The sequence below is a fragment of the Flavobacterium album genome (assembly GCF_003096035.1).
In the GTDB taxonomy this organism is placed as follows: Bacteria; Bacteroidota; Bacteroidia; order Flavobacteriales; family Flavobacteriaceae; genus Flavobacterium; species Flavobacterium album.
The window spans coordinates 1,594,897-1,651,809 of record NZ_CP029186.1; the positions used below are offsets into that span (position 1 = coordinate 1,594,897).

Annotated in this window: 59 protein-coding genes and 1 tRNA gene (2 of these 60 cut by a window edge); 45 read left to right on the forward strand and 15 right to left on the reverse strand. The window is 44.5% G+C overall.

Features of this window, described 5'->3' with window-relative positions; translation table 11 throughout:
• A protein-coding gene (gene pruA / locus HYN59_RS06950; RefSeq protein WP_108777583.1) for an L-glutamate gamma-semialdehyde dehydrogenase crosses the window boundary here: on the reverse strand, positions 1-1,472 show its 5' portion. 154 nt of this gene lie to the left of the window's left edge; only the first 1,472 of its 1,626 coding nucleotides appear in the window; its start codon is at positions 1,470-1,472; its stop codon lies beyond the left edge, outside the window.
• Between the two features lie 292 nt (positions 1,473-1,764).
• Here pruA and HYN59_RS06955 point away from each other — a divergent pair, with 292 nt between their 5' ends.
• A complete protein-coding gene (locus tag HYN59_RS06955; protein WP_108777584.1) occupies positions 1,765-2,283 on the forward strand; it encodes a hypothetical protein in 519 nt (172 codons plus the stop codon).
• Between the two features lie 29 nt (positions 2,284-2,312).
• Here the strand turns inward: HYN59_RS06955 and apaG are convergent, their stop codons facing one another.
• Together apaG and HYN59_RS06965 are read right to left on the reverse strand one after the other, a co-directional pair.
• The gene (gene apaG / locus HYN59_RS06960; RefSeq protein WP_108777585.1) at positions 2,313-2,699 is read right to left on the reverse strand and encodes a Co2+/Mg2+ efflux protein ApaG; all 387 of its coding nucleotides are present in this window, start codon (positions 2,697-2,699) and stop codon (positions 2,313-2,315) included.
• Between the two features lie 106 nt (positions 2,700-2,805).
• Positions 2,806-4,071 carry a type IX secretion system plug protein gene (locus tag HYN59_RS06965; protein ID WP_108777586.1) on the reverse strand — a complete coding sequence of 422 codons (1,266 nt, stop codon included), beginning with the start codon at positions 4,069-4,071 and terminating at the stop codon, positions 2,806-2,808.
• Between the two features lie 173 nt (positions 4,072-4,244).
• Here HYN59_RS06965 and HYN59_RS06970 point away from each other — a divergent pair, with 173 nt between their 5' ends.
• Together HYN59_RS06970 and HYN59_RS18030 are read left to right on the forward strand one after the other, a co-directional pair.
• On the forward strand, positions 4,245-4,517 hold the full coding sequence (locus HYN59_RS06970; protein ID WP_108777587.1) for a hypothetical protein: 273 nt from the start codon (positions 4,245-4,247) through the stop codon (positions 4,515-4,517).
• On the forward strand, positions 4,508-4,675 hold the full coding sequence (locus HYN59_RS18030) for a hypothetical protein (protein ID WP_181369526.1): 168 nt from the start codon (positions 4,508-4,510) through the stop codon (positions 4,673-4,675). The genes HYN59_RS06970 and HYN59_RS18030 overlap by 10 nt, the downstream gene beginning before the upstream one ends.
• Before the next feature lie 74 nt (positions 4,676-4,749).
• On the opposite strand, the gene HYN59_RS06975 is transcribed toward HYN59_RS18030, so the two are convergent.
• From HYN59_RS06975 to gpmI, 3 genes are all read right to left on the reverse strand, one after another.
• Complete coding sequence (locus HYN59_RS06975) at positions 4,750-5,517, reverse strand: class I SAM-dependent methyltransferase (RefSeq protein ID WP_108777588.1); 768 nt, start codon at positions 5,515-5,517, stop codon at positions 4,750-4,752.
• The gene (gene map, locus HYN59_RS06980; protein ID WP_108777589.1) at positions 5,517-6,338 is read right to left on the reverse strand and encodes a type I methionyl aminopeptidase; all 822 of its coding nucleotides are present in this window, start codon (positions 6,336-6,338) and stop codon (positions 5,517-5,519) included. The genes HYN59_RS06975 and map overlap by 1 nt, the downstream gene beginning before the upstream one ends.
• Before the next feature lie 156 nt (positions 6,339-6,494).
• The gene (gene gpmI, locus HYN59_RS06985; RefSeq protein ID WP_108779663.1) at positions 6,495-8,015 is read right to left on the reverse strand and encodes a 2,3-bisphosphoglycerate-independent phosphoglycerate mutase; all 1,521 of its coding nucleotides are present in this window, start codon (positions 8,013-8,015) and stop codon (positions 6,495-6,497) included.
• A 335-nt stretch (positions 8,016-8,350) separates the two neighbouring features.
• Between gpmI and HYN59_RS06990 the strand changes: the two genes are divergently transcribed.
• The gene (locus HYN59_RS06990; protein ID WP_108777590.1) at positions 8,351-9,058 is read left to right on the forward strand and encodes a murein L,D-transpeptidase catalytic domain family protein; all 708 of its coding nucleotides are present in this window, start codon (positions 8,351-8,353) and stop codon (positions 9,056-9,058) included.
• Here the strand turns inward: HYN59_RS06990 and HYN59_RS06995 are convergent.
• The gene (locus tag HYN59_RS06995; protein WP_108777591.1) at positions 9,047-10,618 is read right to left on the reverse strand and encodes a L,D-transpeptidase family protein; all 1,572 of its coding nucleotides are present in this window, start codon (positions 10,616-10,618) and stop codon (positions 9,047-9,049) included. The genes HYN59_RS06990 and HYN59_RS06995 overlap by 12 nt on opposite strands.
• 344 nt (positions 10,619-10,962) lie before the next feature.
• Between HYN59_RS06995 and HYN59_RS07000 the strand changes: the two genes are divergently transcribed.
• Positions 10,963-11,035, forward strand: a tRNA-Gly gene (locus HYN59_RS07000).
• A 148-nt stretch (positions 11,036-11,183) separates the two neighbouring features.
• Here HYN59_RS07000 and HYN59_RS07005 read toward each other — a convergent pair.
• Both HYN59_RS07005 and pepE read right to left on the reverse strand, forming a co-directional pair.
• Positions 11,184-11,729 carry a 3'-5' exonuclease gene (locus tag HYN59_RS07005; RefSeq protein WP_108777592.1) on the reverse strand — a complete coding sequence of 182 codons (546 nt, stop codon included), beginning with the start codon at positions 11,727-11,729 and terminating at the stop codon, positions 11,184-11,186.
• A gap of 55 nt (positions 11,730-11,784) precedes the next feature.
• On the reverse strand, positions 11,785-12,492 hold the full coding sequence (gene pepE / locus HYN59_RS07010; RefSeq protein ID WP_108777593.1) for a dipeptidase PepE: 708 nt from the start codon (positions 12,490-12,492) through the stop codon (positions 11,785-11,787).
• Positions 12,493-12,611: 119 nt separating this feature from the next.
• Between pepE and HYN59_RS07015 the strand changes: the two genes are divergently transcribed.
• From HYN59_RS07015 to HYN59_RS07060, 10 genes are all read left to right on the forward strand, one after another.
• Positions 12,612-13,340, forward strand: coding sequence for a hypothetical protein (locus HYN59_RS07015; protein ID WP_108777594.1), 729 nt, complete (start codon positions 12,612-12,614; stop codon positions 13,338-13,340).
• Positions 13,330-14,040, forward strand: a complete 711-nt coding sequence (locus HYN59_RS07020) for a hypothetical protein (RefSeq protein WP_245895679.1) — start codon at positions 13,330-13,332, stop codon at positions 14,038-14,040. The genes HYN59_RS07015 and HYN59_RS07020 overlap by 11 nt, the downstream gene beginning before the upstream one ends.
• The gene (locus HYN59_RS07025) at positions 14,030-14,782 is read left to right on the forward strand and encodes a hypothetical protein (RefSeq protein WP_108777596.1); all 753 of its coding nucleotides are present in this window, start codon (positions 14,030-14,032) and stop codon (positions 14,780-14,782) included. The genes HYN59_RS07020 and HYN59_RS07025 overlap by 11 nt, the downstream gene beginning before the upstream one ends.
• Positions 14,772-15,521: a hypothetical protein gene (locus HYN59_RS07030; RefSeq protein WP_108777597.1), complete on the forward strand. Its 750-nt coding sequence runs from the start codon at positions 14,772-14,774 to the stop codon at positions 15,519-15,521. Before HYN59_RS07025 ends, HYN59_RS07030 begins: the two co-directional genes overlap by 11 nt.
• Positions 15,511-16,260, forward strand: a complete 750-nt coding sequence (locus HYN59_RS07035) for a peptidase associated/transthyretin-like domain-containing protein (protein WP_108777598.1) — start codon at positions 15,511-15,513, stop codon at positions 16,258-16,260. Before HYN59_RS07030 ends, HYN59_RS07035 begins: the two co-directional genes overlap by 11 nt.
• Before the next feature lie 203 nt (positions 16,261-16,463).
• Positions 16,464-16,967, forward strand: coding sequence for a DUF6702 family protein (locus HYN59_RS07040; protein WP_108777599.1), 504 nt, complete (start codon positions 16,464-16,466; stop codon positions 16,965-16,967).
• A 10-nt stretch (positions 16,968-16,977) separates the two neighbouring features.
• On the forward strand, positions 16,978-19,233 hold the full coding sequence (locus tag HYN59_RS07045) for a M1 family metallopeptidase (protein WP_108777600.1): 2,256 nt from the start codon (positions 16,978-16,980) through the stop codon (positions 19,231-19,233).
• Positions 19,234-19,274: 41 nt separating this feature from the next.
• On the forward strand, positions 19,275-20,282 hold the full coding sequence (locus HYN59_RS07050; protein ID WP_108777601.1) for a T9SS type A sorting domain-containing protein: 1,008 nt from the start codon (positions 19,275-19,277) through the stop codon (positions 20,280-20,282).
• 80 nt (positions 20,283-20,362) lie between these two features.
• Complete coding sequence (locus HYN59_RS07055) at positions 20,363-20,656, forward strand: Sec-independent protein translocase subunit TatA/TatB (protein ID WP_108777602.1); 294 nt, start codon at positions 20,363-20,365, stop codon at positions 20,654-20,656.
• Between the two features lies 1 nt (position 20,657).
• On the forward strand, positions 20,658-21,269 hold the full coding sequence (locus tag HYN59_RS07060; RefSeq protein WP_108777603.1) for a phosphatase PAP2 family protein: 612 nt from the start codon (positions 20,658-20,660) through the stop codon (positions 21,267-21,269).
• Here HYN59_RS07060 and HYN59_RS07065 read toward each other — a convergent pair.
• Positions 21,228-21,869 (reverse strand): O-methyltransferase, encoded by a 642-nt coding sequence (locus HYN59_RS07065; RefSeq protein WP_108777604.1) that lies wholly within the window; start codon positions 21,867-21,869, stop codon positions 21,228-21,230. The genes HYN59_RS07060 and HYN59_RS07065 overlap by 42 nt on opposite strands.
• Positions 21,870-21,952: 83 nt before the next feature.
• On the opposite strand from HYN59_RS07065, the gene HYN59_RS07070 reads away from it, so the two are divergent.
• The 8 genes from HYN59_RS07070 (at position 21,953) to HYN59_RS07105 (ending at position 33,125) form a co-directional block, all read left to right on the forward strand.
• Complete coding sequence (locus HYN59_RS07070; protein ID WP_181369527.1) at positions 21,953-24,202, forward strand: T9SS type A sorting domain-containing protein; 2,250 nt, start codon at positions 21,953-21,955, stop codon at positions 24,200-24,202.
• Positions 24,203-24,295: 93 nt separating this feature from the next.
• Positions 24,296-26,563, forward strand: coding sequence for a T9SS type A sorting domain-containing protein (locus tag HYN59_RS07075; RefSeq protein WP_108777606.1), 2,268 nt, complete (start codon positions 24,296-24,298; stop codon positions 26,561-26,563).
• A gap of 246 nt (positions 26,564-26,809) precedes the next feature.
• Positions 26,810-27,868, forward strand: a complete 1,059-nt coding sequence (gene rlmN, locus HYN59_RS07080; protein WP_108777607.1) for a dual-specificity RNA methyltransferase RlmN — start codon at positions 26,810-26,812, stop codon at positions 27,866-27,868.
• Positions 27,869-27,920: 52 nt separating this feature from the next.
• Positions 27,921-28,898, forward strand: a complete 978-nt coding sequence (locus HYN59_RS07085; protein WP_108777608.1) for a polyprenyl synthetase family protein — start codon at positions 27,921-27,923, stop codon at positions 28,896-28,898.
• Positions 28,899-29,416: 518 nt separating this feature from the next.
• Complete coding sequence (locus HYN59_RS07090; protein WP_108777609.1) at positions 29,417-30,616, forward strand: aspartyl protease family protein; 1,200 nt, start codon at positions 29,417-29,419, stop codon at positions 30,614-30,616.
• A 172-nt stretch (positions 30,617-30,788) separates the two neighbouring features.
• Positions 30,789-31,349 (forward strand): RNA polymerase sigma factor, encoded by a 561-nt coding sequence (locus HYN59_RS07095; RefSeq protein ID WP_108777610.1) that lies wholly within the window; start codon positions 30,789-30,791, stop codon positions 31,347-31,349.
• Positions 31,336-32,076 carry a hypothetical protein gene (locus HYN59_RS07100; protein WP_108777611.1) on the forward strand — a complete coding sequence of 247 codons (741 nt, stop codon included), beginning with the start codon at positions 31,336-31,338 and terminating at the stop codon, positions 32,074-32,076. Before HYN59_RS07095 ends, HYN59_RS07100 begins: the two co-directional genes overlap by 14 nt.
• Positions 32,077-32,108: 32 nt before the next feature.
• Entirely contained in the window at positions 32,109-33,125 is a 1,017-nt protein-coding gene (locus tag HYN59_RS07105; RefSeq protein WP_108777612.1) for a coiled-coil domain-containing protein, read from the forward strand.
• A 339-nt stretch (positions 33,126-33,464) separates the two neighbouring features.
• Here HYN59_RS07105 and HYN59_RS07110 read toward each other — a convergent pair whose 3' ends face one another.
• From HYN59_RS07110 to HYN59_RS07130, 5 genes are all read right to left on the reverse strand, one after another.
• The gene (locus tag HYN59_RS07110) at positions 33,465-34,151 is read right to left on the reverse strand and encodes a hypothetical protein (protein WP_146185882.1); all 687 of its coding nucleotides are present in this window, start codon (positions 34,149-34,151) and stop codon (positions 33,465-33,467) included.
• Positions 34,152-34,284: 133 nt separating this feature from the next.
• Positions 34,285-35,127 carry a mechanosensitive ion channel family protein gene (locus HYN59_RS07115; protein ID WP_108777614.1) on the reverse strand — a complete coding sequence of 281 codons (843 nt, stop codon included), beginning with the start codon at positions 35,125-35,127 and terminating at the stop codon, positions 34,285-34,287.
• The gene (locus tag HYN59_RS07120; RefSeq protein ID WP_108777615.1) at positions 35,124-37,145 is read right to left on the reverse strand and encodes a thioredoxin domain-containing protein; all 2,022 of its coding nucleotides are present in this window, start codon (positions 37,143-37,145) and stop codon (positions 35,124-35,126) included. The genes HYN59_RS07115 and HYN59_RS07120 overlap by 4 nt, the downstream gene beginning before the upstream one ends.
• Before the next feature lie 217 nt (positions 37,146-37,362).
• On the reverse strand, positions 37,363-37,773 hold the full coding sequence (locus HYN59_RS07125; RefSeq protein ID WP_146185883.1) for a hypothetical protein: 411 nt from the start codon (positions 37,771-37,773) through the stop codon (positions 37,363-37,365).
• Between the two features lie 153 nt (positions 37,774-37,926).
• Positions 37,927-38,670 (reverse strand): helix-turn-helix domain-containing protein, encoded by a 744-nt coding sequence (locus tag HYN59_RS07130; protein WP_108777617.1) that lies wholly within the window; start codon positions 38,668-38,670, stop codon positions 37,927-37,929.
• A gap of 137 nt (positions 38,671-38,807) precedes the next feature.
• Here HYN59_RS07130 and HYN59_RS07135 point away from each other — a divergent pair, with 137 nt between their 5' ends.
• The 22 genes from HYN59_RS07135 to HYN59_RS07235 all read left to right on the forward strand — a co-directional run.
• A complete protein-coding gene (locus tag HYN59_RS07135) occupies positions 38,808-39,065 on the forward strand; it encodes a hypothetical protein (RefSeq protein WP_108777618.1) in 258 nt (85 codons plus the stop codon).
• A 2-nt stretch (positions 39,066-39,067) separates the two neighbouring features.
• Positions 39,068-39,256, forward strand: a complete 189-nt coding sequence (locus HYN59_RS07140; RefSeq protein ID WP_108777619.1) for a hypothetical protein — start codon at positions 39,068-39,070, stop codon at positions 39,254-39,256.
• The gene (locus tag HYN59_RS18335) at positions 39,240-39,368 is read left to right on the forward strand and encodes a hypothetical protein (RefSeq protein ID WP_281261176.1); all 129 of its coding nucleotides are present in this window, start codon (positions 39,240-39,242) and stop codon (positions 39,366-39,368) included. Before HYN59_RS07140 ends, HYN59_RS18335 begins: the two co-directional genes overlap by 17 nt.
• Position 39,369: 1 nt before the next feature.
• A complete protein-coding gene (locus tag HYN59_RS17950) occupies positions 39,370-39,582 on the forward strand; it encodes a hypothetical protein (protein WP_146185884.1) in 213 nt (70 codons plus the stop codon).
• A gap of 207 nt (positions 39,583-39,789) precedes the next feature.
• Positions 39,790-40,017, forward strand: a complete 228-nt coding sequence (locus tag HYN59_RS07145) for a hypothetical protein (RefSeq protein ID WP_108777620.1) — start codon at positions 39,790-39,792, stop codon at positions 40,015-40,017.
• Positions 40,017-40,268, forward strand: a complete 252-nt coding sequence (locus HYN59_RS07150; protein ID WP_108777621.1) for a hypothetical protein — start codon at positions 40,017-40,019, stop codon at positions 40,266-40,268. Before HYN59_RS07145 ends, HYN59_RS07150 begins: the two co-directional genes overlap by 1 nt.
• A gap of 242 nt (positions 40,269-40,510) precedes the next feature.
• Positions 40,511-42,199 carry a glycosyl hydrolase family 28-related protein gene (locus tag HYN59_RS07155; RefSeq protein ID WP_108777622.1) on the forward strand — a complete coding sequence of 563 codons (1,689 nt, stop codon included), beginning with the start codon at positions 40,511-40,513 and terminating at the stop codon, positions 42,197-42,199.
• 375 nt (positions 42,200-42,574) lie between these two features.
• On the forward strand, positions 42,575-42,751 hold the full coding sequence (locus tag HYN59_RS18035; protein WP_181369528.1) for a hypothetical protein: 177 nt from the start codon (positions 42,575-42,577) through the stop codon (positions 42,749-42,751).
• Positions 42,748-43,218, forward strand: coding sequence for a sigma-70 RNA polymerase sigma factor region 4 domain-containing protein (locus HYN59_RS07160; protein ID WP_146185885.1), 471 nt, complete (start codon positions 42,748-42,750; stop codon positions 43,216-43,218). Before HYN59_RS18035 ends, HYN59_RS07160 begins: the two co-directional genes overlap by 4 nt.
• Positions 43,219-43,439: 221 nt before the next feature.
• Positions 43,440-43,793: a hypothetical protein gene (locus tag HYN59_RS07170; protein ID WP_146185886.1), complete on the forward strand. Its 354-nt coding sequence runs from the start codon at positions 43,440-43,442 to the stop codon at positions 43,791-43,793.
• Between the two features lie 251 nt (positions 43,794-44,044).
• On the forward strand, positions 44,045-44,587 hold the full coding sequence (locus HYN59_RS07175; RefSeq protein ID WP_108777626.1) for a terminase small subunit: 543 nt from the start codon (positions 44,045-44,047) through the stop codon (positions 44,585-44,587).
• Positions 44,588-44,934: 347 nt separating this feature from the next.
• The gene (locus HYN59_RS07180) at positions 44,935-46,266 is read left to right on the forward strand and encodes a phage terminase large subunit (protein ID WP_108777627.1); all 1,332 of its coding nucleotides are present in this window, start codon (positions 44,935-44,937) and stop codon (positions 46,264-46,266) included.
• A gap of 628 nt (positions 46,267-46,894) precedes the next feature.
• On the forward strand, positions 46,895-47,542 hold the full coding sequence (locus HYN59_RS07190) for a hypothetical protein (RefSeq protein WP_108777629.1): 648 nt from the start codon (positions 46,895-46,897) through the stop codon (positions 47,540-47,542).
• Positions 47,543-47,642: 100 nt separating this feature from the next.
• Complete coding sequence (locus tag HYN59_RS07195) at positions 47,643-48,098, forward strand: hypothetical protein (RefSeq protein ID WP_108777630.1); 456 nt, start codon at positions 47,643-47,645, stop codon at positions 48,096-48,098.
• Positions 48,089-48,607: an HK97 gp10 family phage protein gene (locus HYN59_RS07200; protein WP_108777631.1), complete on the forward strand. Its 519-nt coding sequence runs from the start codon at positions 48,089-48,091 to the stop codon at positions 48,605-48,607. The genes HYN59_RS07195 and HYN59_RS07200 overlap by 10 nt, the downstream gene beginning before the upstream one ends.
• Before the next feature lie 321 nt (positions 48,608-48,928).
• Positions 48,929-49,936: a hypothetical protein gene (locus tag HYN59_RS07205; protein WP_108777632.1), complete on the forward strand. Its 1,008-nt coding sequence runs from the start codon at positions 48,929-48,931 to the stop codon at positions 49,934-49,936.
• Positions 49,937-49,938: 2 nt separating this feature from the next.
• Positions 49,939-50,508, forward strand: a complete 570-nt coding sequence (locus HYN59_RS07210) for a hypothetical protein (RefSeq protein WP_108777633.1) — start codon at positions 49,939-49,941, stop codon at positions 50,506-50,508.
• A 343-nt stretch (positions 50,509-50,851) separates the two neighbouring features.
• On the forward strand, positions 50,852-53,143 hold the full coding sequence (locus HYN59_RS07215) for a hypothetical protein (RefSeq protein WP_108777634.1): 2,292 nt from the start codon (positions 50,852-50,854) through the stop codon (positions 53,141-53,143).
• On the forward strand, positions 53,140-53,355 hold the full coding sequence (locus tag HYN59_RS07220) for a hypothetical protein (RefSeq protein ID WP_108777635.1): 216 nt from the start codon (positions 53,140-53,142) through the stop codon (positions 53,353-53,355). The genes HYN59_RS07215 and HYN59_RS07220 overlap by 4 nt, the downstream gene beginning before the upstream one ends.
• Positions 53,334-55,268, forward strand: a complete 1,935-nt coding sequence (locus tag HYN59_RS07225; RefSeq protein WP_108777636.1) for a hypothetical protein — start codon at positions 53,334-53,336, stop codon at positions 55,266-55,268. Before HYN59_RS07220 ends, HYN59_RS07225 begins: the two co-directional genes overlap by 22 nt.
• A 274-nt stretch (positions 55,269-55,542) precedes the next feature.
• Positions 55,543-56,613: an XkdF-like putative serine protease domain-containing protein gene (locus HYN59_RS07230; RefSeq protein WP_108777637.1), complete on the forward strand. Its 1,071-nt coding sequence runs from the start codon at positions 55,543-55,545 to the stop codon at positions 56,611-56,613.
• A 7-nt stretch (positions 56,614-56,620) separates the two neighbouring features.
• On the forward strand, positions 56,621-56,913 hold the start of the coding sequence (locus tag HYN59_RS07235; protein ID WP_108777638.1) for a hypothetical protein. The gene runs 649 nt beyond the window's last position; only the first 293 of its 942 coding nucleotides appear in the window; it begins with the start codon at positions 56,621-56,623; its stop codon lies beyond the right edge, outside the window.

Here is a 56,913-nt window from a genome sequence, read left to right on the forward strand (position 1 = left end):
GCGCCTGTAGGCTTATCGTTGATGTAGAAGTTACCTGCACTGTTCTCAAGCGCTTTCGTAGCCTCTTCAATAGCATAGCGGTCCTGGCTGAAAATAGCTCCTGTAAGTGCGTATGGCGAAGTTTCGTCAACCAGCTTCAGGGTTTCTGCCCACTGGCTGTCTTCATAAATATAAATGGTCAGTACCGGCCCGAACAATTCAGTGCAAAGCGTATCATATTTTTTATTGGTCGTCACGATAACCGTAGGCTCAATGAACCAGCCTTTGGATTTATCATAACCGCCGCCTGCTATAACCTCGGCATCCGGAGCATTCTTAGCTTCATCAATATATTTTGCAAGCTTATCAAAAGAAGCTTCGTGTATTACGGCAGAAACAAAGTTGGACGGGTCTTCCGGCGAGCCCATTTTAAAGGAAGCCATATCGTTAAGCAAATGCTCTTTAATTGCCGGCCAAAGCGACTTTGGAAGGTAAGCTCTTGATGCAGCCGAACATTTCTGTCCCTGGTATTCGAAAGCGCCCCTTGAAAGTGCTGTAGCTACTTCAGCAGGAATAGATGACGGGTGTGCCACAACGAAATCTTTTCCGCCTGTTTCGCCTACTATCCTTGGGTAGGTCTTGTAATTGCTGATATTTTTCCCAATGCTTGTCCAGATGTCATTGAAAACACCGGTTGAACCTGTAAAATGCACTCCTGCAAAATCAGGGCTGGAGATAAGCACATCGCTTATCATCGAAGCGCTACCGTGAACCATGTTGATAACGCCGTCAGGCAACCCTGCAAGCTTGAACACTTCCATAATTACGTTGGCGCTGTATACCTGTCCGGCGCTCGGTTTCCAAACCACTACATTACCCATCAGGGCAGGGGCAGAAGGCAGGTTCCCGGCAATAGCGGTAAAGTTGAATGGTGTAACAGCGTATACAAAGCCTTCCAGCGGGCGGTGCTCCATGCGGTTCCATATCCCTTCAGACGATACCGGCTGCTCGGCATAGATCTGTGCCATGAACTGCACGTTGAAGCGAAGGAAATCAATAAGCTCGCACGCCGAATCGATCTCAGCCTGGTGAACTGTCTTCGCCTGCGCGATCATGGTAGCCGCATTTATTTTGGAACGGTAAGGCCCGGCAAGCAGCTCGGCAGCCTTAAGGAATATCGAAGCCCTGTGCTCCCATGCCATAGAGGCCCATTTTTTCTTTGCAGAAAGCGCGGCTGCGATAGCCTGCTCTACATGCTGCTTTTCAGCCTCATGGTATTGGCCCACGGTTTTCTTATGGTCGAACGGTGGGTTTATGGTTTTGGTTTTCCCGGTGCGGATCTCTTCGCTGCCAATGTATAGCGGCACATCCACACTGGTATTGTACATTTCTTTGAAAGTGGCAAGTACCTGTTCCCTCTCTTTGGTTCCGGGAGCGTAAGATTTAACGGGTTCGTTAATTGCTTTGGGTACATTGTATATTCCTTTTGGCATAATTGTATGTAGTTTAAAGGATTAAATTTTGGTATTGCAAATATACGAGAAATTATCAATCCCGTATTTGCAAATACAGCAACAAAAAAGAGGAATTATTGAATATAAATGAACTTTGCTAATCTCTAAGGTTTTGAAATATTACGTGTTTTTACCAAACTGCTGTAAATATAGAAATGATTTCTTGCCACGTATAAGGAATAATTACCTTTACATGCAAAAAGAAAAGATGCTACTACAATTAATGTCAATAATGATTAATAAAGGTTTGTAATAAAAAGCCATAATAATTATGAATGCCAAAAGATTACTGATACTTGTTTTTTTATTTAATATATTTATTTTTTACAGCCAGGATTTAGGTAAAATAAATGGCCGGCTTATACTTAATGATTTGGACTCTAAAGAATCCGTTTCTCAAAAAACATATGTAATAGTTAAATCGAAGACTTACATTGATAGTGTAAAAGTCGATTCTAATTTGAAATTTGAATTTACAAATATTGTATCGGATACTATAAGGCTATATCTCTCTCCTCGGTCTTATCCTAATAACATATTTTACAGATTTTATTTAAATAAGGGAGAAACTAAAAATCTTAATCTTCCATATTCGCCAAATTGCCCATATGGCAAAAGTGATACCTGTCCAATTTGCTGCAAAAAAGATTATGTGATTCCGATTGTTTATGGATTGATAATGAACGAACAGGGAAAAGAAGCCGACATGAAAAATTACAAATCAGGTGGATGTGTAATTTCAGATTGTCAACCTAAATTGTTCTGCAAAAGAGATGAGACTGAATTTTGAAAAATGCAAGCTAATCCCGACTTAAATTATTAATTCAACGCAAAAGGAGCGCTCAGCCTGAAAGTAGGCACTATAACCTTAAAAGTGCGGGTAGTGGTAAAGTTCACCATGCTGAAATAGCCACGCATTGCCCCAAAAGGAGAAGCCAGCAGGCAGCCGGAGCTGTAGGTATGCTTTTCGCCCGGCTTAAGCACCGGTTTTTTACCGATAACGCCCTCGCCATCTACAATTTCGATGTCATTAAGCGAGTCGAATATCTCCCAGTGGCGGGTGTTGAGCTGTACCGAATCTTTGCCGTGATTTTCTATGGTTATCTCATAAGAAAAGGCAAATTGTATCTTGTAGTTCTTGAAGTAAGTGCCTTCAAAACTGGTAGATACTGATATTTTAATGCCTCGTGTTACTTGTGATACCATTCCTGGGGAATTTGTGTCTTACGACGTAAAAATACAAAAAATTATTGTCAGGGTCGTTAAAATCACGGTTTAAATTAAGCTTATCTAATTTTTAAATCTTTGGCTGCTAATTGATAATATCCGAAGAATTTGCCGTTCCGCGCCCTATAACCCTGTCATAACGCTCATTGTTCTGCCTGTAGTATACAAAAATGTTGTAATCGTTCTCTGTCTGGTAAAAATTACCGTCGATAGCGTTTTCCCCATCCACTTTGCCATTTTTGTCGGCTACTACATACATGAAATTATTAAAGCCCTGCTTCATCATGATTGCCTTTTCGTACAGCGAGGTTTTTTCATTATATTCCATTTTGTATTCATCGGTTTTGGCATAATTATTAAACATGCCATTCACATAAATGTCCTTTTTCTCAAAGAACTCAGGGGCGCTCAGCGAAAAGAAAACCCATGTGTAATCCGATTCAAGGAAAGGGTTTGTTGCGCTCAGGTTAATGTTCTTGGTCACGAAGTTGCCATTGACATCCGGGAAATACGTATAAGGCTTGCTGGCTCTGGCGTTGCTTACATACAATATAGTATTATACACCTCCCCGGCACTGATGCGCAGTACGTTGTTCACGGCATTGCGAATGTCTTTATTCTCGAAGTAAAGGTATTCGTTACCTGCCCAGAACTGGGTTTCCCTGTCGTACTTATAAATAAGGTCGTTGCCAATGGTATATTGTGGCTTTACATTGTAAATGGCATTATCAAAACGGCCATTCTGGAACAGGGCCACTTTTACGTTTTGCAGCGGGCTCTGAAACACGAAGGCATCAGTCTTAATGGCAAAATCAAGGTTTTGCTTCCCGTCCCGTTCGGCCATGCCACGGGCTCTTTTTACCTGTACAGGCACCGATACGCGGTCTTCATAAACAATGACCCTCCTCGAGAAAACCACATCGCGGTCTTCGTTCAGGATTTTTATTATATAGTTGCCGCTTAGCTTTATGCTGGTAAATTTATTTGGAAAAGTAAGGGTATAGCGCGAATAGATCTGCAGGGTGTTGAAAGAGTTCTCGTACGTCTGTATGCGTTGCGAATCGAAGCCGTTCAGGTAGTCATTTACAGTGAGCTGGGAAGAAGGTGTCCAGTCGTAATTGCAGTGCTGTATGGAATAATAGTAGTTGGCCTCATTTCCAAAAAGGTCATCAAACACCAGTTGTATGCTTTCACCAAGCCTGAAGTACGGATACACATTTTGGGTATTCTCTGTAAAAGATACGGTCTTGATATTGTATGGCGGCGCGACCTCCTGCTGAACCTGCCCAAATGCTGTAAAACTAAGGAGTGCTACCGTTGCTGTAAAGAGCCGTGTAAGGGCATTTGTCATTGTGAAATTGTCTTTTATTGGTGAACGTAAAGATAATAAATATATTATAACACACTTAGGGGGCTGCTTTTATCGGGTAAAAAAGTCGCTATATCGGGATTTGTGTTAAAAAACGAAGCAATAAATCGGCCTTTTTGTAGTTTTAGCCATACCAATTTATAAATTACAAACCTATGAAGAATTTTAAATTATGGGTGTTCCTTGCTGCCGTGCCCCTTTCGGGATTTGCACAGGACCTGCAGGCCAATGCCGTAATTCCGCTTGACCCTGCCGTAAAGACGGGAAAGCTGAAGAATGGACTTACCTATTACATCCGCAAAAATGCCAAACCCGAAAACAAGGTCGACCTCAGGCTGGTTATCACCGAAGAAAAAGACCTGAATAAGTATAAGGAAGGCGAATTGATGGACTATAAAAAGACATCAAGGAGAACCGCATGTGGTTAGCAGTACTGACAGATGCGTATACCGATGGCGAGAATGCCGAAGATATTTTTAAATATGAAGAAAAAGTAAGTGCGCTTACCACAAAAGACATTCAGGCTGTAGCCAAAAAATACCTTAGCGGCGATAAGATCACAGCGATCCTGATGCCGGAGAAATAAAATTAATTTTTGGATTTTAAATTGGAAAGGCCTGCGCAATATGCGTGGGCTTTTTTGCATTTACGCAGCCTGTATCAATCTTTGTAGCAAACCGGGATTATCTCTCCGTTTGCAAGGCAATAGCGTTCTACTTCTTCAGGAGATAGTTTTTTTGTATAATCTTCTTCGATAACCCTGAAGCCTATGCTGCGTAATTTATCAAAATAATCGCGGCCATAAACTCGGACGTGGTCATATTGCCCAAATATCCTGGCGCGTTCTTTCGCATCGGTTATCGAATTGTCCTCAAAAGTAGTTTCCCTATTCAGGTCCTGCGGTATCTGGAAAATACCCATCCCACCGGGCTTCATCACACGATACAGTTCCTGCATGGCTTTGGTGTCATCCGGGATATGTTCGAGTACGTGGTTGCATAAGATCAGGTCGTAACTGTTGTCTTCAAAAGGAAGGTTGCAAATATCCGCTTTCACATCTGCTAATGGCGAGTAAAGGTCGGTAGTAGTATAATCAAGGTTCTTCTGGTTACGGAAGCGTTTATAAAATGCCTGCTCTGGTGCAAAGTGCAATACCTTTTTCGGCGCTATGAAGAAATCAGTTTCATTTTTCAGGTACAGCCAAAGCAGCCTGTGCCTTTCCAGCGATAGCGTACTTGGCGATAATACATTATTCCGTTGATGCCCGTAACCGTATGGCAAAAAGTTTTTAAAACTTTTCCCGTCAATAGGGTCCGTATATGTATTTCCTTTAAGTGCAAACGCTAGCACCGGCCTGATGACGTAGCTAAGGCGTATCAGCAGCGGGCGGGGGATCGTGTTGAGTATGAATTTAAAAAGTTTCTTCATTACGACAGGACAAGCGGTTGTTTCCTGAACTCCTTCTCTTCATCGCTTTCTATTCCCAATGCCTTATAAATGTAAGCAAACGTAGAAAGCAATTCCGGTTTTCCATCAACTATCGCCACATTATGCTCAAAGTGCGCGCTTGGCTTGCCATCACGTGTTACGATCGTCCATCCGTCTTTTAGAGTCCTTACATTTTTGGTGCCCATATTTATCATTGGCTCCAGTGCCACGACCATGCCTTCAATAAAAAGCTTTCCACGTCCACGCTTTCCGTAGTTCGGCATTTCCGGCTCTTCGTGCATTTTCCTGCCAAGGCCATGCCCTACCAATTCACGCACTACGCCATAACCTTCAGCTTCGGTATATTTCTGTATCGCATTGCCTACATCTTCCACACGGTTTCCTGTCCTGAATTCGCGGATGCCTACATACAGGGATTCTTTCGTTATACGCAGGAGTTTTTTTGTCTCTTCTGCAACTTCACCAATCTCGAATGTGTAGGCGTGGTCACCATAAAACTCATTCATTATAGCGCCGCAGTCTACCGATACGATGTCGCCATCCTGTATCGGCCGGTCAGTCGGAAGGCCGTGCACTACCTGTTCATTAACGCTCGTTAATAAGGTAGACGGGCATCCGTAAAGACCTTTGAATCCTGGTATGGCACCATTATCGCGAATAAATTCTTCGGCAAGCCTGTCAAGTTGGAGCGTTGTTATCCCCGGTTTTATTTCTGTGGCGATCATGCCCAGTGTTTTAGAAACGATGAGGGCGCTTTGGCGCATCAATTCAATTTCTTCCCTTGTTTTTTGAATAATCATAGTGTATTCTTTTCAGCCGACAAAAGTACAATATTCTGCGGATTATTTATATAAGTATAAGTTCCTCCTAATCAAAAGGCCCGGCAGGTTTTAAACTGCCGGGCCATATTGATATGATCCAATTTCAGAAACTAAGAATCTCAGTCCCTAAGCGCCTCACGATACCAACGAATGCCTTGTCATTACTGCCGGCTGCTCCAGCCCCATAAGGTCAAGGATAGTAGGGGCGATGTCGCCAAGGATGCCGTCTTTTACATGCTTGATGTCTTTGTCCACAATAATGATCGGCACCGGATTAGTGGTATGTGCGGTGTTCGGGCTGCCGTCGGGGTTTATCATCGTTTCGCAGTTACCGTGGTCGGCGATAACGATAGTGGTGTATCCGTTTTCGAGTGCGGTTTCTATTACTTCCTTTGCGCAGGTATCTACCGCCTCACAGGCTTTAATAGCTGCTTCCATCACACCGGTATGGCCCACCATATCGCCATTGGCAAAATTAAGGCATACAAAATCCACCTCGCCTTTTTTAAGCTCTGGTACTAAGGCATCTTTAAGGTCGAAAGCGCTCATTTCCGGCTTCAGGTCATAGGTGGCTACTTTAGGCGATGGGCACAGCAAACGCTTTTCTCCCTCAAAAGGCTCTTCGCGGCCGCCGGAGAAGAAGAAGGTAACATGCGGGTATTTCTCTGTCTCTGCAATGCGTATCTGTTTTTTGCCGTTACGTGATACTATTTCGCCAAGGGTCTCGGTAAGATTGTCTTTATCGTACACTACATGGATGTCCTTAAAGGTATCATCATAGTTGGTCATTGTTACATAATACAATTTCAGCTTGTGCATATTCTGCTCATGGATATCCATTTGCGAAAGCGCTTCGGTAAGCTGCCTGCCGCGGTCGGTACGGAAGTTAAAGAAGATAACCACATCATCCGGCTCAATTTTAGCTAACGGATTGCCTTTGTCATCCGTCATAACGATAGGCTTGATGAACTCGTCAGTAATCCCCTCATTATAGCTTTCATGAATACTGTCTACCGCATTGGCTGACGGCTCCCCAATACCATTTACCAGGAGGTCATAGGCCAGTTTCACACGCTCCCAGCGCTTGTCGCGGTCCATAGCATAATAGCGCCCTATGATCGAAGCCAGTTTTGCTTTCGTATTTTTAAGGTGGTTCTCGAGGTCAGATATAAAGAATACGCCCGATTTCGGGTCGACATCCCTTCCGTCCGTAAAAGCATGTATAAATACATTCTCAACACCGGCCTCCTGTGTGGCATCCACCAGCCCTTTCAGGTGGTCGATATGCGAATGCACGCCGCCGTTGGACACAAGGCCAAGCAGGTGCACTTTCTTATTGTTTTGTTTTGCGTAATTGAAGGCTTCTATGAGCGGTTTTTCCTGTGCGAGGGTTTTGTTTTGCACCGCAAGGTTGATCTTTACAAGGTCCTGGTACACGATGCGGCCGGCACCGAGGTTCATGTGGCCCACCTCGCTGTTGCCCATCTGCCCTTCGGGAAGGCCTACGTTCAGGCCGTCGGTGCGCAGGGATGCATTAGGATAATTTTGGTAAAGGCTTTTGATAAAGGGAACGTTGGCATTGTCGATGGCTGATACCTTAGGGTCTGGCGCTTTACCCCAGCCGTCGAGTATCATTAAAATAACTTTTTTGTTCATTTTCAGCGAATTAGATGTTTTTGGCACGGTTTTGGAATAATAGTATCCTGTAAACGTGGGTATAAATTTACTACATATTTGGCCATGTTTCAACAGATGGGTTCAGGTTTGTATGTTGTTTTGACAAAAAATTATAAAATATTTAATAGTCAGGCAATAACATCGACCGGGACCCGTTATAGTGTAGGGTTATTAATGAAAGTGAAGGCACAGCGCAGGGAGCGCCTGTCAAATGAAAATGTTAAATAATTGATTTTAACACAGTTGCTATTTTTTGTTTAGATTTCTTTAACTTATTTTAGCGACCTGTTAAAAACACAACTACTAAAATTACAATGGTTTACAACTTTTTTACGTCCGTTTTCTTTTTGTTCTTTTCTATTACAGCAACAACACCAAAAAACGAAAATTCTTCCCGCCTGCTTGCTTCTACAGAAGTAAATTCAGCATCGGCAGCAGAATCGTTGTACAACAACATCAAATCGCATTCCGTTACAATGCCGGGCTTTGAGTGTTTCTCAAAAGCATTGAACGGTTTTAATCACCTTAAGCTTGAGGGTAAGATTAAAAAAGACCTCCTTACGGTTATCGATTTTACCAAATCATCCAACACCAAAAGGCTTTGGATCATCGATATGGCTACACAGACAGTCCTTTATAATACCCTTGTGGCCCACGGCAGGAACAGTGGTGATGAATTTGCTACCGTATTCTCTAACGGCGCCAACTCTAACTGCAGCAGCCTTGGTTTTTATGCCACTGGTGAGCTTTACATAGGCAAGCACGGCGAATCGCTTCGCCTAGATGGCCTAGAGCAGGGCATCAACAGCAATGCACGCAGCAGGTCGGTAGTAATGCATGCCGCAGATTATGTGAGCGAAAGTTTTGCCCGCCAGCATCAAAGGATCGGCAGGAGCCTGGGGTGCCCGGCACTTCCAACCGAGCTTAACAAAGAGATCATCGAGCTGATACAGGGTAAGTCGTGCCTGTTTATCTATCACCCTTCACAAAATTACACCTCGGCATCTAAGTTACTTTCGTAATTTATCATACAGCGCTTTGTCAAGGTTATAAATATCATTGCGAAACTGCAATCCATCCCTATCCATCCAGGCGGTCCAGTACAGCTGGTGGATAGGGGTGGTTTTTTTTAGGCCTACATATTGCGTGTCGCCTTGGGCCACCATTTCGTCCAGCTTTTCCCTGTTCAGGTCTTTGTCGTCGTGCAGAACATATTCGGCAAGCCTGAAAGGGTCTTCCACGCGCACACAGCCCGAACTTAGTGCCCGGTAGTTCTTTTTGAAATATTCCCTGTGGTTGGTGTCATGCAGGTACACATAGTAGCCGTTCCTGAAATTGAATTTTATCCTCCCAAGCGAATTATAGCTGCCCGGGCTTTGCACATACACATAATGATCCGGTTTCAGGGAATCCCATTCAGCTACACGGACTTCCTTTTTACCCCTGAAGATCTTTATATTGAGGTGCGAAAAATGGGCTGTATCCTTTATTGCAGCGGGTGCAAGGTCTTTTGTCAGATAGGTTGGCGGGATTGTCCATGTAGGGTTGATCACCAGCTGGTTGATGGATGAATACAGCACGGGCGACCTCCTGTCCGGCTTGCCGACGATAACTTTATAAGTATCTAACGTGTCTTTATTGTTCTCGACTATTGTAAGCCGGTAATCCGGTATGTTTACTATAATGGCTTGCTTACCAAAATCATACGGGAACCACCGCCAACGTTCGAGGTTGACGACTATCTGCGTTTTTCTTTCGTCTCGCGTAAAATTGAGTGCTTCCGCTGTACGGCTGTCAACAATTCCGGTGGCATATATCCCGTGCCTTTGCTGGAATTTCTTCACGGCTTTGGCTGTTGCGTGGTCATACAGGCTGTCTTTGGCCTTTTCGTCAGGCAGGTCGCCCCAGTAGTCAAGCCGCTGCTTTATTGCGGCAACCACAGCACCGGAGTCATTCAGCTTTAAAGGCTTCTTAAATTCAATTTTGTCGATAGCCGAATCGTCCGGCAGCCCGTCAAGATACTTCAGGCTTTTTCTCAGCCCTGCATAAATAGGGTGTTTGGGCCGGCAACGGCCAAGTACTTCGCCAACATCATGGCTTTCCAATCCTTCGGCAAGAAGCTTATTCGTATTCAGTGTTTTTGGTGCCAGGGCCCAATCGCGGTACATGCCGCGCGGTTTCAGCTTTCCTTTAAACAAATGCGTCGCCAGCTTTGTGAATGATTCCGTCAGCAATATGTCATACTGAACACATTCTTCTTTGGTAATGGACGTAAGCGCTTCAAATTTTTCCAGCGAATCCTGGTTGTAGTCTTTTGGGTCCAGCCCGTCAGATTCGGCATCTTTAATAGTAGCCAACAGCGCTTTGCGGCAAGCGCTATTGGTCCAGGCGGTTTTAGAGCCATTAGCGCCATAAAATTCCTTTACCGAAGCTGTGCAATCTTCAGGCAGGCCGCTGGCAACAGGAAGTGGTGTGTCTTTTAAGTAAGCTGTATTTACAGGCTTTTTGTTCGCTTCACCAGCCTTTTTACAGGAAGGGAAGAGAAACAGAAGTGACAGTAAAATAATGACAGCTTTGGGCATTTTGCTTTTATTTTCACTATTAAAGGTAGCAATAAATTGCTGTACTAAAATGATTTATGGTGCGATAATTTGTTAACAAATGTATTAGCCGGTGTTAGATTTGAAACAGTTAGCCATTTTCCCGGCAATGGTTCAAAGGTAAAGCAGGAGAGAAGCAGAAGCTTTGGCAGATGAAAAGTTGTCGGAATTAAATGAAAATTCGTTGTGCAGTGATATTTCTCATTGGCAATGCTTTAGCCAATGGCTATGGTATAAATTTAATCGGAGATGCAGTCGTGGACTAAAATTTTTTAAAAAAAGCTTGCATCTAAGAAAAGATATTACTTATATTTGCACCCACAAAAGCGGAAGTAGCTCAGTTGGTAGAGCTCCAGCCTTCCAAGCTGGTTGTCGCGAGTTCGAGCCTCGTCTTCCGCTCTGCAAAAAGCCCAAATAGCAATGTTTGGGCTTTTTTTTAATATATCTGAAGGAAAAAATGTCATATTGAGCGCAGTCGAGATGTGGTATTTTCATAAATTTGATTATAGACTGCTCGAAGTGACAACGATATCTTATCGAATTCACATCACTCCAATATCCTCCTCAATATCTTCGCAATATTCTTTGCGTCATCAACCCCGCGGTGGTGTGTGCCTTCCAGTGGGATTTCAAGCAGTGCCATAGCCCCCGCCATTCCCTGTTCGTGTCCAAGCTTGTGCTTTAGTGCGAATAAAGTTTTTACATTAATATGCGAAGGCCCGAAGGGATAGCCGATGTTCAATGCGCTGCATTGCCTCTGGAACTGCTTTTGGTCATACGCGCCAAAGCTGGCCCAGGCGCGGCTCTGCGACAGGTACTCATTTTTCAGGATTGTGCAGGCTTCTTTAAAAGGTATTCCTTGTTCGTTCACCATTTCGGGTGTGATGGTAGTCAGCTCTGTACAGAACGCACTGACATCAGATCGCTCCGGTGTTACGATAATGCCACGGTTATCGCTTATCTCGCCGGTGTGCACATCCAGCAGGCAGACACCTATTTCTATTATATCATTTTCCATCCCGGGAGGGTTCGGCCCGTCCCAGCAGGTAGCCTCAATATCGACCACCAATATTTTATCTAATTTTTTTGCCATTTTTTAGAGTTACAATCAGGATTATTATTCCTTTGGGGAGGGCCGGGGAGAGGACTTACCTCAACCACGACAGATCACTTCCTGCCTCCAGTTCCTCAGGTTCCTTCCCCTGCCTGAACAATCGGGCAGACAAGTCGCCCTTCAGCAGCACAGTATTTCCTTTTACATCCAGCCAGCTCCCTTCACGAAGCCCAAGTACCGGCTGGGTGTTGAACACGTGAAATTCCTTTATCCGCGTCTCCCGTGTTTCACCCATATGGGTCGATCCCGGCTGCGGGTCCATGTAATGCGGATTCAGGTTGAACGGCACCAATCCCAGTGTCTTAAAGCTTGGCGGGTAAATTATCGGCATATCGTTTGTCGTCTGCATGGTCAGCCCACAGATGTTGCTCCCCGCACTGCTGCCAAGGTAAGGCGTGCCAGCTTTCACGGCATTTTCTATAGCGGCCATCACGCCGGTTTTATACAATTGTGATACCAGCAGGAACGTGTTCCCGCCGCCGGTAAACAGCGCTTCGGCATCGGCTACAGCCTCCGCAGGGTCTTCAAATTCATGTACGCCTTTTACGCTTATCCCCAGGCCATCAAAAAAACCGGCAACCCTTTTAGTATAATCATCATGGCTTATTCCGCCAGGACGGGCGTATGGAATAAACAGCAGCGAGCTACAACCTTTGAAATGTTCCTTTAGCGCCGGGGCCAGGTATTCAAGGTAATTTCCGCCGTGAAGTGTAGAGGTGCTTGCAATAATTAGTTTTTTCATCCGTTAAATAGTCTTAGAAGAGGTAAAGTTACAAAGATTTTAATGTGGCAGGAGGTGTAATTGTAACAGCTTTACCTTAAGCGTAACCGGCTTATCATCAATCACCTATTACTATTATTTTGAAAAACTTCCTGTTTTACGTTTTCCTGCTGCTGTTTTCGCTTGCGGCCAATGCCCAGGATCGCAAACCCCTCAAGGGTAAAGTCATTGCCGAAACAGACGGACTTGAGGGCATTTATGTCATTAACAAAACCGCCGGGCTATCTGCGGCTACTACCCGGGGCGGCTATTTTACCATAAATGCACAGCCGAAAGATACCCTCTTGTTTTCTGCAATTCAATTTGAGGCAAAAGATGTTATAATTTCTGAAAAAGACTTCGGCGAAACCCTCCTTTTCGTACCTTTAGCTATACATACGCACAATCTTGATGAATTGGTCATTGTAGATTACAGGCACATCAATGCCGAATCGCTCGGGCTGGTGCCTAAAGGGCAGAAACAATACACGCCTGCCGAAAAAAAGCTGGCCACGGCATCAAAATGGAGGATGAACCCATTGGGCCTTGATCCGCTCATCAATATGTTCTCGGGGCGCACGGCCACGCTTCAAAAAGCTGCGGAAGCCGAAAAGAAAGAGCTGCTGATGGAAAAAATAGGCTATATTTATAGCGAAGAGGATATCGTCAGGCAGTTTAAGATACCGGAAGAATATGTAAGGGGCTTTGTCTTTTATTGTGTGGAGAATAAATATTTTGCAAAAGCGATAAATGCAAAGGACGATAACATGGCAAAATTCCTGCTGGCGGGCCTGGCGGTTAAATACCTTAAGCTGATCGATGAGAAATAGCCTGTTTATACTATTGTTTTGTGTGCCGATGCTTGTGTTGTCGCAGGAACGTAAAGCGCTCAACGGGCGTATAATGGTTGACGATGCCGGCATAGGCGATGTCTTTATAATCAACAAGGCTACCGGCATCGAAAAAAAGTCGGATGCTATGGGTAATTTTACTATAGAAGCCAAACCGGGCGATATGATAACAGCCTATAGCCCGAAAACGGTGGTAAGGGATTTTGCGATCAGTGAGCAGTCTTTTAAGGAGAACCCTTATGTCATTAGCGTGAACATGCAGGCGTATGAGCTGGAGGAGGTGGTGGTAGACAAAAGCATAAACTCTGTGTCACTGGGCATTGTACCCAAAGGCCAGAAACAATACACCCCTGCTGAGAAGAAGCTGTATACTGCAACCAGTGGCTTTGGGATAGATATTTTGCTGAATGCCTTGAGTGGCCGCACCCAAATGCTGAAGCGTGCCGTGGAGACTGAGAAAAAGGAAATGCTGATGGAGAAGATCGGGAATGTGAGCACGGAGGAAGAAATTATGACCGAATACAAGATACCGGAAGAATATGTCAGCGGCTTTGTGTATTACCTCGTGGAAGATAAGGAGTTCGCGAATGCCGTAAATACTAAGAACTATACCATGGCCCGTTTTTTAATGACCGGGCTGTCCATAAAATACCTAAAGCTCATTAACAATGAAAAGTAAGCTGATCTACCTGTTGCTCCTTGTTTGTACCGTCGCTTTCCCACAGGGGCGAAAATCATTGCGCGGAACCGTAAAGTCGGGTGGAGTGAACCTGGCCGGAGTATTTGTTATCAACAACAAGACAGGTGATGAAACCAAAACCGACAGCCAGGGAAATTTTATCATAGCAGCCAAAGCAGGCGATAAGGTGGCAGTGTACAGCGACAAGACCGAGACAAGGGAATTTGTGATCACCGACGATAGTTTCAGGAATATGCCCTATGTGGTGAGCGTGGAATATAAGGCGACCGAGCTGAATGAGGTAGTTATTGATGAAACCAACAAAGATGACCCCTATGCACTTGGGCAAAAAGGGCGCCTCGCTGCCAATACCCCGGCGGAACGCAAAGCTGTAGCGGGTGCAAGGATAGGCCCGAAATTCAACGATGCCACGGTCCAGGGGGCAGCTATCAATGGCGATGGCATCATCAATCTTTTTACAGGTAAGAGAAAAGCGCTCAAGCGGGCTGTCGAGATGGAGCGCAGGGAAAGGCTGATCGCGAAATTCAGAACGATCTACAGCGATGAGACACTTATTGTTGAGTTTGGTATCCCAAAAGATAATGTGGACGGTTTTATTTACTATTGCATTGAAGACAAAAAAATGGCAACGGCCATTAACGACAATAAAACCGACGTTGTAGAATCCCTTATGCCCGACCTTGTGCTGAAGTATGTTGAAATGACAAAGAATGGCAAATAGGCTGCTATACCTGTTTTTCCTTTTTACGGCCATTGCATTCGCACAGGACCGGCAGTTGCTGAAAGGTAAAGTCACTATCGGCGATGCGGTGGTCAGCGGTATTTTTGTCATCAATAATAAAACCGGTGAGGAAACCAAAACCGACAGCCAGGGCAGCTTCAGCATTATGGCAAAAACAGGCGATGCCCTTGCGGTTTACAGCGATAAGACCGAGATAAGGGAATTTGCTGTCAATGCTAATACTTTTAAGGAATCGCCCTATATCGTGAGCGTCAACTACAAAGCTTACGAGCTTAAGGAAGTCGAGATCGATAAATACAAAAATATAAATTCCGAAAAATTAGGCATTGTCCCGAAAGGGCAGAAGCAATATACCGTAGCCGAGCGAAGGCTCAAAACGGCAGGAGAATTCAGGCCGATCATGCTTCTCGGTATTATTGCGGGCGGTATGCCAATAGATCCTATTATCAACGCCATCAGCGGCCGTACCAAAATGCTTAAAGGCGCATTAGCTACCGAAAGGAAGGAAATGCTGATGGAAAAGATCAACAACATTTATGATGAGCAAGCTATTAGGAATGAACTGCATATTCCACAGGAATATGTGGACGGATTTGTTTTTTATGCTGTAGAAGATAAAGACTTTGCTGCCGCAATTAAGGCAAATAACAATGACCAGGCTAAATTCCTCCTGGCCGGGCTGGCCCAAAAATACCTTAAACTTATAAATGCTGAATAGGCTTGCCGCAATACTGGTCATTTTGTTTCCCTTTGCTGTTGAAGCACAGGAGAAACAGCTTCGGGGCGTTATTATAGCCGATGAGATAAAGGTTGAGAATGTTACCGTAAGAAACACTACTACAAACACCAGTACGGTAGCCGATGGCAATGGAAATTTTACTATAGATGCTAAACCAGACGATGTACTGTCTTTTGAAAGTGTAATTTTCAAGTCGTTAATAGTTGTACTCAAGCCTTCGGATTTTGGGGAAGAAGCATTGGTCATAAGGCTGGAGCCTGCCGCAACCCTTCTCAAAGAGGTTGTAATAACAGGCCTTACGGGCAACCTCGCGGCCGACAGTAAAAAGATAAAGACCATGCAGATAACCTCATTGTTTGATGCGGCAGAGATAAATAAGGATGTGCTTACGCAAACAAGCATCGGCGGCGCTAACTGGATCGCGGGTATCAGCATGCTGTTTAAAAAACCTAAGAAGCCAAAACGCGCTATGGAATATGTGCCGGACATAAAATCGCAGCGTCGCTTTTCAGAGATTGTCAGGGAGTCGTATCCTGAAGAATTCTTTACTGATACACTGAAAATACGCGTAAGCCTCATCGGGGCATTCCTTGTTTTTTGCGATGACAAAGCCGACTTGGCCCTGCTGCAAGGAAAGCGGGAACTTGAACTAATTGAATTCCTCAAAACTCAAAGTGAAGAGTTCCTTAAGCGAAACCCGGATGCAAGAAGGGATTGAAGTTTTAGCTGCTTTTTACAGGTTTAAAGTTTTGTCTGGAGGCATAGTTTCCTAAGAGTATTGCCTGCAATACTTGGGCCTTCGCGTGAAATAATTCGTGAATCGCGAAAAAAAATTTATATAATTCACGGCTTTCATCGATATTCCATGCCGAATATCTTAAAAAGCCGCAATAAAATCCTTAAGTTTCTTACTTTTGGAAAATGAAAGGACTTCCAAAATACCTTTTACTGGTTTTACTAGCCGTTACACTGAGCGCAGCTGCCGCACATAAATATTATGTCGCGGTATTCCTCATTGAATATTCCCCGAAAAAGAAAGAGCTGCAAATGACATCGCGCATATTTATCGACGACCTTGAAGCCGCCTTCATAAAAAAATACAATAAGAAATTTTATATGGGCGAAAAGCGCGAGCTTTTCGAAACAGAGGAATACCTCCGTAAATATTTTGCCGAAAACATACATATAAAGGTGGATGGCAAATCGAAAGCTATAAAATACCTTGCGAAAGAAATTGAGAACGATATCCTGATTTGCTATTTTACCATCCCTGCCGATCTGAAAATAAAATCGGTTGAGGTAAGCAATACCACGCTTCTGGATATGTATCCCGAACAGCAAAATATAATAAATACTAAAATAAACAGTAACAAAAAAAGCCTGTTGCTGACTAATGACGCACCTTCAGGCCTGCTGGAGTTTTAAATTATCATTTATGAAAAAAACAATCTGCTTATTATCCATTGCCGCAACAGTTACCTTGTCTGCACAGGAAAAACCGGCGCAAAAGCGCGAAGGCGGCCACACCGATAACAATAAAATGAGCCAGATGTACGACCTGCTGGCCACGCCAAATATGTTCCGTACGGCATCGGGCGCACCGGGCCCTGCCTACTACCAGCAGCAGGCGGATTATAAGATGGACATCGAGCTAGACGATAAAAATACAAAGCTATACGGCAAGGAAACCATTACCTACCACAATAATTCACCGGAAAGCCTGGACTACCTTTGGGTACAGCTCGACCAAAACATAAACGAAAAAGATTCAAAGTCAAAGCTTACCGAAAGCCAGAAAATGGACCCGGCCTACAAGGCAGATGCTTTTTCGCGCCGTTATATGGAAGATGCCTTCGATGGCGGTTTCCGTATAGAATATGTGCAGGATGCCAATGGCAAGCCCATGAAATACACCATCAACCAGACAATGATGCGTATTGACCTGCCTGCACCGTTGAAGAAAGGCGAAACGATTTCCTTCAATATAAAATGGTGGTACAACATCAACAATTACCGACTTATAGGTGGGCGCTCTGGCTATGAGCATTTTGATAAAGACAATAACAACCTGTATGTGATCGCGCAATTCTACCCGCGTATGGCGGTGTACAACGATGTGGAAGGCTGGCAGAACATGCAGTTTTGGGGCGCGGGCGAATTTGCCCTTACCTTCGGTAATTTCGAGGTGAACATCACTGTTCCTGCCGACCATATAATTGACGGTACCGGCGACCTGATGAACCGTGCCGAAGTGCTTACCGCTGATCAGTTGAAGCGCTATGAGCAGGCTACAAAATCGTTTGACAAGCCGGTGGTTATCGTAACCCAAGAAGAAGCAGAGAGAGCTGAAAAAGGCTTTTCAGATAAAAAGAAAACATGGAAGTTCAATGCAAAGAATGTAAGGGATTTCGGTTTCTCGTCGTCACGTAAATTTATTTATGACGGTATGGCCGTACAGCTTGGCGGCAAGACCGTTATGGCACACTCGCTTTATCCGAAGGAATCCAACCCCATGTGGGGCGAAACCTCAACAAGGGTAGTGGCGCATACGCTAAAAACCTATTCGAAATATACATTCGACTATCCGTATCCCAAAGCGATTTCGGTATCTGCCGAAGACCAGGGGATGGAGTACCCGATGATCTGCTGGAACTATGGCCGCCCCGATGAGAAAGGCTTTGTGTCGGAAAGGATAAAGTACGGCAACATCAGCGTGATCATACACGAAGTAGGGCACAACTTTTTCCCGATGATCGTGAATTCTGACGAAAGACAGTGGACGTGGATGGACGAAGGGCTCAACACCTTTATGCAATACCTTGCCGAGCAGGAATACATGCCGAACTACCCGTCGAACCGTGGCCCGGCAGCCAATATCGTGCCTTACATGAGCGGCGACCAGAGCTTTTTGGAGCCGATAATGACGAACTCTGAAGCTATACACCAGTTTGGTTCCAATGCCTATGGCAAGCCGTGCACAGGATTGAATATGCTGCGCGAAGTGGTGATGGGCAAAGAGCTGTTCGACCATGCTTTTAAAACCTATGCCAACCGCTGGAAGTTTAAGCACCCGACACCTGAAGACTTTTTCCGTACCATGGAAGATGCATCGGCGGTAGACCTTGACTGGTTCTGGAGGGGATGGTTCTACACCACCGATTATGTAGATATGGGCATAAAGGAAGTGAAGCAGTATTATGTTACCGAAACACAGCCTGCCACGTTGAAGGATTATAAAGTGAAGAAAGGCCGCTTCAGTGAAGAGTCGGGTCCGTTTGTTTATATGGTCGCGGAAGCCGCCCTTGGCAAGCAGGAAAAAAAGGCTATGGATGCCAAAGACGTAAAGCTGCTGAATGATTACCTTAAAGAGAAATTCACTGCGGAAGACAGGGCAAAGCTTAAAGCGCCCAAATATTTTTATGAAGTAACGTTCGACAAGCCGGGCGATATGCTGATGCCGATACTTGTAGAGCTGGCATTTGAGGATGGCACTACAGAAAGCTACAACTTCCCGGTACAGATATGGAGGAAAAACAACCAGACGGCATCGCGTGTTTTTGCTACCGACAAGCGGGTTAAAAAGATCACGCTCGACCCGAAACTGCTTACCGCCGACATTGATGTGACCAATAACGTTTGGCCAAAAGAAGCCGTAAAGAGCAAATTTGACGAATTGGAAAAAGGAAAGTAATTGGCATTCAGATAATTTATATATTTGGAAAAAACCAACGTATGAAAAAACTATTACTATTCATTGCTTTTTTAATGTCTCTTAATGCTTTTGCACAAACACCTATCCAGGCTTTTTACACCGCATCGCTTATACCGGAAGACAGCAATATTACCAGCTATGACCTGGTAACATCCGCTTCAGGGCCGAACCAGTCAGCGACAGGTGCTAATGTGGTATGGAACTTCAATGATCTTACCCAGGTAACGACCACTGCTACTACCGTGCTCGCGGCTTCTGCCAATGATATTGCCAATTATCCCGGGACAACAATGGCCGTTGAGACTACAACGCAGGGTGGTAACCCATCGTATTATTACCTTGGCACATCAGGAAGTGCAACGTCCCTCACAGGGGCAGACACTTCACAAATGACCATTAAATATACCAATCCGGCACTGATAGGTAACTTCCCGATGAATTATGGTGACAGTACTTCAGATACCGTGGCAGGCACCTTTACGGGCAGTGGCTTTTCCGGGACCTTCACGGGGACAACGTCAACTTCGGTAGATGCCTACGGTACCCTTACTGTAAACGTTGGCTTTAGCGGCCCTAAGAATGTAACAAGGCTTAAGACTCTGCAAAACCTTTCGTTGGTATATATGGGCGTTCCTGTAGGTACGCTTACGCAGACTACCTACAGCTACTATAGCAGCGACTTTATGCTGGGGCCAGTATTCAGGAGTATCAACAGCCATATAGTTGTAGCTGCGCTAAGCATCGACCAGACACAAAACACCCTTGAAGTATATGACCAGATGGCGAATGGCGTTGAAGATTTCAATAACCGCCAGAAGGTTGTAATTGCCCCGAACCCCGTTAAGGATGTACTGCACATCGAAGGCGATGCAGCGATTGAATCAGTAAAGATAATCGATACTACCGGAAGGATAATTGCCGAGGGTAAAAGCAATGACATCCCGGTAAACCAGTTTCCTGCTGGCATTTACCAGGTGCTTGTGAAGGGACAAAGCGGCAGTAAATCCTTAAAAATGGTTAAACAATAAGCCTTTAGGTTAAAAAAGTTATTCAGGGCAATCCCTTTCACTCAACTTTGCGTAACTTTGTTTAATAAATACTCATAGTTATGTTTGGAATTGGCGGAGGGGAATTTTTCCTGATCTTGGTAGTAGTGCTGATGTTGTTCGGGTCGGATAAGATACCTGAAATCGCGCGTACGCTGGGAAAAGGGATGCAGCAGCTGAAAAATGCTACCAACGACATTAAAGCCGAGATACACAATAGCGCCGGTATAGACGACATTAAAAAGACATTTACCGAAATAGGCTCCGAAGATGTATCAAGGGATATAAAGGGCGAGATCGAAAAAATGAAAGAAAGCATCGAAGATACATCCGGTCCTATAAAACGCATCCAGTAATATGCTTGAGTATTTGCAGCAGCTCGACAGGGATGTATTCGTTTACCTTAATTCCCTGGGTTCAGAGACTTTCGACCCTCTTTGGGAAGTCATTACAAAACAGGTAAGCTGGATTCCCATTTTTGCGATCATACTTTATCTCGCGTTCAAAAGGCTCGGCTGGCGCCACGCCCTTTTGGTAGTAGGTATGGTAGCTTTACTGCTGATACTTACCGACCAGGCCACAAACCTTATAAAGAACAGTGTGCAGCGCCTTCGCCCGGGCAATAATCCGGAACTTGAAGGGTTGATAAGGGCAATTCAGCGCAGGCATTCGTTCAGTTTTATATCCGGGCATGCGTCAAATTCTATGGCGGTAGCTTTCTTCTTATACCGGGTATTGCACCCTTATATAAAATACATGGGCTTTTTCTTCCTTTGGCCGCTCATATTCGCCTACAGCCGCATCTATCTGGGGCTGCATTATCCCGGAGATATACTGATGGGCTACCTGTTTGGATTGTTCACAGGATGGCTGGTGCTCAGGCTGTATGTCTACCTTCGCGACCGGTACTTCCCCGAGCACGAAAAATTAGATAACCCGACTAACAGTGAGCCCGTCACGAATGGGTAGTAATACGGTTTCTACGCGGGGGTCTTCTTTTAGCAGGCGGTTGTATTCTAGTAAAACATTGGTGCTTTTATCATTGGCTTTTACAGGTTCCAAAACTTTTCCGCTCCACAATACATTATCCGATAAAATGATGCCGCCTTTATTCATCATCGGCACGATCATTTTAAAGTAATTGATGTAGTTCTCTTTATCGGCATCAATAAAAACAAGGGCGAATTTTTTTTGTAAAGTCGGTATGATTTCCAGCGCATTGCCTAAATGCTGCGTTATCTGATCCTTCCATGGCGACATCCTGAAATATTTTCCCTGAAGGTCATATAACTCTTCATTATTGTCGATGGTGTCCAGTGTGCCGTTCTCCCTAAGGCCTTCAGCAAGGCATAGGGAAGCATATCCGGTATAGGTACCGATCTCAAGGATGTGCTGCGGAGATACCAGCTTGGAAATCATGCTTAACACCCTTCCCTGGAAATGCCCGCTGAGCATGCGGGGCTGCAATATTTTCTGGTGCGTTTCCTTGTTAAGAGCGGCAAGTAGTTCAGGTTCGTTTTCGCTGTGGAAAGCTGCGTAATCTTCCAGTTCTTCGGATATAAAATGCATGGGGTAATTTTTTGCTAAGATACGAAATGACAGGTAGGGTAAACACTGTATTATTTGTTAATATCAATACAAACCCACAGCCTATGAACAAGATAATTACTATTGCTGCCTGCTTTTTTTGTATTGCCGTTTTTTCGCAGGTTACCAATTCCGGGAAGCCACTCAGCTGGGTAACGGAAAACATGGAAGATCTTGAGCCGGTGACAATGCCGCAATTCGATCTTGAAGCCTTACGTGCAGAAGATGAGCGCAATAAAGACAGGGCGGACATTCCATGGCGGTTTGGCTATGAGTTTCTTGTAGACCATAATCTTGGTAATAGCGGTACGTGGCATACATTACCGGATGGCGGACGCATTTGGCGGATACGCTACCGGTCTGCAGGTGCAAAAACGATGAACTTTCTTTTCAGCGATTTTTACATGCCAAAGGGCGCTACGCTATATCTTTATAATAATGGGCGCACCGATTTGCTTGGGGCGTATGATGCACAACAGAATAATGAGCAGCGCGTGTTGGGTACATGGCTCGTAAAAGGAGAGGATATCTGGCTGGAATACTACGAGCCCGCCGATGTAGCCGGGCGGGGACGGCTGGAAATATTTAAGCTGGTGCACGGTTACCGGGCTGCCAGCGACGCTATGAGTGATGACCAGGGATTGAATACTACAGGCGATTGCATGCGCGATGTCGATTGCCCCATGCCGGATATCCAGGCTTATAAGGATATTAATAAAAAGGCTGTAGCGCTCATTTTGGTTGGCGGTTCCTATTTCTGCTCCGGCGCGCTTATAAATAACACCAATAACGATGGCAAACCTTATTTTCTGACCGCAAACCATTGTTATTCCGATCCTGCGCTATGGGCTTTCCGCTTCAACTGGATAAGCCCGAACCCCGTTTGCGGTGAAGTGGGCGACAGCACCTCCAATGCGCCTGGCTTTTACCAGACCTCGAGCGGCGCAAACCTGGTAGCTAAATATTTTTATTCAGATTTTTGCCTCGTAGAGATACCATCGCAGCTTCCTGCCCTGTGGGACCTCGTATGGCTGGGATGGGACCATAGCGATACCACCCCGGCATCTACTTTTAGCATCCATCATCCCGCGGGCGATATCATGAAGGTGAACCGCGATCTCGACCAGCCTCTGCCGAGTATCGGCTTATTTTGGACCGTTGAGAATTGGGAGATGGGGGCAAATGCCGGAGGCTCTTCAGGCTCTCCGCTATTCGATAACAATGGTCGTGTGATCGGGCAATTGAAAGGCGGAAGTTCGGGGTGCAACGGCACTTCGTCCAATAACCTCCACGATATTTACGGAAGGTTTGGCATATCCTGGGAAGGCGGTGGCACTCCCGATTCGAGGCTGAAAGACTGGCTCGATCCTGCAGCTACGGGCGCAATGACAGCCGACTACTACATCCGGCCTGATCATCCCGTTGATGTAGAGCTAAACCTGGAATCACTCCTCACAGCTTTCTGCACCGATACCGGTTTTGCGACTGTTAATGTGATCAACGCCGGTACCGAACCGCTCCAGAACCTTCAATTAAGCTATAGCGTCAATTCAGGCCCGCCACAAATTGTCAGTTGGACGGGCAACCTCATGCATGGTGATAATTTTCCGTTGCAACTTCCCCCATTGAACGGTATCGCGGGCCAAAATTCAGTAGAGATCTCAGTTGTAACAGCAAATGGAGTTAACGACCCAAATACATCGAATAATACCGTATCCGGCAATTTTAATGTACTGCATTTTGGCACCGGTAATGTGCACCTGCACCTGCATACCGATTATTTCGGCAACGAAAGCAGTTGGGAGCTACAGGATGCCAACGGGGCGCTGCTTTATAGCGACGCAGGCCTTTCAGGGGATTCCGATTACGAGTATGATTTCGATCTCAGTGCAGAAGGCTGCTATAATTTCATCATGTCCGATCAGCATGGCGACGGGATGTGCTGCAGCTTTGGCCCGGGTGTGTACAGGCTTACCGCAGCAAACGGTGCTTTGATAGCGGAAGGTAGCCGGTTCGGTTTTTACGATTTTGTGAGCTTCCGGCTTTTTAATGGGCTTTCACTGGCTGAAAATGCCCTGCAGAATGTCAATATCTATCCGAATCCCTCCCAGGGATTGGTAACTGTCGAACAGCCGGGCAGCAATGCGCTTGATTATGTGGTTTATAATGTTTTGGGTCAGGAAACAATGAAGGGTACTGTTGCCGGGCAAAGATCGGTACTGGATATCACGGCCGCCCCTGATGGCGTTTACATTATAAAGCTTGAAGAAAAAAAAACAGGCAGGTTGATAAATTTCAGGCTTATAAAAGAATAGGCAGGGTTAAAGCGTTAAATAGATGTAATTTTCGCAAACAGTAATAAGCATTATTACAAAATACATTATTTTTACGCCCCTAAACCTAAACGAATGAAACTTAAATTTACTTTCTTGCTGATGCTTTTTGTGGGCATTGGCTATAGTCAGGTGACCAATGAAGGCAAGCCTGCAAGCTGGAAACTCCATAGCCTTGAAAATCTAGTGCCCCACACTATGCCGAAGTTCGACCTGAAAGCGCTCGAAGCCGAAGACAAGGCCAACGAGAACAGGAAAGATATACCATGGCGTTTTGGTACCGAGTTTTTGGTAGACCACAACCTGCAGAACAGTGGCAAATGGCATACGCTGCCTAATGGCGACAGGATATGGAGGATACGCTACTTGTCGAAAGGGGCAAAGACCCTCAACTTTCTTTTTAGTGATTTTTACATGCCAAAAGGTGGCAAAGTATATCTTTATAATAATGACCATACCGATTTGCTTGGCGCCTATGACGAAGCCCAGAACAATGATGAAAGGGTATTGGGAACATGGCTGGTAAAAGGCGAGGACATCTGGATAGAATACTATGAGCCGCTTGCCGTAGCCGGGCAGGGAAAGCTTGAAATATTCAAGGTTATCCACGGTTACCGTACTTCAGATGGCATGACGAAAGCAGTGGACGACGACCTCAACGGTTCCGGTGCGTGCAACTATGATGTTGAGTGCTACATGGGCGATATAGATGGCTTTAAAGACGTCAACAAAAAGGGTATAGCGCTGCTTATTACAAACAATAACAGTTTTTGCTCAGGTTCCCTTGTAAATAACACAAGCAATGATGGCACACCATACCTTCTTACTGCCAATCACTGCTACTCCAATCCGGCACAATGGGCCTTCCGCTTTAACTGGATAAGCCCGAACCCCGTTTGTTCAGGTAACGAGCCAAGTACAACCAATGCACCAAACTTCTACCAAACGGCCAGCGGTGCTACCCTAAAGGCAAAACGGGGCGGGAGCGATTTCTGCCTTGTGCAGATAACTGCAAACCTGCCGTCATCATGGGATTTGGTTTGGAACGGATGGGACCGCACGGACACAACACCAGCCTCGACCTTTGGTATTCACCACCCGGCGGGCGATATTATGAAAACATGCCGTGATTTCGATGCTCCTTCGCCCCAGGTCGATGGCGACGGCGTTAGCCTTTGGGTAATCGGCAGCTGGGATATGGGCGTAACCGAAGGCGGATCATCCGGTTCGCCGCTATTCAATAATGAAGGACGCATAATAGGGCAGCTGTTCTATGGCGAAGCCGCCTGCGACGGCACCCAGAACAACGGCCAATTCGATGCCTTTGGCCGCTTTGCGGTTTCATGGGATGCTGGTAGTACCGCTGCCACAAGGCTAAAAGAATGGCTGGACCCAAACAATACGGGCGCTACTATGGTAGATCCGTACCCTGCTCAGGAAACACTTGCACTGAATGCCAAAATGCTTATTCAGGATATTGGCCTTCAGCAATGTGGCACTACAATTTCACCGGTGCTAAGGCTCATTAACAAAGGCACAGAACCATTAGTGTCGGCACAAATAAATTATACACTAAATGATGGTACTCCTGCTGTATACAACTGGACAGGCAGCCTTAATAGTAACCAGGCAGCGGATATCGAATTGCCTCAGCTTAACGGCGCATCGGGCGAAAATGTACTCAATGTAACCCTCACGCTGCCAAATGGCGGAACTGACCAGGACACTTCCAACAACACAGCAACAACCACATTCATGGCAAGGGTATTCGATATAACTAATATTAACCTCAGCCTGTTTACCGATTACTATTCCGAAGAGACTTCATGGGAGCTCAGGAACGAGGCCGGTGATGTACTGTACGAAGGCGGCGGCAATTACGATTCGTTCCAGCAGTACAACGAAACTTTTGAACTTACAGAAGAAGGCTGCTATACCTTTACGATTTTTGATACAGAAGGCGATGGTATCTGTTGCGCCTATGGTTCCGGAAATTATACCCTTACAACGACCGGCGGTACAATAGTGGCCGAGGGCGGGTCATTTGGCGAATCGGAATCAATAAGCTTCAGGCTTCAGGATACAACAGGCACCGGCGAAAATTCGCTTAAGGCAGCAATTAAGGTATATCCAAACCCTTCTAATGGCGTTTTCAATATTACAGGTTCTGATTCGTCGCTGAAATATGAGCTGTTCAACGTGCTTGGCCAGCAGGTTAAGGCAGGCGAATTGGCCGCAGGCTCCGGTACGCTGGATATTTCGTCGGCTGCTAACGGGGTGTATATCCTCAAAATGGCCGACGCTACAGGCAGGCAGGCCAGCTATAAGCTTACCAAAAAATAATATTTAACATTCCGCTACTTCCATGAGTGTAGCTCTTCCCCTCCATTGGAGGGGTGCCTGAAGGGCGGGGTGGTTTCATAAAAAGAGGCTGTTCGAAATGATTTTCGAATAGCCTTTTCTTTTTAAGATCTGCGCCAATCCGTGAAAATCTGCCCGATCCGCAGCCTGTTCCTTTAGATGCGGGATCATCGGCGTTCCAATTTCAATCCCTATTCAATATTCGCAAATAGTTACTACCTTTGCGCCATGCAAACGGAAAAGAAAGACATAAGGGCGCTTACAAAAGAACAGCTTCGCGATTTTTTTGTGGCAAATGGGGATAAGGCATTCCGGGGCAACCAGGTATACGAATGGCTGTGGAGCAAGCGCGCGCACAGCTTTGACGACATGACCAATGTAGCTAAGCCCACACGCCAGATGCTGGAAGATAACTTTGTCATCAACCATATACATGTAGATGAGATGCAGCAAAGCAGCGACGGCACGGTAAAAAATGCCGTACGCCTGCACGATGGCCTGGTGGTAGAGTCGGTACTGATACCCACCAAGACCCGGACCACAGCTTGTGTGTCGAGCCAGGTAGGGTGCAGCCTCGACTGCAACTTTTGCGCTACGGCTAGGCTTAAACGCATGCGTAACCTCAACCCGGACGAGATTTACGATCAGGTGGCTGCTATAGACAGTGAAAGCCGCCTGTATCACAACAGACCGTTATCCAACATCGTCTTTATGGGTATGGGCGAGCCGCTCATGAACTATAATAATGTACTGAAAGCTATAGAGAAGATCACCTCACCCGAAGGGCTGGGGATGTCGGCAAAGCGTATTACCGTTTCTACTTCGGGCTTGCCCAAAATGATAAAAAAGCTGGCGGACGATGAGGTGCGCTTCAAGCTGGCGGTATCACTGCATTCTGCAATTGATGAGGTGCGGTCCAGGATCATGCCTTTCAGCGAGAATTTCCCGCTTAAGGACCTGCGGGAGTCACTTGAATATTGGTACAGCAAAACCAAAAGCCGCGTTACCTACGAATATGTGGTTTGGAAAGGCATCAACGACAGAAAAGAAGACATTGATGCCCTGGTGAAATTCTGCCGCTATGTACCCTGTAAGGTCAATCTTATAGAATACAACCCTATAGATGACGGCGAATTCCAGCAGGCCGATCCGGAAACGATAGAGGCCTATATAAAAGCGCTCGAACGCGATGGCATTGTGGTAAAAGTACGCCGCAGCCGCGGAAAAGACATAGATGCTGCCTGTGGGCAGTTGGCCAATAAAAACGAATCTTCGGCGAACGTTTAAACTTTGATAATTCCTTCTGAAGGGTAGGGGTTTTTCTTATCTTTGGGGCTCCATGAAAATAACCGAGCAGATCAAGCAGCCTATAGCGCAGGAAATGGAACTTTTCGAGAAAAAGTTCCGCGATTCCATGTCTTCAAAAGTAGCGCTGCTCAACAGGATCACCTATTATATCGTAAACCGAAAGGGCAAGCAGATGCGCCCCATGTTCGTATTTCTTACCGCCAAAATGATTAGCGGCGGTACGGTAAACGAACGTACCTATCGCGGGGCATCTGTTATTGAGCTGATACATACGGCAACGCTCGTTCATGACGATGTAGTAGACGACAGCAACCGCCGCAGGGGCTTTTTCTCTATCAACGCCTTATGGAAAAATAAGATCGCTGTTCTGGTTGGCGACTTCCTTCTGTCAAAAGGGTTATTACTTTCTATTGACAATGGTGATTTCGACCTGCTCCGTATCATCTCAGTTGCCGTGCGCGAAATGAGCGAAGGCGAATTACTGCAGATCGAAAAAGCAAGGAGGCTCGATATTACGGAAGATATTTATTACGAGATCATCCGCCAAAAAACAGCTACCCTTATCGCTGCGTGTTGTTCGCTTGGGGCGTGCTCTGTAGAGCCTAATGGCGTACATACGGAAAAAATGCGCAAATTCGGAGAACTCATTGGTATGGCTTTCCAGATCAAGGATGACCTTTTTGATTATACCGATGATGCTATTGGCAAACCTACCGGTATCGATATTAAGGAGCAAAAAATGACATTGCCGCTTATCTATGCCCTGAACAATTGCGCAAGGGATGAAAAGAAATGGCTTATCAATTCCGTTAAGAACCATAATAAAGATAAAAAGCGTGTTAAGGAAGTCATTGCCTTTGTGAAGCAAAAGGGTGGGCTTGCATACGCGGAACAAAGGATGGCGCAGTTTCGTGAAGAGGCGCTCCTGATTCTGGCTGATTATCCTTCATCCGTTTATAAAGATGCACTCGTCCTGATGGTGAATTATGTCATCGAAAGGAAAATCTAGCAATAATTAACCCAGTATTGTAGTTTTTTACCGAGAAAAATCACCTGCACTTTTCCAATGATTAGCTAATAAGAACTATACATTACCTTAACAATATCGTTTTAGGCTCTTTTTTTGAATTACTACATTTTTCCGAAACTGTTTGATTTATCAGATAATATGCGTTTTTTTATTAAAATAGATAAGGAATCGACTTCGTATAGTATTTATAATTGCGAATTAAAATTATAGAATTAAAAATCTTATTAAGTTTATCCTAACAAATACCAGAGTAAGAATCTCAATGTTCTGTTCTTATTTGTTGATTGAGGAAAAACATAGTCGCGCTTAATGTGGCTACTTCAAAAATATATATAGATTAAAGGAATGCAGCGGGTTTTACACATTGCCGCAATTTAAAAGAATAGTTTTTTATTTGTTTAGTTAAAAAGGCTGCCCCCCTGATTGGCAGCCTTTTTTTATTTTATGGCATACTGATAATCGGCGAAACAGCGTTGTAACTATAACCTCGCCTTATTATGAATGTAACAGGATATATTATATCACTTTGCTGTGCAGTTTTCTTCACTGCTCATTCACAGACAGCTGATGATATCAGGAAAATGGTAAATGACGTTGGTGCCGACAACAGCAACTTTTACTATGAGATACCTTTTGAGTATCCGGGAGAAATTGTGATTCGCGCAGAAGTAGGCGGGGAGCTTCATAACTTCCTTTTTGATACAGGCGGCTACACCATGATCGATGCCGCTTTGCTTCAAAAAAACAATTTTACTATTCTTGGAAAACAGCTTTTAAGCAGCACTAACGGGCTGGCGAAAGAAACCGATATTGTAAAAGCAGGGCAATTCAACATCGGTGGCCTGGTATTTAACGATGTGAAGGCCTACTGTATCGAGCTTGACAATTCTCCAAAACTGCAATGCATGGTCGATGGCGGCATCATTGGCTCGGCGATTATTCAAAATTATATTTGGCAGATAGATTATCCCAATAAAAAAATCATAGTTACCGATAATATAGAACGGCTTCCCGGAATGGAAGGCGCTTTAAAGATCCCGGTTTACCTGAATGGAAATCTCCAGCCCTATTTTATGTCGCGCATCAATGGCAGGTCGCAATGGCTGATGTTCGATACCGGTTGCGCCTCGCAATTATGGATAGGAGATAAGGATGCCACTAATTTTATCGATACGGCTCCTGCCAAGACTAAAATCATTGGCGGGTCGGTAGAAACACATCACGGCAGGGTTTCAGATGGTATCAATGTCTTTAAAGCCGACTGTGTAGTTAATGGTTTGGAATTTAATGCAACACCGGCCTATTACAGAGAAGGCTCGGGGCTTACACTGTTTGGTAATCCCGTAATAAAGGATTATATCGTGACTCTAAATTTCGCGCAGGGCGAAATGTATTTTAAGCCCATAAAAGAAAAACCTGCTGCAAAACAATGGGAGGGTTTTGGATTTACCCTTGAATACATGGAAGGCGATTATAAGATAGCAACCGTTATTGCCGGCACTGCCGCTGAAAAGGCGGGCCTGGTGCCGGGTGACAGGATTACGGTCATCAATGGCAAAAAGATTACATGCCCTGATTTTTGCGGTTGCTGGCAGGAATTCTCACAATTGCTCGAAAATTCGCAGGAAGTTATCCTCACTGCCAATAAAAATGGGAAAGCCCGGCAAGTAAAAATTACTAAGGGAAAAATATTTTGAATTTTATTTAAATACATCTTATTGTAATTCAAATACTTGTGTATTTTTATAAAAAATAGTAAGGAGTCCATGCAACCATTTTGAAAAGCTATTCGTCTATGCTAATAGAAGTCAGTTAGTAATTGAGAAATGAGGACAGCCTTCCGAACCAACAACAAACCAAAACAGGATTTTGAAAGTAATTGCCTTACATCAGGACGAAAAGGAGATCATAAGCCTGGCCGCCGAAAATAACCGGCATGCCCAGCAGAAGATCTACTCAAAACACGCGCCGAAGATGCTGAGTATCTGCCGGCAGTATATAAAGGACCTGCACCAGGCTGAAGACATAATGATAACTGCTTTTATGAAGGTCTTTACCAACCTGAAGAACTTTGAGCACAAAGGCAGTTTTGAAGGATGGATAAGGCGCATCATGGTAAACGAATGCATATCTTATCTGAGGGTGCAGAAGAAAGTAGGGTTTTTGGAAGATGAATTTTTTGTAGAGGATACGTTCAATAACATTGAGAGCCATTTTTCGGTAGAAGACATACAGTCGCTGATAGACAGCCTGCCGGACGGATACAAAATGGTGTTTAACCTTTATGCGATCGAGGGGTTTAAGCACCAGGAAATAGCAAAAATGCTGGGGATAAGTGAAGGTACATCGAAATCGCAGCTGTCGCATGCAAGAAAAATGCTTCAGGAACAAATTAACAAGCAAAAGAATTACGTAAATGGAACCGAATAGATTAGAGCAGGAATTCAGGGATAAGCTGGAGCAAAGGACCATCGAGCCATCAAAAATGGCCTGGGACAGGCTGGATGCCATGCTCTCGGTAGGCGAAGAAAAAGAAGAGCAAAAAGTAATTGCCATAAAACCCGACAGGAAATGGATGTATGTAGCAGCAGTCTTTGTGGCATTTCTTTTAGCAGGCATACTACTGAACCAGGAAAAAGAGAACGGCAGCGGTACTATAAATAAAGGTTCCGGTATTGTAACCAAAGAGCAGCCGGCCAAAAAAGAAAACACAACGTCACCGGCGCAAACAGAAGAACACAATCCCACAGAAGATATCTCAGCCCCGCAAAATGCACTAAACGCAGTAGCCGCAACAGAGACAATTAAAAAGCCATCTAAAAATACTGTTCATCAAAAACAGAATAAAAGCAATGCTTCAGGCAATATAAAGGAAAAGAGTAGTGTTGTGCCATCTCATAATGGGAGTATTGCGGTTGTAAGCAATGAAGAGCCAAAAGAGGGCATAACGCCTAACGCTAATGAAGCTGATAACCTGCTGGCCGCATCAGGTGGTGATATCCATAAGAAGAAAAGGTCTGTAAAAGTAGATGCCAATTCGCTGCTCTCATCTGTAGAAGGCGAGCTTGACGACAACTTTCGCGATAAGGCCCTTCAGGGTGTAATAAAAAACTTTAATGCAGTAAAATCTTCTGTAGCCAACAGAAACTATCAATAATCATCAATAACAAAACAGTAATAATTAAAAACATGAAAACAATTACTTTTTATGTAGCGGCATTGCTATGCCTTTGCGCTACCAGACTACATGCCCAAAGCTTTCAGGAAAGAGCAGCTGCTATCGCTAATAACATTGAGCAGATAACCAAGCAGGAGAAGGATTCCCTTAAATCGGAAGTGGAAGCGGTAAACACACAGCTTGAAAAAAACGAGATTACCAAAGCGGAAGCAGATGCTAAAAAACAGCAGTTTGCCGAGCTTCGTGCCAAAAACATTGAAACCAGAGTTGCTGCAGAAGAAGAAAAACTAAGCCAGCTTGTAAAAGATAAAGTTGATGGGAAGATTAAAAATGACAGGTTTCATATTTTTATCAACGGCTCAAAAGATACTACCAAAACAAAGGAATACAGTTACAAAAGAACAACCTCGCAGTTTGTGTTCGCCTTTGGTGTAAACCGTCTTGTAACAGATGATAAAATAGATAATGATAACTTCAAATGGCGCTCCGATTTTTATGAGTGGGGTGTGAGCTGGAATACAAGGATATTAAAAAACAACAACCTGCTTCATGCCAAATACGGACTGTCGCTGCAATACAACAACCTTCGCCCTGACAATAACATGATATTTGCAACGGATGGTGGTAAAACAGGGTTGGTTGCTGCAGGAAGGGACCTTGATATGGCACGCCTACGTTATGTAAACCTCGTAATACCGGCCTATCTTGAGTTCGACCTTACAAAGAAACAGGTTAACGGCGAGAAGACCTATTTCCCTACACACAAAAGCGTTCGCTTAGGAATCGGTGGATATACCGGATTTAATGTAAAAGAAAAGCAGATCATAAAATACCGCGAAGACGGCCACGATGTAAAGCTGAAGCAAAAAGGCGATTTCAATGTAAGTGATTTTGTATATGGCGTAGGAGCCTACATAGGGTACGGCGAGATAAGCCTTTATGCGAAGTATGACCTTCAGCCGGTTTTTGCAAATAATGAAATAGATTCAAATAATTTGTCGCTTGGCATAAGATTTGATCTTAATTAAAAAGTTAAGTTAAGGGTTAGTTTTGTACTTGAAAAGGGGGCGTTCCTAAAGGGATGCCCTTTTTTATTTATGTATGGCAAAGTGAAGTTTTATCATATAAGTTAATGACAAAGCTCATACCATAGATACAGAAGAAGAGAGGCGGTGAACTAAAAGCTATCAACTATCAGACCACACAGGCTATATAGCGTGCAGGACACAAAAACAGAGAGTATACCCGGATAGCTGACTTTAAAGAGATACTTTAATCATCTATAAACAGGAGATTAAAGAACATAAAAAAAAGCGACACTATTCGTGCCGCTTTTCAACCCTCTTCTAAAGAGATATATTGTGTGATTATAAGATAGTTTGAAGATATCCCGAAAGCTGCTGAAGGTCGGTTGCTTTTTCCAGGTCAAGCTTATTTTTCTTAATAAAGTCTAAAACCTCCTTACTTTTGCCCGGAACCAGGTTGGCAACATCTTTTTTACCGGATACAAATACAGTTTCGCCGTCATTTATTTTTACGTAAAATTCATCGTCTGCCCTTTTATAGGTAGCAGGTTTTGAAGTAGAATAGCTGTTGTCTGCTATTTTTCCCGGTTGCAGGTAAATCCTTTCCCTTTTGAAAATTTTTACTTTAGGGCTATCACTAATTACATTAAGGTAACCCATAGTCTCTTCACCCTCTTCGTTTTTATATTGCTGTAACGAATAAACCTCGCCTGTAGCCGACATTGTAATAGTTACATTAGGCTGTTTTGGCAATGTCATTGTTTTTCCTTCCTGCGGATTGCTCATTTCAAAATAATCAGAATAAGCATTATAGCGTACAAGCACAATCTGTTCGTTTCCGGAAACTTTTGCCGGCATATAGCGTTCATTGATATACATAGATCCTACAGCTGCCATAGGTTTCTCTGCAGATGTTATGATCTGCCCTCTCGCACCTCCCGTATTCAGAGGTGTCTGGTTTATCTGGGCATCCATAAATAGTGGCGAGAAAGCCATAACGATACCTGCAACTACATTAAATTTTTTCATTCTGTTGATGTTATTGAAATTAAAGTGCCAAATATAATTGTTTTGTAAAGACATTGCTTACAATGTTCGTGAAAATTGCAAATAGCATGCCAGGGTTATTAAACGCTGGCTTTTGCCAATTATTGTTTTCGCATTACTTTTTTGCATCATTCTTTACATGCACATCCCTTTGCGGATAAGGTATAGTGATCCCCGCGTTTTCAAAGGATGCTTTTATGTTTTCATAAAAGTCAGATACGGCTTTCCCGTGATTAGCGCGTTCCGTCCACAAGGTTACTGAGAGGTCAATTGAATTTTCAGCAAGTGCTTTTATTTCAACTCCCGGTGCCGGTTCCTTAAGGACCTTCGTATCCCGCTCAATTACACCGAATATAGCTTCTTTTACCTTTTTGAGGTCGCTCTCGTAGCCAACGCTCAATACAATTTCGGCACGCCGCAATGGCTCCTGCGAGAAATTCTTGATAGTTCCGTTAGACAGTGCCCCGTTCGGCATATAGATCACCTGGTTGTTCGAAGTGATTATTTTGGTGCTGAATATCTGGATGCTGTTCACAGTACCGGCCTGTCCCTGTGCCTCAATGTAATCGCCTACACGGAAAGGCTTGAACAGTATGATGAGTAATCCGCCTGCAAAATTCGATAATGAGCCCTGTAGCGCCAACCCGATAGCAATACCTGCAGCGCCCAGTGCGGCCATGAGCGATGTGGTTTTTACTCCCAGCTGCTCGATCACGGTAACGAATAGCAGCACCCGGAATACCCATGTAAATACATCCAGGACAAATTTCAGCAGAGTAGGATCGAGATTCTTTCTCGTCATAAGGTTCCTGACGATTTTCCTGAAAAGTTTGATGATAAGTATCCCGATAATGAGAACAACGATAGCCGAAATAAGGCTTGGCACATAATCGACCAGGTTGGTTACGAACCGGTTTATATAGATATCGATATTCTCAAGGGCAAACAAGGGCTTCATATTAATCTTAATTCTTTTAAAACTTCCTCTAACGACGATTTCGGCAGGCCGCACGTGTTATTTTGGCAAACATAAAACATTAAATCGTCTTTGACAAAGCGGTTTTCAAGGAATGGTACTCCCGATTCTAAAGTACTTCCGGCAACAATAACATGCGGCAGGTAATGTCTGTTTATCTCTTTGACAGCTGCCGCTGCATCTTCACCACAAACCGCAAGTTCCCTGTTTTGCGCCGATAATTCCAGCCACAGGTTGAGCCAGTTCGAAAAAGCCGAAGGATAATCAAGGTTAGGGACAATCCGGTACAGCATCTGCAAGGCAACCTTTTCGTAATAAGGGTTATCGAAAAGCAGACTCAGTTTATATAGCACATTCCCCATCACCGAATTTGATGCAGGGATCACATTGTCTTCCGTTTCATAATGCGGCGCAATCAGTTGCTCTTCTTTTTTGGAAGCATAGGCAGAGAATTGCAGCTTTTCATCATAAAAGTTTTCGAGACAGTAATCCGCCAGCTGCTTGGCATACAGCAGCCATTTTTCTTCGAGCGTAGCTTCATAAAGCGTTATAAAAGCATCTGCTGTATGGGCATAATCTTCCAGAAAGCCTTTGATCTTCGCTACACCATTCTTATAGGTGCGCCATAAATGCCCATCGCTGTCCCACATTCTTTCCGTAATAAACAGTGCATTGCTCCGGGCAGCAGTAAGGTAAGCCTCGTCTCCCAGGGCTTTATAGGCAGCAGCATAGCCTTTAAGCATTAGTGCGTTCCACGAAGTGAGGATCTTATCGTCAAGCCTTGGTTTGGCACGGTGCTCTCTGGCCTCATACAGCAATTTTTCCCACCCGGCCTTTTTCTCACTTAGCACATCGGGAGTGATTCCTGCTGTAGCCGCCTGGTTTTCCGGGCTTTCATTCTGGATCAGTACAAATTTTCCATCCTCCCAATATCCAAATTCATTAATGTTGTAAATAGCTGCGAAAAGTTCAAAGTCTCCCCCAAGGAGGTCCCGTAGCTCCTGCTTTTCCCATACATAGAACGCGCCTTCTTCCAAATGGCCAAGCACGTTGGTACTGTCAGCATCCAGGGCGCTGTAAAACGCGCCGCTTGCATCGGTCAGCTCTTTTTGGATAAAGAAATGCGTCTTTTTAATTACTTCCTTATACAGTGGGTTTTTAGTCCTTTTATAGGCATTGGCATACAAGCTCATGAGCTGGCCGTTATCGTATAGCATCTTCTCAAAATGAGGTACATGCCACTTCATGTCAACCGAATACCTTGAAAATCCGCCACCCACCGTGTCAAACAATCCGCCCCACGCCATTCGGGTAAGCGTAAGGTCTACATGATCTAAAATATCCTTTGATCTGGTCTGGTAGCCATACCGTTGCAAAAATAGGTAGTTGTTAGGCATCATGAACTTTGGTGCGCGTGCATAACCGCCAAACTCGTGGTCAAAGCTCCTGGCCCATTTTTCAGCTATGGGTTTTATATTCGCAGGATCAGGTATTTCTCCCTGATCATTAGGTGTAACAAGCCCTGTATGCTGTATGCCCTCCATCAGCTTTTCAGCATAATCGGTCATTTTCTCCGGCTCGGAAGCAAAAATATCCTGTAGTTGGTTCAATGCATCTATCCAATTGTTCTTCCGGAAGTAAGTCCCGCCCCACACTGGCCTGCCATCCGGGAGCAGCACGGCGTTCATGGGCCAGCCCCCTTGCCCGGTCATTAGCTGTACGGCTTTCATGTAGGTAGCATCTACATCGGGGCGCTCTTCACGGTCTACTTTTATCGAAACAAAATGACGGTTCATCACTTCGGCCACTTCTTCATCCTCAAAGCTTTCGTGTTCCATCACATGGCACCAGTGGCACGCAGAATAACCGACACTTATAATGATAAGCTTGTTTTCCTCCTGTGCTTTTGCAAGCGATTTTTCGTTCCAGGCCTTCCAATGGATTGGGTTATTAGCGTGTTGAAGCAGATAAGGGCTCGTTTCGAGATGCAGTTCGTTCATGGCTTATTTCTTAGCTGCAAATTTACAGAAACCGATAAGGGCGAACAAGGTATTTATGAAAATTGGTTTATGGAATACATATGAGATAGGGTCTCATTTTCTTATTTCCGGATTTCATGCATAATCATCAGCCTGCTTGATGTATGCGTAATACAGGATTAGATAATAGCAGCAGCTTAAGCCTGGGTTATTTCAGGTTAAGCTGCTCTCTATTTTCTTATTTCCTGCTGCTTACAGCTACCAGCTTATTGTTGGTGTCCATATAATAATACACGTTAAAGATCGTGTCATTATCCCTCAGCTTATAAGCATGCACGGCGTAGTATTTTTTGTCTTTATCTTTTGGCAAAGCTGCCTCAAGGCTGTCCATGGATTTAAGCGCTTCTTCAGCTCTTTCCATATTGCCCGCGTCCATCGCATACTCGCCCAACTTAAGGTACTTTTCATTGAGCGCCATATGCACCTCTTTCGCATAGGCATCATGCACAGAATAAGTATACGAATCTACCTCTTCCTGTGATTTGCCGTAGCTCTTTATTAGTTCGGCTTTAAGGGGTTCGATTTGCTCTTCATTTTTTGAACAGGCTATCATACAGATAGATCCTAATAATAGAATTGTTTTTTTCATGGCGTATAAAATTTATGTTTAACGTTATTCGATGAGGCAAATATAAAACAAATTTCCAAACATCAGAATATTTTCTTAAAAATTTTTGAAAATTTTCAAACACTGTCGAAGATTGTGTTTTTGTGGTTTATAGAAGAATTTCTATACCTTTCTTTAATAATAATCTTTTGCAACGTCCCTTTGGATATTGATCACATAAAACAATGCCTGCACGTCATTTAAGGAAAGGTCAAAATCTTTATATTCCGGGCTGTCATTTAATGAATGGCAACTGATAATCCCTTTTTCAACATCATGGCCTGTAATTTCTTTCAGCAAAGGGAATTTTGACTCTGTAGTATATATTACCCAAAACCTGAAGTCCTTAAAACGAATAAGGCTTGTCCAGTGCTGTCTTTGCAGTTCGCGCGTAGCCACAATATAATTTTGCGGTATGGCATCACTGGTGCCATCGTCCATGCTGTCGCCTTTCACTCTGAAAGCCAGGTAACGTCCTTTTACCGGCCGGTCCACAATGATGCCATGCTGGGACATTCCTTTAAGAAGCTCAATATCCTGGTAATTGTCCAGAAACCCCGCCTGTATTTTGTGTTCAGCCAACGGCATCGTCATATAGTACTGGCCATTCGGGAGTTTTGTGAAATGATTTGCGTTTTTATTATTGGATACTTGCAATTCATAGGCATCTACAACGTCAATTTCTTTTTCCTCTAGCGGCTCGGCTTCATGAATTTTAGAGTAGAAATATTTCCGCAACATCTCTTGTTTTCCTTTAGGGATTGTCGATCCGTTCTCCCAGCTGCTGATGGTCCGTATCGTTAATCCAAATTCAGAAGCTAACTGTTCTTGGGTCAGTCCTGCCTTTTCCCGGCATTCCTTAATATTTAGGTTGCTCATTTTTACTACTGTTTATAAGGGTTGTAGAAAAAATTCATGTCTATGTAGAAAATTTTCTTCAAATTATTTTTTATATAGAAATATTTCTTGTAATTTTGCTACATCAATCACAATATAGAAAAATACAATACAAAGGTATGGAAATTCAAAAGCTTAAGGTTAAAGAAAAGTTAAAAATTTCTGCAAAAACAAAAATTGAGCTTTTACAAGCCATAGCCAATCTGATGCGGCAAAACATAAAAGGCAGGTATGATGAAAAAATTCTTTTATACAGGCAGGCATTGGAGCAATACAAAAATTCACCTGTAGTAAATGTAGTAAGCACATCTTCATCAGACGAAATAACAGCTATTATGCTTTTTAATAAAGACAAACGATTCACAATAACAGAATAGATATGAAACAAGGATTTACAATAGACCACAGAAATATAGGTGCCTTCAAAGGGCCCTTTGTGATATTGGTGTCGAATTACCCGGCAGACAATGAAGTCATCAACTGGGCTAGTGCCCACGAAGGTGGCAGGACACGAAGCGATGTGGGCATTTGGCGCATAAAACAGAAAAGTGATGCTAAAGCTGCATAACCACGACAAGTCCCTGCTGCCCGAAAAAAGGCTTTTTGAAAGGAAGCCCTTCGTAAAAGTGGTCTTTATAGATAACAAAATGGCACACGTAATAACCCTAAGCAACAATTAATATGGAACACATTTTCGAATTTACATACGGAATCCTCTGCCTTACCAGTGCGGCGATGATGTTTGTCGGCTTCCACTATTTCATGAAAAGAAGGATAACCGGTTCCCTGGCCATAAAGCACCATAGCGAATTGATGATGGCATTGTGCTTCTTTATAGCCGTAGCTATCGCATTACTGGTCACCATATCCTGCTCTTTCATATTGATGTACTAAACATTAGTACAGTCTCCCCGGCAAGAGTGTAACTTCCTTCACTCTCCTTTGGAGAGGGGTCAGGGGTGAGGTCTATACAGCAAGAGTGTAGTACGCTCCCCTCTCCTTTGGAGAGGAGCCTGCCTGCCGGTAGGCAGGGCTGGGGGTGAGGACTTTCGGAATAATCAAATTCCTCAAAACTAATAATTAAATCAAAACTCAAATATCATGGAAGAAAAACTAAAAACCCTGGAACAGATCGTAAAAGAAACATCCAACTGCGAGCACCGGATTTCCTTTGATGGCAACGAGTGGAAAATGTATATCGTAGCCTCACAAACCATTTTCCGGGGGGCGCTCAGCGAGGTGATCGACTGCGCCACCGAAGAATTTTTAAGCTATCGCGAAGCATCAAAGCATGGAGAGCATTCTAATAACTACAAATACGCATACTGATGAACTATAAAATTAAAGGCATAGTTACGGCAATTGGCGAGGTAAAGACCACAAAACTGGGTACGGCGGTACAGCAGATTCATTTCGAGCAGGAAGTCAGCGGTAGGATATTCTACCCTTCTGCCCTCGGTACCAAAATAGCGCTCCTCAATGACATATTGCCAGGTGATGTCGCGGAACTCGAATTCCACATCTCCGGCTCAAAAGGCACCTATAACAATGTAGTCATCGATAGCATAGAAAGAGTGTAACGTTAAATAAGAGTGATACAAAATACCCTTTTTCTATTATTATAATAGAACATCATTAGCAGTCTTACTACCTCATTAAGCGAATCCCGCTATCACAATAAAAACGCGTCATATATTTTGGCTTAATGCCATCGTTTAATTGTTCGGTTGATCTTCCTTGTGCACGGGAATTTCTATCGCGCGAAGCACTACTTTATTTTATTGCATTACTAATTCTGGTATAAAAACTTAAATTCAAACAAATGATCGAGTACAACACGATTGCAAACATGAAAAGCGCAACTGGTATTGCGAATGGACAATTGGCCTATGTAAAAGGGTATTTTGCTGCCGGTGATGGCGGAGGAGGAATGTTTATTTACAATTCAACAGATACACAAGCTGATAATAAAGGGGTTATTTTTGCACCTAACAGCGGTTCGGGCAGATGGATACGTCAATATGAAGGCTATATGAATGTTGAATATTTTGGCGTTCAAAAAGCTTGGGACTTCTACGGTACTACAGATCCGCTTTTCTCAAATTCCGAAAGGATACAGCTCATGATCGATTATGCCTACTCCAAGCGTACGGGGTTTGGAGACAGCAAGAGTAGCGATATGACCATTTATTTCCCTACTGGCGACTACTTTATCGATAAAACTATAACCTTGAAAGATGAGGTAAGGTTATTGGGATCATCAAGCACTATATTGACCAATGAAAAATATAACTATGATTATATGTTTAAATTGGATGTAGGTCCTGTTACCAAATTGAGAATGGAAGATTTTATTATTAATACTAATCAGTTATATACGTGTGGCGGATTGCATATAAAAGCTGCTTTCCCAACAACATCTGACCCATCAGGATTATGGCATGGCGTTTTCAGAAATATAACAATTCAGAATTGTAAGGGAACGGCTATATACCTTGAAGGTGGCGAAGGGAATACAGCAACCACATCAACTTCAAACTGGAACCTTCCAAACCAAATGGTAGTATTTGATAATGTAAGGGCTGAAAGGATGACCGCCACGTACCCCGCATTAAAGCTTACCGGCCAAAATGCCAATTATACTTTTTTAAACTGTGAGTTCAGGAACAAGCAGGGGCTTACGCTGGCCGGAACTTGTGTTGAAATCAAATCGGTAAACTCCGGAACATCATATATGGAAAGAATGGCAACTAATGCGGTTTCATTCGTAAATTCCGGTGGTGGTGCTTATTCAGAATACTTTGCAACTATCGAAGATTCTACGAATATAACCTTTGATACCAATTTCTTCGAAGGTCTTGATACTTGCTTTTCCATTAAAAATTCACAGCAAATACAAATCTTTAATAACAGGTTTGCTAATGCAATCGGTTCAGGGTTTCTTGATTCCGGGCACACTTCTACTGGAAATGTCGGTTCGCTTATAGCTGCCGAAGGCTCAATTATTAACATCTGGAATAACCATATAACATCCAGTGGGTCAAACACATCAGCAATTGTAAACCAGTATTTTATTACAGGTACAGGTAATAATAATGTGTTCAATGTTTTAAATAATTCATTCTCACATCCGGAATTAAGTAAGACAACAGGAGTTTTACAAACTGTGAGTGTAGATGTGGCTTATGCTGCTAATAATACTACACATGGCACACTACACACTTCAAGTAAAAAATTGGTCTTTGCAACTGTTCCTGCATCTCCTCTTAGCATTGTTTCAAAGATAGATTCTGATATATGCCCGGGAGAAACAGTTTTTATAAAAGCTAGTGGTGGTTCTATACAATTTTTGCCTATGAACCCTACCAGTGAGATCACAGGCAGGAATATCTATCTTAATGGAAGGGCATCTCTTACCATCAATAACGGCCAGGGTGTTACATTCATGAAAGCAGACAATGTTAGCGGGAATGAAAAATGTGCTTACCATTTGGTATCTATTGCCAATTAAGCACGGGATATTTAATCATTGTTCTTTTGTGGCCTGGAATTTTCCGGGCCACTAAATTGACATTATCCAATCGCTTAACACAATAATATCATTCATAAAGCGGAATCCCGCCCCACATTTACTTACTATTCTATTCATCTGTCAACTGTATTCTCATTAGGGAAGTACAATCGCATTATTATGCACCTCAATGGCATCGGTGGCATGTAGTTAACTTCTGCAAAAGGCTGGCATCTCATGTCAGATTGCTGTCCTGTAAGATATACTCTCAATGATAAGCTCAGTAATTTTTTAATGTAACAAACTACAGTCCGTGCCCGTGATCGATTTCTTTACGGAAAAAGCACCGAAAAAGACTGGCTTAATTTTAAAACAATGACAAAAAAGAAAGCAGGCGCGGCAGCGGCCAAAAGGAGGACGGTTACCATGAAAGTGACCCGCAGGTACCACGACACGCTTCTGGATAAAATGCTGGAAGCAGGGCATGAGTTTAAAGTAACGCCACAAAGGGCCATAGTGCTCCAACAGGCAAAAGTAGCAACAACAATATGATACAGCAGTTAGCATTAAAGCACGATATTTGGGTAAGGATGGCAAGGGGCATCTGCAGGGATGCCTATATTGCCGATGATTTGGTTAGCGAAATGTACCTGAAGCTCCACGATCTCGCCGAACGCCGAAACAATACTATATTCAACGATCCTTACGTGTACCACACGATGAAGCACATTTACATTAATAATTTCATCAGGACGAAAGAGAACTTCGCCGACCTGAATGAAAATGCGGCTTTCATAGATAACGACGAAGAACCACGCAAATATACCAATCTCGAACTTCCCGACTGCATCACCTGGGTAGAAAAACAGATACTGTTATTACGCCAGGAAATAAGCGGCCGCGAAATTGAAAGGCAGTACCATATCAATTTTCAAAAAGTACACCGCATAGAAAAGAAAGCAAAAGAAAAACTCGAACAATGGGCAAGGACTTTTGTGCCAACCCCGGTAGCATTATAACATAATAGTATAGAGACGCAATGTTTTGCATCTACGCGAACGTTTATGCTGTTCAACCGGTATGAGTGTAGCTGCCCCCTCTCCTTTGGAGAGGGGGTTGGGGGTGAGGCCAAACTAGCAACAATAGTCATGTCCTCTCGACACGTCCAAACTCCTCTCCTTGGGAGAGGGGTCGGGGGTGACAACTATAAAAATAAATCCACAATAAAAACCAAAATAAAATGGGCAAAAATATTCGCGGTGCCGGCGACGTAGTGGCGGCAATCACCAAATTTGCAGGCATAGAGCCCTGCGAAGCATGTAAAAAAAGGCAGGAAAAATGGAACCGTATCTTCCCTAGCCGCATCAGGAAAAATATCCGGCAAATGACAGAAGAAGAAGTAGCCGACTGGAAATCATTCCAGGAAGTCCGCACCCTCCGGCTCACCAACGAGCAGCGCAAATACGTATGCACTATCTATGCCGAAGTATTCAATGTACCCTACTACGAACCCTGTGCCACTTGCGACCCATTACCCTATCTCCGCATGATCGAAAAAATGGACAGCATCATAAAAACGTACGACCCTGAATAATCTTCGATTAATCCTCACCGTCAATTCGTTTCATTGGCGTTGCCGGTATGAGTAAGCGCGTCACACTCCCCTCTCCCTTGAAGAGGGCCTGCCTGCCGGTAGGCAGGGCCGGGGGTGAGGTTTACTCAGGATGCAGACTAACAATCACGCCCTCTCGGCACGGCTCGCTCCCCTCTCCTTGGGAGAGGGGCTGGGGGTGAGGACTACAAGAGTAGGCAAATCCTCGCCCAACTTTAATAAAACCAGTTTCCATGAAAAAAAAACTCACCATAAAACAGGAAAATTTCTGCCAGGCCTACATCCGTCTCGGTAATAAGTCGGCAGCCTATCGCGAAGTTTATACTGTTTCAGGGATATCACAAAAAAATGTTTGCACTAAAGCATCATTGCTCACTAACAATGTTTTAGTGATGTCACGAATAAAAGAACTGCAACAGGAAGTATCAGTGCGCAACAATATTGATCTTGATGAGCTGCTGCAAACCCTCGCCGCAATGGTGCGTTTCGACATAGCCGACCTATATGACGAAAACGGAACCCTCATCCCCCTAAAAGACATGCCTAAAGAAACCCGCCAAATGATACAGCAATTGGATGTAAGCGAAGTATATGGCCGCAACAGCGATGGCGTACGGGATGTAATAGGCGCAGTAAAAAAGGTAAAAACCTACAGCAGGACAGATGCTATAGAAAAGCTCATGAAACACCTGGGCGGCTACGAAAAAGACAACCGCCAATCCCAACCCATCCAAAACATCGTCTTCCTCAACCTCGGCGACGGCGAACCCGAGTAGTCTTTAATCATCCTCGAATCTGAAAGCATAGAGAAACAATGTTTTGCGTCTCCCCATAACCCTTCAGCCCTAGTAATAATGCTTCCAAACTCGGCAGGAGTGTAGCTTACTCCCCTCTCCTTTGGAGAGGGGCGGGGGTGAGGCCTATAACACGGCCTCTCGGCACGTTCCTGCTCCCTCTCCTTTGGAGAGGGCTGGGGAGAGGACTAACCGGCACGAGGAGAGGGGCCTGAGGGGTGAGGACGAAGAAAAAATTAGTGTAATTCGTGAAATTCGTGGCAAAAAAATCCGCTGCATTAACGCTCCCTAACCGTGACTGAAAACTGCGACTGCGACTAAAAAATTATATGAAACTCCTCCAAAAACAAAAAAACGCTGTTTATTATCTCAAAGACAACACCACCGAAGAAGTCCTGTACGGCGGTGCGGCAGGCGGCGGGAAAAGCAAGCTCGGCTGTTTGTGGCTGATAGAAATGTGCCAAAAATATCCGGGTACGCGCTGGCTGATGGGGCGTTCCAAGCTTAAGAACCTTCGGGAAACCACGCTCAATACCTTTCTGGAAACAGTAACAGAGCTGGGGTTGGCCAATCAGTTCCGCTACAATGCGCAGGAACATATATTCTATTGGAACAACGGCAGCCAGATATTACTAAAGGACCTGTACCTGTATCCCAGTGATGCCAACTTCGACAGCCTGGGATCACTTGAGATCACCGGCGCTTTTGTCGATGAGTGCAATCAGGTCAGCTATACAGCCTGGCAGGTCGTAAAGTCGCGTATCAGGTACAAGCTTACGCAATACAGCCTTATCCCGAAAATGCTCGGCACCTGCAACCCCGCCAAGAACTGGACCTACAAAGAATTCTACAAACCCTTCCGAGACAAAACGCTTCCTGCCTACAGGCGCTTTATCCGGTCGCTTCCTGCCGATAATCCGTTTCTTCCAAAGAGCACGCTCACATCCATGTTGCGTTTCGATAAGGTAAAAAAAGAACGACTCTACTTCGGTAACTGGGAATACGACGACGATCCCGCAACCCTCATTGATGCCGACAGCATAGCCGATTATTTTAACCCATCCCACCTGAAGCCCGAAGGGTCAAAGTTCATGACCATCGATGTTGCCCGCAAAGGAAAAGACAAAACAGTATTCCGCGTATGGCATGGCTGGCTCTGTATCCACAGGGCAGCAATGGAAATATCCACGATCAATGAAATAGTCGACAGGGCAAAAGTTTTACAAAAGAAACACGCCATCCCGTTAACCCACATCATTGCCGATGAAGATGGCGTAGGTGGCGGCGTAATCGACTATTTACGCTGCAAAGGTTTCGTCAACAACTCCAGGCCTATAGAAATTAAGGACGGCACCACCTACATGACACCCAATTTCGACAACCTCAAAAGCCAGTGTTCCATAAAAATGGCCGAAAAGATAGCCAACCGCCAGGCAGGCGAAATTTGTACCGATGCTACCGTTATCGAAATAACCTCCGAAGAGATGGAGCAGGTCAAGCTAAAAGACATTGACAAAGATGGCAAACAGGCCATCATCCCCAAAGACCATATCAAAGAGCTCATCGGCCGCTCCCCCGACGAGTGGGACAGCATCATGATGCGTTACTGGTTCGAACTTAAAAAACCCGGCAAACTCGATGTAAGGTTTGTTGGAAGATAATAACACTTTCAAAGACAAATATTCACAAGTGTCTAAATGTCCGAACGAGTGTAGCTGCTCCCCTCTCCTTTGGAGAGGGGTCGGGGGGTGAGGCCAAATCACAAGAGTAATCACGCACTCTCGGCACGTCCCAACTCCCTCTCCTTTGGAGAGGGCCGGGGGAGAGGATTACATACATGAGTGTAGCTACTCCCCTCTCCTTGGGAGAGGGGTTGGGGGTGAGGACTTCAAGAGAGGGTCCATTTAACTAAATGACCAGCTATCATTAGTAGCGAAAAGCCGTCGCACTCCAGCCACCCTTATTCCTGCTATCCGCTATATCCCCGCCGAAAAAAGCGGGGGATACCGCTCCTATCAGGGCTAATGAGGCAGTTTTAGGCATATTTGCTAAGGCTTCACCAAACCGCGACAAAGCTCCTGCATGAGTGTAGCTCACTTCCCTCTCCTTTGGAGAGGGGTCGGGGGGGTGAGGCCAAATCACAAGAGTAATCACGCACTCTCGGCACGTCCCAACTCCCTCTCCTTTGGAGAGGGTTGGGGAGAGGACTACAATGAGAGAAAATCCACATTCATAAACCCCTCTTTTTTCAAACCTGAAACAAAACACCCTCCACCACATTACTACAATATGGAAATCATACTACCCGAAAATATCAGCGAGATAACTCTCGGAAAGTTTATCAAATACGATGAGCTGCTGCAACGCGATTTAGATCAGCAAAATTTCAACAGGCGAAAAATAGCGCTGTTTACAGGAATCCCTTTTAAAGACACAGCGCGCCTCAGGCAGGCAGATTATGACAGGCTCATTCTCAAGATCGATGCGGCGCTCAATACCGATGCAGAATTCACCGACCGCTTTACCATGCACGGTATTGAATTTGGTTTTATCCCCGACTTCGATAAGATCACCATTGGCGAATTCGCCGACCTCTCCCAGCACGGCCTGAGTTCAGAAACCCTCCACAGGCTCATGGCCGTACTCTTCCGACCCGTCATAAAGACTATTGGCAGCAGCTATGTTATTATGCCTTATGATGGTACCGAAGAATATGCCGAAATGATGAAGGATATGCCGCTTAATGCCGTCAATGGTGCGCTGGTTTTTTTTTACAGTTTAGCGAGCGAATTACAGGCAGCTACCCAGAAGTATTTGACGGAGGAACTACTGAGGGAAAATCCGCGTCCGAATTTTTCAAGGACTTCGGCTGGTATCCGACGATTAAAAAACTGGCTAAAAACGACATTCTCAAGATCCCGAAGATCGAAAAATTAGGCCTTCACCAATGCCTCGTTTTCCTCGCCTGCGAAATGGTCGAGAGCAAGGTAAAAGCAGCCATCAGGAAAGGAAATAACACCCAAACATCATATTTATAATGAACGGATACAGCCAGCTTTTAAGGTACATAAAACAAATAGCACATCCCCTTGTAAACACTATTACCCAGGGCGATTTTGATAAAGTCGATACTGCAAAGCACAATATCTTCCCGTTGCTGCATGTCGCTATAGGCAATGCCTCGTTTCCTAGCGAAGGCGTAGTGAGATTTAGCATACAGGTAGGCTGCTTCGATATCCGCGACAGTAACAGGCAGGTCAGTGATGATAAGTACTACGACAACGACAATGAGATTGACAACCTCAATGCAACACTGGCCATACTCAACCGTATATGGCTGCTGATGTTGAAAGATTTTGAAGAGCTCAACATATCGGCCAGCGACTCGCCAAGTCTTGATATATGCACAGAGTATGAGCAAAATCTGCTTGATGGCTGGATCATGACATTCGAAGTAGAAACGCCAAATGATATAATTAACCTATGCCAATAAAGGACCTTCTCGAAGAATTAGGCAAAACCGTACAGAAAAATGCCAAGGAAAGGCTTGCCGCATTAGGAAGGTCAGATACCGGCCAGCTCGCAAACAGTATCAAATACGAAGTAAGGTCCGGCAAAGACAACTACAAGCTTACTATCTCTACATTAGAGTATGGTGCTTATATAGATCAGGGAGTAAGGGGCAAAAGCAGTAGTTCCCGGGCACCCCAAAGCCCCTTCCGGTTTGGCAGTGGCAAAGGGAAAAAAGGGGGCCTCACAACAGCAATCGAAACCTGGGTCAAAAGAAAAAAGATACAGTTTAAAGACAAAGGCACCGGGAAGTTCCTTAGCTCCAAACAAACAGCATTCCTGATTACACGTTCGGTTTACAACAAAGGCATAAAAACCTCTGGTTTTTTAACCAAACCCTTTGAAGACGAATTTTTCAGGCTCCCAAAAAAACTTGCAACTGCCTACCTCCCAGAAATACTCGAAGAAATAAGAAAAGCCCTCAAGCAATAACTAAACCTCCAGCTTCTATAATCAACATAGAAACCTCACATCGCTCCAACTAACCAGTCTGAGTGTAGCTCTGCCCCCTCTCCTTGGGAGAGGGGTTGGGGGTGAGACTTAACCAATAAATCCCCTTACAACCGAACAACCAAGAGGGATAAGGCAAGGATTAACCAGCCCGAGTGTAGCTCTCTCCCCTCTCCTTGGGAGAGGGCCTGCCTGCCGGTAGGCAGGGTTGGGGGTGAGGCCAATAAGAATAACACTCCTCTCGGCACGTCACGCTCCCTCTCCTTTGGAGAGGGCCGGGGAGAGGATTAAAAACCAAAACCAATGAGCATCAAAACATTATCCCCGCATTACATAAGCATACCGCTAACAAGCCCGCTCACCGGGGTTATATGCAGCAGCTACGAGGTGCGCATCTATATTTGGGATGGCAGCAAAACCGCAATCCCGGCAGAACCTTCTTACACGATGACAAAAATAAATGCATCGGGATCTTCACGGAGCGACAGGATAAATATCGCCCGCATAGCCAGCGATTTCATCGGGTTTGAGTGTATTCCGCAGCAGGGAACAGTACTCGTCGATGGTAATAACCAGGTGTGGATAAAATACGAATGTTATTACAACGATTCCCCCACTGTGCCGGCGCTTCAGGAAGTAAGCCTCGCGCTTAAAGGCTACGGCTATTTCCTCGAAGGCGAAAATCCGCAGTTGCCATCAAACAAGATACTCCTCACTGGCGACGAGTTCAAAGTCAGCAGGGATGGACGCTTTGTTTTGCCTATCATGGTAGATGAACCGCCTGTACCGATAAGAACGCTTACTATAAACAACTTCGTAAGGTCAACAGGCGTTAACTACACCCTTACCGCTACAGCCAATTTCCCCTACACCGAAATATTTGTATCTGCAAGGCCGGTGGGAAGCAGCAGTTGGACACCAGTAGAGCATTCCGGCAGCAGCTATATTGTCCCATCCGGAATAGCGTCAGGCCTGTTCGAAGTACGTGCCGGCGCATTCGATCCTGTAACATCAGCCATTATCTATTCGGCAGTTTATAACATTACCGCCATCAGGATATACAAAGTCGAGCCATACAGCAGCGGCTATGCAACTCGGATTTTTTACAACCTGAATATAAATGCAACCACAGTCGATCTCCAGCTATATAATAATGGCTCCTGGCAAAGCTGGCCGTATGATGCCAACAGTCCCAGGTATTTCTCCTGGACTCCTACAGGGAACCAAAAAATCAGGATGATGGTAAATGGCAACTATTCAAACGAGGTGTCACTAACCATACCATTAGCAGCAACCATTAACATCCCGTAATCATGCGAATTACCGTAATATCCTACCCGCTACACGAGATCAATTATACTATCGAAGCCGAAAAAAGCTACTACTCAAACAAAATAGTAAAATACCTGTGGGTTAATATCGCCGAAGCCGTATCCGATGAATATGTGGAAATAAGCTATAATGGTGTCGTAAAAACCCTCCTGATTACCGATGAGTGCCGCTATACGCCTATAGATATTGCATTTCAGAACAAGGAAGGCGCTATACAGTTGTTCACCTTCTTCAAGGCAAAAAAAGATACCATTACTACAACAAGCGAGAACTTCGAAAGCAACAGGCCCATCGGCAGCCACCAGTTCATAAAATACAATGTGAACGCCAAAACCAAATTCACGGTCAACAGCGGTTTCATAACCGAAGACAAGAACGAAGCCATCAGGCAGCTCCTTCTTTCCGAAAGGGTTTGGATGCTATCAGGAGATACAGCTATCCCGTTAAACGTAAGCACCTCCAGCCAGGAATTTAAAAACCGCCAAAACGACCGCCTTATAAATTACGCCATAGAATTCGAGCACGCCTACTACGAAAACAACAACATATAACCGGCATTAAATTCCAAAACAAATCCCAAATCCCAAACAAGAAGTCTCTTGTCTGAGAATAAGCAGGATATCTTGCCGGCATGAGTGTAGCTGCCCCTCTCCTTTGGAGAGGGGTTGGGGTGAGGCCAAATAATCACCCCTCTCGGCACGTCTCGCTCCCCTCTCCTTGGGAGAGGGGTCGGGGGTGAGGACTTAAAATTGATGATCCCAATAATTATAACATGATCACATTTACGTGCCTTAAACCCCAAAGGGGTTAAATACTATAGCCCTGGGCATCGCCCGGGGTTGCCGCGACAACAACGCCAAAGCCCTGAAAGGGCGCAATCTCACAACATAAACCATGATGCTTAAAATCTACATCGAAGACCAGCTGTTGGACCTCTTCAAAGACGAATCCATAGAACTCAATAGCTCCGTGGCCAATACCGAAGACGTTTCCAAGCTGAATACCGACTATACCAAAACATTCACTGTCCCAGCTAGCGACAGGAACAACTATATATTTAAGCATTACTATAATGCCGACATCGACAATACGTTTGATGCCCGTACAAAAAAGAGCTGCCGTATCGAGTTGGATGGCATGCCCTTCCGTACCGGTAAGATGAGGTTGGAAAAAGTATCTGTAAAAAACGGCCTTGCAAGTTCCTACACCATCAACTTCTGGGGCAACCTTGTCAATTTTAAAACGCTCATAAAAGAAGATCTGCTGAGCAGCCTTAATATGTTGGCGTACGATCATATCTACAATTTTGATAATGTAAAGGCCGGGCTTAATACAGGGCTGTTCGATCGCGATATTATCTACACCCTTTTAAGCCAGCGCCGCCAGTTCATGTACAGTTCGGACAATGCAAATAATACTAATGGCGAAAAGCTCGTAAACATCGCATATAACGGCCAGGATAGGGGTATAGGCTGGAGCGACCTCAAGCCGTCTATAAGGGTGCTGGCCATCATTGAGGCTATCGAAGAAAAATACGGAATCACTTTTAGCCGCGACTTCTTTGGGCGGAATGAATTCAAAGAGTTGTATATGTGGCTTAATAATGACGAAGGTGCGCAGTATACGGAGCAGGCTGTCAACTGGATCAACGGCAATGGAGAAGTATTCGGTTTTAACGACGACACAACCGATACCTGGACTGTAGCGCAGTATCCTTTCAACGATTATCATAACATGCTGTACCGTGTAACGATCACTCCTCAGGCAGGGTATGAAAACGTACCCTACAGGATTATTGCAAAAAATAATAATAATGGTATTCAAACTATACATCAGCAGGTTGATGCCACAGGGGAATATACAGTAGAATTTACTGCTGCGCCAGACCCGCCTTTCAGCCTGAAATTCTATGTAAGCGCGGCTGCTACTTTTGAGTATGATGCCTACATACTGCTGCGTGCAGATCGTGCAGCATTTCCTTATGGCCATACCGATAAGGATGCCGATGCAAATATCAGTATGATTGTAGATACTTTCAACGTAGCCCCGGCACTGCCAAACATGAAAATTATCGACTTTCTCAAGGGGCTGTTCAATATGTTCAAGCTCGTTGCCATTCCCGATAATTTGGGTAACATGTATATAAATACCATTGACGATTATTACCATGCGGGAACCGTACATGATATAACAAAATGGGTCGATTGGGAAAAGTACGATGTGGAGCGTGCCAGGATATTTAGCACCATGAATTTTAAGTACCAGGCGCCAACCACAATTCTCAACATGCAGTACTTAAAAAATACCGGTATTGCCTATGGTGATGCACAGATAAGCCTTGATGACGAAGAAGGTGAGCCGCTGGATGGCGAAACGCTCGAGATATCCCTCCCTTTTGAAACGATTCTGTTCGAAAGGCTGAAAGATATTCACACCAATACCCTGACAACTATCCAATATGGCCTTATTCTTAACGAAACCCTTGAACCCGCAAAGCCAAAAGCAGTAATTTATTACAATAACAGGGTATCCATTTCGGCCAATCCTATCTCACTTACAGATAATGATGGCAATGCCAACCAGATAATGGGGCTTATAAATACGCCAGGTCATACATTAGGCCTGGATTCGGGCAACTTTTCACTGCTTTGGAACGAAGAAAACTCCACATGGAGCTATGCCAGGATTTTAGGGACATTATTTAAAAATTACTGGTCTTCGTATATCACGTCAATATTCAATGTAAAACGGCGGAATTTTAAGTTCAGCGCCATTCTCCCCGCATGGCTCCTAACAAAACTGAAACTCAACGACGTGCTTTACATAAAGGACAGGTATTACCGCATTAACGACTTTACGGTAGACCTTACCACGCGCGAAACCAGCCTGAACCTTATAAATACCTTCGAAACCAATTTTGGCCTCTTTGCGCCATCGCAATCCCGGGTAACGCTTAGCGCAATAGAGCAGCTATACGGCGTGTATGTGACCAATGGCGCTGTGATGGATATTACAAAAGAAGATACCGGGTCGGGAACTTCATGGGCCGATGTGCACCGGGAGGGCTACAACCTCAACATTTTTGTAAACGAAAATACTACGGGCGAAACAAGGGCAATGTTCATCAACGTCAGCAATGGCGCAGGCAGGTCATTCCAGATATACCTAATACAAAACGCACAATGATAGCAGAAACCATCAAAATGCTCCAGTCCGGTCAATGGTACGGCTGCGGGCACACCATCGAGATCGCAAAAGGTAAGAACGCAATTCCCGGGACATGGAAGGAAACCAAAGAAAAAATAAGGCGCATCAGGTATATGCAGGCCACCGAAATGCAGAAGGAGAATATCCAAAAATCTAAAAAGATGATATCATGGCTGAAAAGTATGAAATAGAATTAGAGTTTAACGTAGAAACGAATATTGAGAATGTTACCAATAATACTATAAACTTTATACAAGCGACTGATAAAGCAGGGGATGCACTTGAAAAGGCTGAAAAAAAGAGCAAGAACTTTGCAGATAGTATTATGGATCAGGGTAAAGAAATACTTGACAGTGGCCCGGTAATGAAAATACTTAATGATGCTACTAACAATTATGCTAACAAGGTTAAAGATGTTGTCGATGTTACGAAAGTATTTATTAAGCAGCAAACTATATCGGCGTTGGCACAAAAGGCATATAATATCGTAGTTGGCAGCTCGAGTGGCGTCATGAAAACGTTTAGAGGTGCTTTAGTCAGTACAGGGATTGGGGCAATAGCGGTCGCTCTGGGTATGCTGATTGCGAATTTCGATGATGTAAAAAAATTCGTAATGAATGCTGTTCCGGGACTGAAAGCATTTGGCGAGGCAATCGGCGGAATTGTAAATTGGGTGACCGACTTTATAGGTGCTACTTCTGATGCATCTCGAGCTGTTGACAAAATGGCCGATGAAGCCGATAAAAGCATTAAAAGGAGCCAGGACTTTCTGGATATGTACGGCGATAAATACGATGAATTTACCAAAGCAAAATTTCAGGCAAATATTGATTATCAAAACAAGATAAAAGAACTCAATGAGGATGCGGATAAAGATGAACAGCAAAAACTAAAAGAAATTGCTATTTATGCTGAAAAACGTAACAGGATGATTGACAAAGCTGATATGGACAGGGCGGCAGCTAATAAGAAAAGGCGTGATAAAGAAGATGCAGAAGAAAAGGCAAGGCTGGACAAACTCGCAGAAAACGCACAAAAGAAGAGGGATGAAGCCATTGCAAGAGAAAAAGAGCGCACGGGGGCTATATCTAAAATCCTTGATGATTATCGCAAAAGAGAAGAAGATGCGAATGCGAAAACTGCGATTGAAAAAATAAACCTTGAAGAAGAAAGAGTTCTTGCTGAGCTTGTAAGGCTCAAGGCGAGTGAAGACGAAAAAGCCAAAGTACGGGAGTATTATAATAAGCAACGTATTGCTGAAGAACAAAGGGTTGCAGATGAGAAAAAAGCGATCGAAGCCGCAAAGCAACAGGAGTTAAAAGCAGTTGAAGAAACAAAGCTTGCTTCCGACAAAGCCCTTGCTCTTGATAAAAAGCAATGGGATATAGATCATGAGACTGATCCATTGGTAAAGCTCCAAAAAGAGCGGGAGCTTATGGAAGAGCAATCCAAAATAGAAACTGATAATCTGAAAAAAGTTATCGATAATGAAAGTCTGTCTTTAAAAGAACGTGCTGATGCGCAGGCACAATATGCGATGATCGAGCAAAACCTGAAGCAGTCACTTTCTGACCAGGATCAAAAGATTAGTGACCAGGAAGAAGCAAATGCCGATAAAAAGAAAAAAGATGATGAAGGTGTTGCCCAAAACCGTTTGAATGTCGCCACCAACACCGCAAAAATGCTTTTAGAAATGGGGGGCAAAGGCGCCGAGCTTGCAAAAGGAATGGCTGTATCACAAGCAATCCAGGATACTTATAAAGGTGCTAATGCAGCATATGCAAGTATGGTCGAAATACCGTTAGTAGGCCCCGCGCTTGGTGCAGCAGCAGCCGGGGTAGCTGTGGCATCCGGCTTAATGAACGTCAAAAAAATACTCGCCACAAAACCGGTAGAAAAAAGCGCACCCGGAGGATCGGCAGCCGGAGGTGGCGCAGCCCCACCCGCAGCTCCGGCCTTCAATCTTGTCCAGGGCACAGGCACCAACCAGATCGCCGAAGCTATAGGCGGCCAAAACACCCCTATACAAGCCTACGTGGTAAGCAGTAATGTCACCTCTGCGCAAAGCCTCGACCGCAACATCGTAGAGCAAAGCACGCTTTAATCGGAGTCTCAGTATTCATTCGCAGTTTCATGTCATCAACACAATTTCCTTTTAGATACTTCCGGTAGACGTGTTGCACTGCAATGTCTCACATAATTAATTTAATTAACCGCATGAGTGTAGCTCGCTCCCCTCTCCTTGGGAGAGGGGCCGGGGGAGAGGACTTATCGGCACGAGTGTAGCTGCACCCTCTCCTTGGGAGAGGGGTCGGGGGTGAGGACTTTCAAAAACAAAACAAAACCCACCCCAAACCATTATTACTAAAACAATAACAATGAAAACCTACGAAGCAATATACGATCCCAAAATTACCAAAGGCGTATTTGGCATCTCCTTGGTCGAGCAGCCTGCAATGGAAGGCAACTTCCTGGCCCTCTCCGAGGCTGAGGTAAAGCTAAGCACCGTCAATGAAGACGAACGCATACTCATCGGCCTGGTGCTCGAGCCCAACAAACCCATCTACCGCAACCAGGATGGCGAAGAATTTAATGTGCTGTTCTCAGAGCAAACCATCAAAGACCTCGCTTTCGGGTTCTACAAAGGCGGCCACCAGCAGAGCAGCAGTCTGGAGCACAGCGGCAAAATACAGGGCGTGACATTTGTCGAAAGCTGGATAATAGAGGACAGTAAGAATGATAAGTCGGCGGCGCTGGGCCTGTCCTACCCAAAAGGCAGCTGGATGGCCACCATGAAGGTAGACAGCGACGAGATTTGGAACGATTATGTGAAAACAGGAAAAGTAAAGGGATTTTCGGTAGATGCCCTGGTTTCCCTTAAAGAAGTAAACTTTAAAAGCAATATAAAAATGAGTGATACAAAAAGGATTGCAGATGCAATCAGGGACGGTTTCGAATCCGCATTCGCCTTTATGAAAAAAGGGCGGGGCATTGCGCTTGGGTCGGTAAAGACCACCGACGATAAGGTAGTCATACAGTATGAAGGCGACACGCTCGAAGTAGGGGGCCGCGTATGGATCGCAGCCGATGACGGCACCGAAGTCCCGCTTCCGGTAGGGGAGTACGAGTTGGAGGATAAGAAAGTCCTTGTGGTTAAAGAAGAAGGCAAGATCGCTGAAGTAAAAGACCCTGCAGCCACTGGTGGCGATCCAAAGAAACCCACGGCTCCCGCTGCTCCTGCCGCAAAAGAGGAAAAAGCTGTCGAAAACGCCGTCAAGGCTGCGATGCTCAGGTATCATATCGAACACAAAAAAGAAATAGACGCGCTTAAAGCACAAATAATAGAGCTTTCCGCAGCCCCGGCAGCAAGGCCGATCAAAGGGGCCCCGGCACAGGTAGAGCTTAAAACAGCAAAACAAAGGATTTTTCATGCAATTCAAAATCAGTAAATAAAAGATGGCTACAACACTAACATCAACATCAAATTATTCCGGTAAAGAAGCGGGGGTAATTATAGGTAAGGCATTCAAAGAGGCCGTAACGCTCGACTCAGGGTTTGTTACCCTCAACGAAAGTGTAAACTACAAGCTCAACCTGCGTAAAATCGAGCTTACAGGCGGGCGCAGGGAATACACCTGCGGATTCGTGCCTGCCGGTTCCATCGTACTTTCGGAGAAAGTACTGGAACCAAAGAAATTTAAGGATGACTTCGAGGTATGCCTTGAGGACTTCCGCAACCAATGGAACGA

What these genes read in the sequence shown, in the direction of transcription:
- HYN59_RS06955 (WP_108777584.1), top strand. Translation starts at nt 1,765, where the DNA reads ATGAATGCCAAAAGATTACTGATACTTGTTTTTTTATTTAATATATTT.
- apaG (WP_108777585.1), bottom strand. Translation starts at nt 2,699, where the DNA reads ATGGTATCACAAGTAACACGAGGCATTAAAATATCAGTATCTACCAGT.
- HYN59_RS06965 (WP_108777586.1), bottom strand. Translation starts at nt 4,071, where the DNA reads ATGACAAATGCCCTTACACGGCTCTTTACAGCAACGGTAGCACTCCTT.
- HYN59_RS06970 (WP_108777587.1), top strand. Translation starts at nt 4,245, where the DNA reads ATGAAGAATTTTAAATTATGGGTGTTCCTTGCTGCCGTGCCCCTTTCG.
- HYN59_RS18030 (WP_181369526.1), top strand. Translation starts at nt 4,508, where the DNA reads ATGTGGTTAGCAGTACTGACAGATGCGTATACCGATGGCGAGAATGCC.
- HYN59_RS06975 (WP_108777588.1), bottom strand. Translation starts at nt 5,517, where the DNA reads ATGAAGAAACTTTTTAAATTCATACTCAACACGATCCCCCGCCCGCTG.
- map (WP_108777589.1), bottom strand. Translation starts at nt 6,338, where the DNA reads ATGATTATTCAAAAAACAAGGGAAGAAATTGAATTGATGCGCCAAAGC.
- gpmI (WP_108779663.1), bottom strand. Translation starts at nt 8,015, where the DNA reads ATGAACAAAAAAGTTATTTTAATGATACTCGACGGCTGGGGTAAAGCG.
- HYN59_RS06990 (WP_108777590.1), top strand. Translation starts at nt 8,351, where the DNA reads ATGGTTTACAACTTTTTTACGTCCGTTTTCTTTTTGTTCTTTTCTATT.
- HYN59_RS06995 (WP_108777591.1), bottom strand. Translation starts at nt 10,618, where the DNA reads ATGCCCAAAGCTGTCATTATTTTACTGTCACTTCTGTTTCTCTTCCCT.
- HYN59_RS07005 (WP_108777592.1), bottom strand. Translation starts at nt 11,729, where the DNA reads ATGGCAAAAAAATTAGATAAAATATTGGTGGTCGATATTGAGGCTACC.
- pepE (WP_108777593.1), bottom strand. Translation starts at nt 12,492, where the DNA reads ATGAAAAAACTAATTATTGCAAGCACCTCTACACTTCACGGCGGAAAT.
- HYN59_RS07020 (WP_245895679.1), top strand. Translation starts at nt 13,330, where the DNA reads ATGAGAAATAGCCTGTTTATACTATTGTTTTGTGTGCCGATGCTTGTG.
- HYN59_RS07025 (WP_108777596.1), top strand. Translation starts at nt 14,030, where the DNA reads ATGAAAAGTAAGCTGATCTACCTGTTGCTCCTTGTTTGTACCGTCGCT.
- HYN59_RS07030 (WP_108777597.1), top strand. Translation starts at nt 14,772, where the DNA reads ATGGCAAATAGGCTGCTATACCTGTTTTTCCTTTTTACGGCCATTGCA.
- HYN59_RS07035 (WP_108777598.1), top strand. Translation starts at nt 15,511, where the DNA reads ATGCTGAATAGGCTTGCCGCAATACTGGTCATTTTGTTTCCCTTTGCT.
- HYN59_RS07040 (WP_108777599.1), top strand. Translation starts at nt 16,464, where the DNA reads ATGAAAGGACTTCCAAAATACCTTTTACTGGTTTTACTAGCCGTTACA.
- HYN59_RS07045 (WP_108777600.1), top strand. Translation starts at nt 16,978, where the DNA reads ATGAAAAAAACAATCTGCTTATTATCCATTGCCGCAACAGTTACCTTG.
- HYN59_RS07050 (WP_108777601.1), top strand. Translation starts at nt 19,275, where the DNA reads ATGAAAAAACTATTACTATTCATTGCTTTTTTAATGTCTCTTAATGCT.
- HYN59_RS07055 (WP_108777602.1), top strand. Translation starts at nt 20,363, where the DNA reads ATGTTTGGAATTGGCGGAGGGGAATTTTTCCTGATCTTGGTAGTAGTG.
- HYN59_RS07060 (WP_108777603.1), top strand. Translation starts at nt 20,658, where the DNA reads ATGCTTGAGTATTTGCAGCAGCTCGACAGGGATGTATTCGTTTACCTT.
- HYN59_RS07065 (WP_108777604.1), bottom strand. Translation starts at nt 21,869, where the DNA reads ATGCATTTTATATCCGAAGAACTGGAAGATTACGCAGCTTTCCACAGC.
- HYN59_RS07070 (WP_181369527.1), top strand. Translation starts at nt 21,953, where the DNA reads ATGAACAAGATAATTACTATTGCTGCCTGCTTTTTTTGTATTGCCGTT.
- HYN59_RS07075 (WP_108777606.1), top strand. Translation starts at nt 24,296, where the DNA reads ATGAAACTTAAATTTACTTTCTTGCTGATGCTTTTTGTGGGCATTGGC.
- rlmN (WP_108777607.1), top strand. Translation starts at nt 26,810, where the DNA reads ATGCAAACGGAAAAGAAAGACATAAGGGCGCTTACAAAAGAACAGCTT.
- HYN59_RS07085 (WP_108777608.1), top strand. Translation starts at nt 27,921, where the DNA reads ATGAAAATAACCGAGCAGATCAAGCAGCCTATAGCGCAGGAAATGGAA.
- HYN59_RS07090 (WP_108777609.1), top strand. Translation starts at nt 29,417, where the DNA reads ATGAATGTAACAGGATATATTATATCACTTTGCTGTGCAGTTTTCTTC.
- HYN59_RS07100 (WP_108777611.1), top strand. Translation starts at nt 31,336, where the DNA reads ATGGAACCGAATAGATTAGAGCAGGAATTCAGGGATAAGCTGGAGCAA.
- HYN59_RS07105 (WP_108777612.1), top strand. Translation starts at nt 32,109, where the DNA reads ATGAAAACAATTACTTTTTATGTAGCGGCATTGCTATGCCTTTGCGCT.
- HYN59_RS07110 (WP_146185882.1), bottom strand. Translation starts at nt 34,151, where the DNA reads ATGAAAAAATTTAATGTAGTTGCAGGTATCGTTATGGCTTTCTCGCCA.
- HYN59_RS07115 (WP_108777614.1), bottom strand. Translation starts at nt 35,127, where the DNA reads ATGAAGCCCTTGTTTGCCCTTGAGAATATCGATATCTATATAAACCGG.
- HYN59_RS07120 (WP_108777615.1), bottom strand. Translation starts at nt 37,145, where the DNA reads ATGAACGAACTGCATCTCGAAACGAGCCCTTATCTGCTTCAACACGCT.
- HYN59_RS07125 (WP_146185883.1), bottom strand. Translation starts at nt 37,773, where the DNA reads ATGAAAAAAACAATTCTATTATTAGGATCTATCTGTATGATAGCCTGT.
- HYN59_RS07130 (WP_108777617.1), bottom strand. Translation starts at nt 38,670, where the DNA reads ATGAGCAACCTAAATATTAAGGAATGCCGGGAAAAGGCAGGACTGACC.
- HYN59_RS07135 (WP_108777618.1), top strand. Translation starts at nt 38,808, where the DNA reads ATGGAAATTCAAAAGCTTAAGGTTAAAGAAAAGTTAAAAATTTCTGCA.
- HYN59_RS07140 (WP_108777619.1), top strand. Translation starts at nt 39,068, where the DNA reads ATGAAACAAGGATTTACAATAGACCACAGAAATATAGGTGCCTTCAAA.
- HYN59_RS18335 (WP_281261176.1), top strand. Translation starts at nt 39,240, where the DNA reads ATGCTAAAGCTGCATAACCACGACAAGTCCCTGCTGCCCGAAAAAAGG.
- HYN59_RS17950 (WP_146185884.1), top strand. Translation starts at nt 39,370, where the DNA reads ATGGAACACATTTTCGAATTTACATACGGAATCCTCTGCCTTACCAGT.
- HYN59_RS07145 (WP_108777620.1), top strand. Translation starts at nt 39,790, where the DNA reads ATGGAAGAAAAACTAAAAACCCTGGAACAGATCGTAAAAGAAACATCC.
- HYN59_RS07150 (WP_108777621.1), top strand. Translation starts at nt 40,017, where the DNA reads ATGAACTATAAAATTAAAGGCATAGTTACGGCAATTGGCGAGGTAAAG.
- HYN59_RS07155 (WP_108777622.1), top strand. Translation starts at nt 40,511, where the DNA reads ATGATCGAGTACAACACGATTGCAAACATGAAAAGCGCAACTGGTATT.
- HYN59_RS18035 (WP_181369528.1), top strand. Translation starts at nt 42,575, where the DNA reads ATGACAAAAAAGAAAGCAGGCGCGGCAGCGGCCAAAAGGAGGACGGTT.
- HYN59_RS07160 (WP_146185885.1), top strand. Translation starts at nt 42,748, where the DNA reads ATGATACAGCAGTTAGCATTAAAGCACGATATTTGGGTAAGGATGGCA.
- HYN59_RS07170 (WP_146185886.1), top strand. Translation starts at nt 43,440, where the DNA reads ATGGGCAAAAATATTCGCGGTGCCGGCGACGTAGTGGCGGCAATCACC.
- HYN59_RS07175 (WP_108777626.1), top strand. Translation starts at nt 44,045, where the DNA reads ATGAAAAAAAAACTCACCATAAAACAGGAAAATTTCTGCCAGGCCTAC.
- HYN59_RS07180 (WP_108777627.1), top strand. Translation starts at nt 44,935, where the DNA reads ATGAAACTCCTCCAAAAACAAAAAAACGCTGTTTATTATCTCAAAGAC.
- HYN59_RS07190 (WP_108777629.1), top strand. Translation starts at nt 46,895, where the DNA reads ATGGAAATCATACTACCCGAAAATATCAGCGAGATAACTCTCGGAAAG.
- HYN59_RS07195 (WP_108777630.1), top strand. Translation starts at nt 47,643, where the DNA reads ATGAACGGATACAGCCAGCTTTTAAGGTACATAAAACAAATAGCACAT.
- HYN59_RS07200 (WP_108777631.1), top strand. Translation starts at nt 48,089, where the DNA reads ATGCCAATAAAGGACCTTCTCGAAGAATTAGGCAAAACCGTACAGAAA.
- HYN59_RS07205 (WP_108777632.1), top strand. Translation starts at nt 48,929, where the DNA reads ATGAGCATCAAAACATTATCCCCGCATTACATAAGCATACCGCTAACA.
- HYN59_RS07210 (WP_108777633.1), top strand. Translation starts at nt 49,939, where the DNA reads ATGCGAATTACCGTAATATCCTACCCGCTACACGAGATCAATTATACT.
- HYN59_RS07215 (WP_108777634.1), top strand. Translation starts at nt 50,852, where the DNA reads ATGATGCTTAAAATCTACATCGAAGACCAGCTGTTGGACCTCTTCAAA.
- HYN59_RS07220 (WP_108777635.1), top strand. Translation starts at nt 53,140, where the DNA reads ATGATAGCAGAAACCATCAAAATGCTCCAGTCCGGTCAATGGTACGGC.
- HYN59_RS07225 (WP_108777636.1), top strand. Translation starts at nt 53,334, where the DNA reads ATGGCTGAAAAGTATGAAATAGAATTAGAGTTTAACGTAGAAACGAAT.
- HYN59_RS07230 (WP_108777637.1), top strand. Translation starts at nt 55,543, where the DNA reads ATGAAAACCTACGAAGCAATATACGATCCCAAAATTACCAAAGGCGTA.